Annotated in this window: 53 protein-coding genes and 2 tRNA genes (1 of these 55 cut by a window edge); 31 read left to right on the top strand and 24 right to left on the bottom strand. The window is 67.7% G+C overall.

Annotated elements, in window-relative coordinates:
* Positions 1-796, bottom strand: partial view of a valine--tRNA ligase gene (locus tag B5V46_RS10255; RefSeq protein WP_080616515.1) — the 5' portion only. 2258 nt of this gene lie to the left of the window's left edge; 796 of the gene's 3054 nt are visible here — the first part of the coding sequence; it begins with the start codon at positions 794-796; its stop codon lies beyond the left edge, outside the window.
* Between the two features lie 372 nt (positions 797-1168).
* Here B5V46_RS10255 and B5V46_RS19770 point away from each other — a divergent pair, with 372 nt between their 5' ends.
* The 4 genes from B5V46_RS19770 to B5V46_RS10240 all read left to right on the top strand — a co-directional run bounded on the left by B5V46_RS19770 (position 1169) and on the right by B5V46_RS10240 (position 2236).
* Positions 1169-1315 (top strand): hypothetical protein, encoded by a 147-nt coding sequence (locus tag B5V46_RS19770; RefSeq protein WP_155774019.1) that lies wholly within the window; start codon positions 1169-1171, stop codon positions 1313-1315.
* Entirely contained in the window at positions 1312-1515 is a 204-nt protein-coding gene (locus B5V46_RS10250; RefSeq protein ID WP_080616514.1) for a hypothetical protein, read from the top strand. The genes B5V46_RS19770 and B5V46_RS10250 overlap by 4 nt, the downstream gene beginning before the upstream one ends.
* A gap of 128 nt (positions 1516-1643) precedes the next feature.
* Entirely contained in the window at positions 1644-1982 is a 339-nt protein-coding gene (locus tag B5V46_RS10245; protein ID WP_080616513.1) for a hypothetical protein, read from the top strand.
* A 77-nt stretch (positions 1983-2059) separates the two neighbouring features.
* The gene (locus B5V46_RS10240) at positions 2060-2236 is read left to right on the top strand and encodes a hypothetical protein (protein WP_155774018.1); all 177 of its coding nucleotides are present in this window, start codon (positions 2060-2062) and stop codon (positions 2234-2236) included.
* Between the two features lie 131 nt (positions 2237-2367).
* Here B5V46_RS10240 and B5V46_RS10235 read toward each other — a convergent pair whose 3' ends face one another.
* Positions 2368-3237: a methylenetetrahydrofolate reductase gene (locus B5V46_RS10235; RefSeq protein WP_080616511.1), complete on the bottom strand. Its 870-nt coding sequence runs from the start codon at positions 3235-3237 to the stop codon at positions 2368-2370.
* 103 nt (positions 3238-3340) lie between these two features.
* On the opposite strand from B5V46_RS10235, the gene B5V46_RS10230 reads away from it, so the two are divergent.
* Positions 3341-4255 (top strand): LysR family transcriptional regulator, encoded by a 915-nt coding sequence (locus B5V46_RS10230; RefSeq protein ID WP_080616510.1) that lies wholly within the window; start codon positions 3341-3343, stop codon positions 4253-4255.
* Between the two features lie 79 nt (positions 4256-4334).
* Positions 4335-5123 carry an inositol monophosphatase family protein gene (locus B5V46_RS10225; protein ID WP_080616509.1) on the top strand — a complete coding sequence of 263 codons (789 nt, stop codon included), beginning with the start codon at positions 4335-4337 and terminating at the stop codon, positions 5121-5123.
* A gap of 174 nt (positions 5124-5297) precedes the next feature.
* Here B5V46_RS10225 and B5V46_RS20505 read toward each other — a convergent pair whose 3' ends face one another.
* A complete protein-coding gene (locus B5V46_RS20505; RefSeq protein ID WP_231119083.1) occupies positions 5298-6119 on the bottom strand; it encodes an IS110 family transposase in 822 nt (273 codons plus the stop codon).
* Between the two features lie 104 nt (positions 6120-6223).
* On the bottom strand, positions 6224-6472 hold the full coding sequence (locus tag B5V46_RS20500; protein ID WP_231119082.1) for a hypothetical protein: 249 nt from the start codon (positions 6470-6472) through the stop codon (positions 6224-6226).
* 159 nt (positions 6473-6631) lie between these two features.
* On the opposite strand from B5V46_RS20500, the gene B5V46_RS10215 reads away from it, so the two are divergent.
* Entirely contained in the window at positions 6632-6823 is a 192-nt protein-coding gene (locus tag B5V46_RS10215) for a hypothetical protein (protein ID WP_155774017.1), read from the top strand.
* Between the two features lie 209 nt (positions 6824-7032).
* Here the strand turns inward: B5V46_RS10215 and B5V46_RS10210 are convergent, their stop codons facing one another.
* Together B5V46_RS10210 and putA are read right to left on the bottom strand one after the other, a co-directional pair.
* Complete coding sequence (locus tag B5V46_RS10210) at positions 7033-7773, bottom strand: rhomboid family intramembrane serine protease (protein WP_080616507.1); 741 nt, start codon at positions 7771-7773, stop codon at positions 7033-7035.
* Between the two features lie 30 nt (positions 7774-7803).
* On the bottom strand, positions 7804-11274 hold the full coding sequence (putA, locus tag B5V46_RS10205) for a bifunctional proline dehydrogenase/L-glutamate gamma-semialdehyde dehydrogenase PutA (protein ID WP_080616506.1): 3471 nt from the start codon (positions 11272-11274) through the stop codon (positions 7804-7806).
* A gap of 104 nt (positions 11275-11378) precedes the next feature.
* Between putA and B5V46_RS10200 the strand changes: the two genes are divergently transcribed.
* From B5V46_RS10200 to B5V46_RS10190, 3 genes are all read left to right on the top strand, one after another.
* A complete protein-coding gene (locus tag B5V46_RS10200; protein WP_080616505.1) occupies positions 11379-11855 on the top strand; it encodes an Lrp/AsnC family transcriptional regulator in 477 nt (158 codons plus the stop codon).
* 325 nt (positions 11856-12180) lie between these two features.
* Positions 12181-12266 (top strand) — tRNA-Leu (locus B5V46_RS10195).
* A 184-nt stretch (positions 12267-12450) separates the two neighbouring features.
* Positions 12451-12526: transfer RNA gene (locus B5V46_RS10190), tRNA-Val, on the top strand.
* Positions 12527-12984: 458 nt separating this feature from the next.
* Here the strand turns inward: B5V46_RS10190 and B5V46_RS10185 are convergent.
* Positions 12985-13404, bottom strand: coding sequence for a cyclopropane-fatty-acyl-phospholipid synthase family protein (locus tag B5V46_RS10185; protein WP_231119081.1), 420 nt, complete (start codon positions 13402-13404; stop codon positions 12985-12987).
* Between the two features lie 12 nt (positions 13405-13416).
* Positions 13417-14334: an NAD(P)/FAD-dependent oxidoreductase gene (locus B5V46_RS10180; protein WP_080616504.1), complete on the bottom strand. Its 918-nt coding sequence runs from the start codon at positions 14332-14334 to the stop codon at positions 13417-13419.
* 122 nt (positions 14335-14456) lie between these two features.
* Between B5V46_RS10180 and B5V46_RS10175 the strand changes: the two genes are divergently transcribed.
* Entirely contained in the window at positions 14457-14927 is a 471-nt protein-coding gene (locus B5V46_RS10175; protein WP_080616503.1) for an Rrf2 family transcriptional regulator, read from the top strand.
* 330 nt (positions 14928-15257) lie between these two features.
* Here B5V46_RS10175 and B5V46_RS10170 read toward each other — a convergent pair whose 3' ends face one another.
* Positions 15258-16328, bottom strand: coding sequence for a site-specific integrase (locus tag B5V46_RS10170; RefSeq protein WP_155774016.1), 1071 nt, complete (start codon positions 16326-16328; stop codon positions 15258-15260).
* A 119-nt stretch (positions 16329-16447) separates the two neighbouring features.
* Here B5V46_RS10170 and dusA point away from each other — a divergent pair, with 119 nt between their 5' ends.
* The 6 genes from dusA to prfB all read left to right on the top strand — a co-directional run bounded on the left by dusA (position 16448) and on the right by prfB (position 25019).
* Entirely contained in the window at positions 16448-17452 is a 1005-nt protein-coding gene (gene dusA / locus B5V46_RS10165; protein WP_080616501.1) for a tRNA dihydrouridine(20/20a) synthase DusA, read from the top strand.
* A 136-nt stretch (positions 17453-17588) separates the two neighbouring features.
* The gene (locus B5V46_RS10160; RefSeq protein ID WP_080616500.1) at positions 17589-18413 is read left to right on the top strand and encodes a sulfite exporter TauE/SafE family protein; all 825 of its coding nucleotides are present in this window, start codon (positions 17589-17591) and stop codon (positions 18411-18413) included.
* A gap of 74 nt (positions 18414-18487) precedes the next feature.
* Complete coding sequence (locus B5V46_RS10155) at positions 18488-19744, top strand: N-acetylmuramoyl-L-alanine amidase (protein WP_155774015.1); 1257 nt, start codon at positions 18488-18490, stop codon at positions 19742-19744.
* A 79-nt stretch (positions 19745-19823) separates the two neighbouring features.
* The gene (locus B5V46_RS10150) at positions 19824-21083 is read left to right on the top strand and encodes a lytic murein transglycosylase (protein WP_080616498.1); all 1260 of its coding nucleotides are present in this window, start codon (positions 19824-19826) and stop codon (positions 21081-21083) included.
* Between the two features lie 157 nt (positions 21084-21240).
* Complete coding sequence (locus B5V46_RS10145) at positions 21241-23784, top strand: penicillin-binding protein 1A (RefSeq protein WP_080616497.1); 2544 nt, start codon at positions 21241-21243, stop codon at positions 23782-23784.
* Between the two features lie 107 nt (positions 23785-23891).
* On the top strand, positions 23892-25019 hold the full coding sequence (gene prfB, locus B5V46_RS10140; protein ID WP_080616496.1) for a peptide chain release factor 2: 1128 nt from the start codon (positions 23892-23894) through the stop codon (positions 25017-25019).
* A gap of 158 nt (positions 25020-25177) precedes the next feature.
* Here prfB and B5V46_RS10135 read toward each other — a convergent pair whose 3' ends face one another.
* The 3 genes from B5V46_RS10135 to ccmI are packed head-to-tail and all read right to left on the bottom strand — an operon-like array spanning position 25178 to position 27131.
* Positions 25178-25408 (bottom strand): DUF1289 domain-containing protein, encoded by a 231-nt coding sequence (locus tag B5V46_RS10135; RefSeq protein WP_080616495.1) that lies wholly within the window; start codon positions 25406-25408, stop codon positions 25178-25180.
* Positions 25405-25884 (bottom strand): Holliday junction resolvase RuvX, encoded by a 480-nt coding sequence (gene ruvX / locus B5V46_RS10130; protein ID WP_080616494.1) that lies wholly within the window; start codon positions 25882-25884, stop codon positions 25405-25407. The genes B5V46_RS10135 and ruvX overlap by 4 nt, the downstream gene beginning before the upstream one ends.
* The gene (ccmI, locus tag B5V46_RS10125) at positions 25881-27131 is read right to left on the bottom strand and encodes a c-type cytochrome biogenesis protein CcmI (protein ID WP_080616493.1); all 1251 of its coding nucleotides are present in this window, start codon (positions 27129-27131) and stop codon (positions 25881-25883) included. The genes ruvX and ccmI overlap by 4 nt, the downstream gene beginning before the upstream one ends.
* 203 nt (positions 27132-27334) lie before the next feature.
* Here ccmI and B5V46_RS10120 point away from each other — a divergent pair, with 203 nt between their 5' ends.
* The 7 genes from B5V46_RS10120 (at position 27335) to B5V46_RS10095 (ending at position 34201) form a co-directional block, all read left to right on the top strand.
* Positions 27335-28582, top strand: a complete 1248-nt coding sequence (locus B5V46_RS10120; protein WP_080616492.1) for a sarcosine oxidase subunit beta family protein — start codon at positions 27335-27337, stop codon at positions 28580-28582.
* 223 nt (positions 28583-28805) lie between these two features.
* Positions 28806-28979, top strand: coding sequence for a hypothetical protein (locus B5V46_RS19765; RefSeq protein ID WP_155774014.1), 174 nt, complete (start codon positions 28806-28808; stop codon positions 28977-28979).
* Between the two features lie 60 nt (positions 28980-29039).
* Positions 29040-29369 (top strand): sarcosine oxidase subunit delta, encoded by a 330-nt coding sequence (locus B5V46_RS10115; RefSeq protein ID WP_080616491.1) that lies wholly within the window; start codon positions 29040-29042, stop codon positions 29367-29369.
* Positions 29366-32374 carry a sarcosine oxidase subunit alpha family protein gene (locus B5V46_RS10110; RefSeq protein ID WP_080616490.1) on the top strand — a complete coding sequence of 1003 codons (3009 nt, stop codon included), beginning with the start codon at positions 29366-29368 and terminating at the stop codon, positions 32372-32374. Before B5V46_RS10115 ends, B5V46_RS10110 begins: the two co-directional genes overlap by 4 nt.
* Complete coding sequence (locus B5V46_RS10105) at positions 32367-32942, top strand: sarcosine oxidase subunit gamma (protein ID WP_080616489.1); 576 nt, start codon at positions 32367-32369, stop codon at positions 32940-32942. Before B5V46_RS10110 ends, B5V46_RS10105 begins: the two co-directional genes overlap by 8 nt.
* Positions 32943-33011: 69 nt before the next feature.
* Positions 33012-33620, top strand: coding sequence for a superoxide dismutase (locus B5V46_RS10100; protein ID WP_080616488.1), 609 nt, complete (start codon positions 33012-33014; stop codon positions 33618-33620).
* Positions 33621-33739: 119 nt separating this feature from the next.
* Positions 33740-34201 carry an acetyltransferase gene (locus tag B5V46_RS10095; RefSeq protein ID WP_080616487.1) on the top strand — a complete coding sequence of 154 codons (462 nt, stop codon included), beginning with the start codon at positions 33740-33742 and terminating at the stop codon, positions 34199-34201.
* Between the two features lie 163 nt (positions 34202-34364).
* Here B5V46_RS10095 and B5V46_RS10090 read toward each other — a convergent pair whose 3' ends face one another.
* The 3 genes from B5V46_RS10090 to B5V46_RS10080 form a co-directional block, all read right to left on the bottom strand.
* Positions 34365-34931, bottom strand: a complete 567-nt coding sequence (locus B5V46_RS10090) for a polymer-forming cytoskeletal protein (protein ID WP_080616486.1) — start codon at positions 34929-34931, stop codon at positions 34365-34367.
* A complete protein-coding gene (locus B5V46_RS10085) occupies positions 34921-36261 on the bottom strand; it encodes a DUF5930 domain-containing protein (RefSeq protein ID WP_369822775.1) in 1341 nt (446 codons plus the stop codon). The genes B5V46_RS10090 and B5V46_RS10085 overlap by 11 nt, the downstream gene beginning before the upstream one ends.
* Positions 36262-36574: 313 nt before the next feature.
* Complete coding sequence (locus B5V46_RS10080) at positions 36575-37036, bottom strand: peroxiredoxin (RefSeq protein ID WP_080618013.1); 462 nt, start codon at positions 37034-37036, stop codon at positions 36575-36577.
* A 171-nt stretch (positions 37037-37207) separates the two neighbouring features.
* Between B5V46_RS10080 and B5V46_RS10075 the strand changes: the two genes are divergently transcribed.
* The 5 genes from B5V46_RS10075 to lpdA all read left to right on the top strand — a co-directional run bounded on the left by B5V46_RS10075 (position 37208) and on the right by lpdA (position 45076).
* Positions 37208-40468: a DUF3971 domain-containing protein gene (locus B5V46_RS10075; protein ID WP_155774013.1), complete on the top strand. Its 3261-nt coding sequence runs from the start codon at positions 37208-37210 to the stop codon at positions 40466-40468.
* Positions 40465-41574: a tRNA preQ1(34) S-adenosylmethionine ribosyltransferase-isomerase QueA gene (gene queA / locus B5V46_RS10070; RefSeq protein WP_080616483.1), complete on the top strand. Its 1110-nt coding sequence runs from the start codon at positions 40465-40467 to the stop codon at positions 41572-41574. Before B5V46_RS10075 ends, queA begins: the two co-directional genes overlap by 4 nt.
* A 29-nt stretch (positions 41575-41603) precedes the next feature.
* Positions 41604-42875 (top strand): MFS transporter, encoded by a 1272-nt coding sequence (locus tag B5V46_RS10065; protein WP_080616482.1) that lies wholly within the window; start codon positions 41604-41606, stop codon positions 42873-42875.
* A gap of 97 nt (positions 42876-42972) precedes the next feature.
* Positions 42973-43551, top strand: coding sequence for a DUF924 family protein (locus B5V46_RS10060; RefSeq protein ID WP_080616481.1), 579 nt, complete (start codon positions 42973-42975; stop codon positions 43549-43551).
* Positions 43552-43681: 130 nt separating this feature from the next.
* Entirely contained in the window at positions 43682-45076 is a 1395-nt protein-coding gene (gene lpdA, locus B5V46_RS10055; protein WP_080616480.1) for a dihydrolipoyl dehydrogenase, read from the top strand.
* Between the two features lie 82 nt (positions 45077-45158).
* On the opposite strand, the gene B5V46_RS10050 is transcribed toward lpdA, so the two are convergent.
* Positions 45159-45530, bottom strand: coding sequence for a rhodanese-like domain-containing protein (locus B5V46_RS10050; protein WP_196774232.1), 372 nt, complete (start codon positions 45528-45530; stop codon positions 45159-45161).
* 176 nt (positions 45531-45706) lie between these two features.
* Between B5V46_RS10050 and uvrA the strand changes: the two genes are divergently transcribed.
* The gene (gene uvrA / locus B5V46_RS10045; protein ID WP_080616478.1) at positions 45707-48565 is read left to right on the top strand and encodes an excinuclease ABC subunit UvrA; all 2859 of its coding nucleotides are present in this window, start codon (positions 45707-45709) and stop codon (positions 48563-48565) included.
* Between the two features lie 33 nt (positions 48566-48598).
* On the opposite strand, the gene B5V46_RS10040 is transcribed toward uvrA, so the two are convergent.
* The 6 genes from B5V46_RS10040 to B5V46_RS10015 all read right to left on the bottom strand — a co-directional run bounded on the left by B5V46_RS10040 (position 48599) and on the right by B5V46_RS10015 (position 53170).
* On the bottom strand, positions 48599-48937 hold the full coding sequence (locus B5V46_RS10040; protein WP_080616477.1) for a hypothetical protein: 339 nt from the start codon (positions 48935-48937) through the stop codon (positions 48599-48601).
* A 149-nt stretch (positions 48938-49086) separates the two neighbouring features.
* Positions 49087-49290, bottom strand: a complete 204-nt coding sequence (locus B5V46_RS10035; RefSeq protein WP_080616476.1) for a DUF2892 domain-containing protein — start codon at positions 49288-49290, stop codon at positions 49087-49089.
* A gap of 166 nt (positions 49291-49456) precedes the next feature.
* Positions 49457-50116: a Crp/Fnr family transcriptional regulator gene (locus B5V46_RS10030; RefSeq protein ID WP_080616475.1), complete on the bottom strand. Its 660-nt coding sequence runs from the start codon at positions 50114-50116 to the stop codon at positions 49457-49459.
* On the bottom strand, positions 50113-50985 hold the full coding sequence (gene mmsB / locus B5V46_RS10025; RefSeq protein ID WP_080616474.1) for a 3-hydroxyisobutyrate dehydrogenase: 873 nt from the start codon (positions 50983-50985) through the stop codon (positions 50113-50115). Before mmsB ends, B5V46_RS10030 begins: the two co-directional genes overlap by 4 nt.
* Positions 50982-52028, bottom strand: a complete 1047-nt coding sequence (locus B5V46_RS10020) for an enoyl-CoA hydratase/isomerase family protein (RefSeq protein WP_080616473.1) — start codon at positions 52026-52028, stop codon at positions 50982-50984. Before B5V46_RS10020 ends, mmsB begins: the two co-directional genes overlap by 4 nt.
* The gene (locus B5V46_RS10015) at positions 52025-53170 is read right to left on the bottom strand and encodes an acyl-CoA dehydrogenase family protein (RefSeq protein WP_080616472.1); all 1146 of its coding nucleotides are present in this window, start codon (positions 53168-53170) and stop codon (positions 52025-52027) included. Before B5V46_RS10015 ends, B5V46_RS10020 begins: the two co-directional genes overlap by 4 nt.
* Positions 53171-53324: 154 nt before the next feature.
* Here B5V46_RS10015 and B5V46_RS10010 point away from each other — a divergent pair, with 154 nt between their 5' ends.
* Positions 53325-53966 (top strand): VPLPA-CTERM sorting domain-containing protein, encoded by a 642-nt coding sequence (locus B5V46_RS10010; protein ID WP_196774231.1) that lies wholly within the window; start codon positions 53325-53327, stop codon positions 53964-53966.
* 72 nt (positions 53967-54038) lie between these two features.
* Here B5V46_RS10010 and B5V46_RS10005 read toward each other — a convergent pair whose 3' ends face one another.
* Positions 54039-55172 (bottom strand): carboxylate-amine ligase, encoded by a 1134-nt coding sequence (locus B5V46_RS10005; protein WP_080616470.1) that lies wholly within the window; start codon positions 55170-55172, stop codon positions 54039-54041.
* 97 nt (positions 55173-55269) lie between these two features.
* Positions 55270-55737, bottom strand: coding sequence for a YbaK/EbsC family protein (locus B5V46_RS10000; RefSeq protein ID WP_080616469.1), 468 nt, complete (start codon positions 55735-55737; stop codon positions 55270-55272).
* Between the last annotated feature and the right edge of the window lie 52 nt (positions 55738-55789).

The raw sequence follows: 55789 nt of genomic DNA, 5'->3' as shown, positions 1-55789 counted from the left end.
CCTCGGGATGGACGGCAACGCCGGTATCGCCCAGCATGGTCTCGGGGCGGGTGGTCGCGACGACCAGATAATCGCGGGTCTCGAAGGCGGTGGGATTGCCCTCTTCGTCGAACTCGACCGGGTGCTCGTAGCTCGCGCCGGCCTCCAGCGGATAGCGCAGGCGCCACATGTTGCCGTCAAGCTCGACCTGCTCGACCTCGAGATCGGAAATCGCGGTCTCGAAATGCGGGTCCCAGTTCACCAGTCGCTTGCCGCGATAGATGAGGCCCTTGTTGTACATCTCGACGAAGACCTTGATGACGGCATCGTGGAAATTGCCGTCCTCGCCCTCTGGCGCGCCCGGGGCGCCCGACATGGTGAAGGCGTTGCGCGACCAGTCGCAGGAGGCGCCCAGGCGCTTGAGCTGGTTGATGATGGTGCCGCCCGAGCGGCCCTTCCAGTCCCAGACCTTTTCGAGGAATTTCTCGCGCCCCATTTCGCGGCGGCCGGGATTGCCCTCTTTCGCCAGTTGCCGTTCCACGACCATCTGGGTGGCGATGCCCGCATGGTCCTGGCCCGGCTGCCAGAGCGTGTCGAAGCCGCGCATCCGGTGCCAGCGCACAAGGATGTCCTGCAGCGTGTTGTTGAAGGCATGCCCCATATGCAGGCTGCCGGTCACGTTCGGCGGCGGGATCATGATGCAGAAGGTCTCGGGGCGCGAGGCATTCGCCCCGGCGGTGAAGCAGCCGGCTTTTTCCCAGGCCTCGTAGAGGCGCTGTTCGGCTTCGGCGGCATCGAAAGTCTTTTCCATCGGCATCGGAGGATCTCTTGCATCGAAAAGGGGCTGCGGCGTGATTACCGAAAGGCGCGGCCAAGGCCAACCCCTCCGGAAAGCCTTGTGGCGCGGGGGTTGCTCAAGGAGACAGCCAGAAGAGCCGTGGTGGAGAGGGGGCGGCCGGAACCGGCGCGGAGCACGGGTCGACGACCGGCGGTTTCTGACCGGGCAGGGGCTCCATGGTGACGATATCGCACCGGCCTCGGTGCTGCATGCCGTGTTCCGGCCCGCCCGGTCGCCCATGCCGAGATCCGGGCGCCTGAGCGGGTGTCGGCGCGGGCGGTGCACGGGGGGCGGTGATGGGGGCGACGGCCGCGCGGATGCCGCGCCCGCCCGCCGCGGGCCCCGGACCGGGTGCGTTTCGAGGGCGAGGCGATGGCGGTGGTGATTGCCGGGACCCCGCCGACCGCGAAGGATGCCGCCGAGCGGATCGCTTTCGACCTGGAGGATCTCGAGCCGCATCCGGAACTGACCAGCGGCAGGCCGCCGATAGATCCATGACGCCGTTTACCCTCGCCTGTGACTGGACGATGGACGACGATGCGGCGGTGCAGAAGGCATTCCGAACGACCGCGCGGAAGCTGCGGCTCAAGGTGGCCGACATCCGGGGGATCGTCACTTCGATGGAGCCCCGCAGCGCCTGGGCTGAGGGATCGGATGGGCGCCTGCAATTCCGAAAAGGCGCGGACGGTCCTTCCTGAGCTGTTCGCGAAGGTGCTGATCGGCCCCATGCCATTCCGTGGCCGTTTTTCGCGGTGAAGGGCGCCTATCCCAACACCATCCGGGCCAGTACGTCCCTGGCCGTGATCGAGGTCATGATATCGGGGTCATGATTGCGGGTGTCACGTCCTTGCTTGCCGCCGGGATGGGGATGCAGGCGCCAGAACTGGGCTTCGACGAGGACCGGTTCCGCGCACCCGGATCGAAGCTGGCGCCCGGGGCGATCGAACTGGCGGCGATGGCCCGCCGGGCGGGGCAGACGGATCTGTTGCGCCGCCGTGCCGACGGCACCCCGCCGGGGCCGCTCCTCTCCGAACAGCGTTCATGTTGCCGAGATCGGGATCGACCCCGAGCCGATGCGACGCGGGGTCTGCGTTATGCGGTGGCGGGTGATTTCGGCACGCCGATCAATCCGCGTCCGGCCGAGAAAAGGTGCATGGCGGGCTGAGGCGGTGCAGGGGCTTGGTCGGGCTCTGTGCGAGGGGGGGGCAGGACGATCATGGCCAGATTCTGACCGCGAGCTTCATGGTTCGCGCGATCCCGCGTGCGACCGATCTGCCTTTCGTGCGGCTCACGACCGAGCAGGTTTCATCGCCCGCCAATCCTCCGGTCATGTCGGGCTGCGGCGAGGCGGGAAGGGGGGCGATGGCGGCGGCCGACGATGCGATGCTGGATCCACTCTGTGGCAGGGGCATGTGGTGACATGCCCTTTACTTCCGAGCGGGTCTGGCGGCTGTTGCAGGCGATTGTCTGAGGCCGAACCGCGCCACAGGGGCGCGAATTTTCGACGAAAATTCGAACCGGGCGTCCTGCCTGAGGCCCGTAGGCGGGGCTCAGGCGACCTTTTCGAGATGCGCGTCGGGAACAACCCCCAGCGCATGGCAGATATCGCGGGTCAGATGCGGCTTGTTCAGCGTGTAGAAATGGAAGTCCCGCACGCCGCCTTCCATCAGCCCGGTGCAGAGCTCGGTCGCCATCGCCTTGCCCAGCAGCCCTTCCCGACCGTCGCGGATCGCGGTCTCGAAGGCCGCGTCGACATGGGGGGGCACATGCGCGCCGCAACGCTGGGCAAAGCGGCGAACGCCGGCCCATTTCTCGATCGGCAGGATGCCGGGGATGATCTTCGCGCCATCGATCCCCTGCTTCTCGCAGGCATCGCGGAAACGGAAGAAGGTCTCGGCCTCGAAGAAGAACTGGGTGATGGCCGTGTCCGCACCCGCCTCGAATTTCCGCTTGAGCCAAAGAACATCGGCATCGGGCGCGCCCGCCTCGGGATGCGGGTCGGGATAGGCGCCGACCCGGAGCCGGAATTTGCCGGTCGCGGCCAGCGCCTCGATCAACTGGCAGGAATTGGCAAATCCCTCGGGATGCGGTCGGAACGCGCCCTGGTCCTTCGGCGGGTCGCCCCGCAGCGCCACGATCTCGGTCACGCCCGCCGCCGCATAGGCCTCGGCGATCTCCAGCGTCTCGGCCCGTGTCGCGTCGACGCAGGTCAGATGGGCGGCGACGTTCAACCCGTAATGGTTGTGGATGGTCTCGACCGCCTCATGGGTCAGCTTGCGCGTGGTCCCGCCCGCGCCATAGGTCACCGACACGAAGGTCGGTTTCAGCGGCGCAAGCGCCTGCGCGGCTTCCCAGAGCCGGAAGCTTGCCTCCAGCGTCTGGGGCGGAAAGAACTCGAAGGACACGCGGGGGGCGGTCATGGCGGACACTCCCAAGGGGTTCGAAGATTTTCGATCTTGTCGCATAACAGGGACTGTGAAACAAACTCATAGTTTTCAAGATCAATATGAGCCTGGGAACAGGATGCATCTGGAACTGCGCCATCTGAGGACGATCAAGGCCATTCATGACGCGGGCGGTCTGGCCCGGGCTGCCGACCGGCTGAACATCACCCAATCCGCGCTCAGCCATCAGGTGAAGGGCCTCGAGGACCAGGTGGGGATGGAGCTTTTCGTCCGCCGTACCAAGCCGTTGCGGCTGTCCTCGGCAGGGCTCAGGCTGTTGCGAACGGCCGAGCGCGTGCTGCCCGAGATCGCCGCGCTGCAGGCCGAATTCGAGGGCATGACCTCGGGTCGGGCAGGGCGGCTGCATATCGCGCTCGAATGCCATGCCTGCTATGACTGGCTGCTGCCGGTGCTCGACTCCTTCCGCAAGGCCTGGCCCGAGATCGATGTCGACATCCGCCCCGGCCTGTCCTTCGAGGCGCTGCCCGCGCTTGCCCGCGAGGAGGTCGATCTGGTGCTCTCCTCCGATCCCGAGACGCGTGGGGGCATCGACTTTGCGCCGCTTTTCGATTACGAGCCGGTCTTTCTCTGTGCCGCCTCGCATCCGCTGGCCGGGCGCCCCTTCATCCGGGCCGAGGATTTCCGCGGCGAGACGCTGATCACCTATCCTGTCGAACGCTCGCGGCTCGATGTCTTCACCGGGCTTCTGGGTCCGGCCCGGGTCGAGCCGCTGGCGCAGCGCCAGGTCGAGCTCACCGCGGTGATCCTGATGCTGGTCGCTTCGGGGCGCGGGGTGACGGTGCTGCCCGACTGGGTGGTGCGCGAGGCCCGGAGCAATGCCGATTTCGCGGTGCGGCCCCTGACCGAGACCGGACTGACCAGACGGATGTACGCGGCCACCAGATCCGAGGATACCGCAAGGCCCTTCATGGCGCATTTCGTGCGGCTGGCGCGAAGCGAGCCGGTCAAGCTGCAACGCGGGGCCGCCGGGTAGCCGGGCCGGGCTGTCCCATTTCCCTTGGCACCGGGCGCGCCCCCGTGTATGGCCCGCGGCAAGACCGAAGGAGGCTCCCATGCAAGGCAGTGCAAACCTCAACATCATGATCAAGGCCGCCCGCAAGGCCGGCCGCAGCCTGGTCAAGGACTTCCGCGAGGTCGAGAACCTTCAGGTCTCGATGAAGGGTGCGGGCGATTTCGTCAGCCGCGCGGATACCGCCGCCGAGGAGATCCTGCGCCAGGAGCTGCGCGGCGCGCGGCCGACCTATGGCTGGCTCGGCGAGGAGACCGGCAGCGAGGATGGCGACGACCCGACCCGGCGCTGGATCGTCGATCCGCTCGACGGCACCACCAACTTCCTGCACGGCCTGCCGCATTGGGCCGTGTCGATCGCGCTCGAGCACAAGGGCGAAATCGTCTCGGGCGTTGTCTACGACGCCGCCAAGGACGAGCTTTTCTTCGCCGAGAAGGGCGCGGGCGCCTGGATGAACGACCGCCGCCTGCGGGTGTCGTCGCGGTCGCGCATGATCGAGGCGATCTTCGCCACCGGGGTGCCCTTTGCCGCCAAGCGCACGCTGCCTGCCACGCTTCAGGATCTGGCCCGGCTGATGCCGCATTGCGCGGGCGTCAGGCGCTGGGGCGCGGCCGCGCTCGATCTGGCCTATGTCGCCGCCGGCCGTTATGACGGCTACTGGGAACGCGAGCTGAACGCCTGGGACGTGGCCGCGGGCCTGCTTCTGGTGCGCGAGGCGGGCGGCTTTGTCGGCACCATCCATGAGGGCCGCGACCCGCTCGAGCATGGCGAGGTGCTGGTCGCGAACGAGGCGATCTACGACCACTTCGCCAAGGCCATCAGAAACACCTGATCTTCGGCCGAACGCCTGTCCTGCGCCGGCGTTCCGACCGTCCTGTGTGGATGGCTCCTGCATGGCAAGCGGGAAGCGAGTTTATTGCACGCTTGCAGAAGCGGTGGTGTGTCCGGCCCGTTTGCGTGGCGTTTCGGCCGCTGGCCCTGATGGCTTCCGCATCCCGGGTCCCTGTCAGCTTATCGGGCTGTTGCACCCCGGACGTTCGGCGGGATCCCCAGGGGGAGCGGCTGTGGGTGTCGCCATCATCTCGTCGGTCTTGCTATTCTCTGCCCGGGCTTGCGGCATCAGGCAGGTCGCGGCGACCAGGGTTACCTCCCGTGTCAGGACGGTCCGGATGATCCTGGCCGTCTTGTTGGCCATGGCTATCGTTGCCAGCCAGAACGGCTTTCTCTCCGGCAGTTTCCTCAGCCACGGGTCGCCCTTGTCCGGCCGGACCGTCACCTGGATTGCGCGGGAGGTCATGCCGACCACGAGGAACTTCCGGAGGTCCTGAACCCCCATCTTCGTGATCCTGCCCAGCCTTTCCTTGCCGCCGCTGGACTTGTTCCCTGGTGTCCGCCCCAGCCACGCCGCAAACTCATGACCATTGCGGAACTGACGGTCGCTGCCGATGGGCGCCACGATTGCCGAGGCCGTAACCGGTCCGACACCCGGAATAGTCGGCAGCAGTTTCATCCGACGATCCGTCCGCGCCACGGCCTGCAGCTGCGGGTCATGCCAGTGCAGGAGGTAATCGGTCGACAGAAGCTGTCTGCAAAGGACGCGAATGACGTCCTGTCCGATTTCGGGAATATCCGACGCAGCCCCTTCCACGACATCCCGCGCGAAACCCGTCGCCTTCTCCAGGCCTTGAGGCAGGAGGATCTCGAACTCCGCCAGCAGCCCGCGGAGCATGTTCACCAGCTGCGTTCCCTGCCGCACGGAGGACTCACGCGTCCGGTCAAGGCTCAGCAGGACCTGCTGCTCTTCCGATTTGACCTGCTCGACGCGCATGGTCGGATGGGTGAATGCTTCGCGAGACTCGCTTCCGCATCGTTCGCGGGCTTAGGCGGCCCCATTGGGGCCACGTTCCGGCTCACCGTCCGACTTGCCCCGCTTCACGTAGGGGTGAGGTAGATCGGCAGGATCAGCCGTACCTCTTGACCGATCTCGGACAGCTCTCGCGCCCAGTGGTGTCTCGCCGCACAGGCTTCCATGCCGGTCAGACAGGGGGCCAGGCACTCGAAGAACGCAAGCAGTTGAGCCCGGCGCCGTGGCTTGTTGAAGATGACATGGCCTTCATCGGTGATCCCGTGAACCTGAAAGACAGTCTTGGCCAGATCCAGGCCGACTATTGTAACCTTCATGCGGATGGCTCCTCGCGCGGCAGATGATCACATCGGCACTATGGCGCATTGCGACGCCGATGGAGCAGGAGCCATCCACGCCATCAGCTTTGGCGGGGCGGGAAGGATCGTGCGATGACCGGGGAGGCGAGCTGCGCCGGTGGGTGGCCTCCGCCTCCGTTGCGGCGTTTCTTCCATGACACCTACGGGGCGGTCGCTGTCGACCGGACCCTGTTGATGGCCGCGATCATCGACGCCTGCATCGCGATGTTTGCGTCGATCCCGTCGGGCGAGGTCCGGCTTGGCGACAGAATGAGCGCGGCGCTTGGCTGGCTCGGTGTCTGCGAACCGGGTGGGCTTGGCCAGCGGTGAGGCCCGCGGTGAGGCCAGTGGTGAGGCCCGAGATGTCGCGGCCGTCTGCCGGGCGCAGGAGGGCGTCCGCGCAGGTCATGCGATACCGCTTGCCGGAGGCCAGGGGGGCAACCGGAAACCGCGTTGTGACGTCTCTGCCGACCCTGCAGCTTTTCCGACCCTGCAGTTTTTCGACCCGGTGGCTTTTCCGACGCTGCGGCGTGTGCCGCTCAGCGGTGTCGCCGGACCCGCGGCACCTTGGTCGCACGGTAGACCCCGACGGGATGCGGCGGGCTGCCCTGGGTGCGGTTCCAGAAGGCGGGCCCGCCGAGCCTGAGCCAGAGCGGAAGTGTCAGCGCAAGTCCGGCGATGAAGCCGCCCGAATGCGCCCAGTAGGCGACGCCGCCTTCATCCGCCGCGGCGGAGGCGCCGGAATAAAGCTGCAGGCCGAACCAGAGCCCCAGCATCAGCCAGGCCGGTACCGGGATCACCCGGAAGATCACGATCAGGATGATCAGGAGATCGACCCGCGCCTTCGGGAAAAGCAGAAGATACCCGCCCATCACCGCCGCGATGGCACCGGAGGCGCCCACGACCGGGACCGTCGATCCCGGCGCCACCGCATATTGCAGAAGCGCCGCCGCCACGCCCCCCGCCAGATAGAACAGCAAAAAGCCGACATGTCCGAACCGGTCTTCCATGTTGTCGCCGAAGATCCAGAGGAAAAGCATGTTTCCGGCAAGATGCAGCAGCCCGCCATGCAGGAACATCGAGCTCAGCACGCCCGACCAGTCGCCGGTGCGGGTGATGAGCGCGGGGACCATGCCCCAGTCCATGAACAGGGCCTGCAGCGCCCCCGGATCGGCGAAGAGCGGCAGGCAAAACAGAAACACCGCCACATTCGCCGCAATCAGGGCAAGGGTGACGAAGGGAAAGCGGGAGGAGGGATTGTGGTCGCGCAGCGGGAACATGGCGGGAAGCTAGCCGCTGCGCGAGGGCCGTCAAGCGGAACCGGCCGCGGCCAGCAGCGCCGCATTGCCGCCGGCGGCCGTCGTGTCGATGCAGAGATGCCGCTCGAGCCTCACATGCGCCGGATCGGGCATCCCCGCGATCAGGGGCAGGATCGGCCCCTCGCGTTCGGCCAGCGCCAGCGCATAGGCGCGGCCGATCTCGGGATCGCCCCACCAGAGCGCGCCCGAGATGCCCTTGAGATCGGTCAGCGCCGCGGGCTCCAGCAGCCCCTCGACCGCAACCGCTGCGCCGCCCTGCGCGCGCACCGCCTCGGCCTGTGCGGCCGAGGCGCCCGGACCCGGCCCGAGGCAAAGCAGGGGCGCGCGCGCCAGCGTCGTCAGCCGGTTGGTCTCGCCGGTCGGCCCGGGCAGATCGAGCGTCTCGGGTCCGCGCGCGGGGGGCGCCGCGCGAACCGCTGCCGCGACCGCGTCGGGCGCGGCCGGGGCGCCCTTCGCAGCTTCGGTCGAGACATGCGCCTCGGGCGCCGGACGGTCGGTGAAGCGGGGCAGGTAATGCGGGCCGCCGGCCTTGGGGCCGGTGCCCGAGAGCCCCTCGCCGCCGAAGGGCTGGCTGCCCACCACCGCACCGATCTGGTTGCGGTTGACATAGACATTGCCGACGGCCAGCCGCGCGGCGATGCGCTTGATCCGGTCGTCGATCCGGCTGTGCAGCCCGAAGGTCAGGCCATAGCCCGATGCGTTCACCGCCTCGACGACGCTGTCGAGATCGCCGCCCGCGAAGCTGGCGACATGCAGCACCGGGCCGAAGATCTCGCGCTCGATGGCATCGATGCCCGGCACCCGGATCGCGACCGGCGCCTGGAAATGGCCCTCGGGCGGGGCGCTGCCCTCCCAGATCACCCGGCCCTCGGCGCGGGCGGCGGCGACATAGGTGGCGATGGCGGCATGGGCCTCGGCGTCGATCAGCGGCCCCAGATCGGAACACAGCTCCCATGGCGCGCCAGGGTTCAGCTCGGCCATCGCGCCCTGCAGCATCGCCAGGAAGCCCGGGGCGATGTCCTCCTGCACATAGAGGCAGCGCAGGGCCGAACAGCGTTGCCCGGCCGACTGGAAGGCCGAGGCGATCACGTCGCGGACGGCCTGCTCGGGCAGGGCGGTGCTGTCGACAATCATCGCGTTCAGCCCGCCGGTCTCGGCGATCAGCGGCGTGCCGGGGGCCATATGCGAGGCCATCGCGCGCCGGATCATGCGCGCGGTCTCGGTCGAGCCGGTGAAGGCCACGCCGGTGACGCGGCTGTCCGAGGTCAGTGCCGCGCCGATCCTGCCATCGCCGGGCAGCAGTTGCAGGCATTCCGGCGGAACGCCCGCCTCGTGCAGCAATCCGGTGGCGAGATGGGCGATCAGCGGCGTCTGTTCGGCGGGTTTCGCGATCACCGCATTGCCTGCGGCCAGTGCCGCCGCGATCTGGCCGGTGAAGATCGCCAGCGGGAAGTTCCAGGGCGAGATGCAGACGAAGAGCCCGCGCGCGGGCGCGTCGAGGCCGTCGATCCGGGCGGCGTAATAGCGCAGGAAATCCACCGCCTCGCGCAGTTCGCCCACCGCGTCGGGCAGCGTCTTGCCGGCCTCGCGTGCGAGCAGCGCGAAGATCGCGCCCGCATGGGCCTCGTAGAGGTCGGCCGCCTGGCGCAGCACCTCGGCGCAGCGGTGTTCGGGGATGTTCCAGGGCCTTGCATGGGCCAGCGCGGTGCCGACATCGCGGGGCGAGGCGTCCTGCACCCAGCCGACCAGATCGGTCGGGTCGGAGGGGCTGTGGCGCGGGGTTGCCGCTTCGGCGCGGACCGGTCCTGCAAGGCGCGGGGCGGCGTTGAAATGCGCTGTCCTGTAGGGCCCCCGGGCGATCTCGATCTCTGCCAGATGCGGGCCATGGGCCAGGTCCCAGCCGCGCGAATTGCGCCGGTCGGGCTCGAACAGGGCCGGGCCGGGCCGGAGGCCGGCGGGCGCCTCGGCATCGATCAGCGTCTCGAGTTCGGAAACCGGATCGGCAGCCACCGCCTCGGGCGGCACGGTCTCGTCGACGATCCGGTTGACGAAGGAGGAATTCGCGCCGTTCTCCAGGAGCCGCCGCACGAGATAGGCCAGCAGCTCGCGATGCGCGCCGACCGGGGCATAGATGCGGCAGCGGGTGCCAAGCCCCATTTCCATCACGATCCGGTGCAGCGCCTCGCCCATCCCGTGCAGGCGCTGGAACTCGAACCGGTCCGGGTCGGGCGCCATGTCGAGGATCGCGGCCACGGTATGGGCGTTATGGGTGGCGAATTGCGGGTAGATCCGGTCGGTCATGCGCAGGAGCTTGCGGGCATTGGCGATATAGCTGACATCGGTCGCCGCCTTGCGGGTGAAGACCGGAAAGCCATCGACCCCGACCTCCTGGGCGCGCTTGATCTCGCTGTCCCAGTAGGCGCCCTTGACCAGACGGACCATCAGCCGACGGTCATGCCGCCCGGCCAGCTCGTAAAGCGCGTCGATCACCAGCCCCGCGCGGGGGCTGTAGGCCTGCACCACAACGCCGAACCCGTCCCAGCCCGCCAGCCGCGGATCGGCCAGAACCGCGGAGATCACGTCGAGCGACAGCACCAGCCGGTCGGCCTCTTCGGCATCGACATTGAGCCCCATGCCCATGCGTCGTGCCTGGAGCGCAAGCTCGAGCAGGCGCGGGGCAAGCTCGGTCATCACCCGGTAGCGCTGGGCCAGCTCATAGCGCGGATGCAGCGCCGAGAGCTTGATCGAGATGCCGGGATTGGCCCGCACGTCATCTTGTGTCGCGGCCAGCCCGATCCGGGCGATGGCGTCGGAATAGGCCCGGTAATAGCGCTCTGCATCGGCCGCACAGCGGGCGGCCTCGCCCAGCATGTCATAGGAATAGGTGTAGCCCTCGGCCTCGAGCTCCTGCGCCCGTTCGAGTGCTGCCTCGATGGTCTCGCCCAGCACGAATTGCCGGCCCATCTCGCGCATCGCCCGCGCCACCGCGGTCCGGATCACCGGTTCGCCCAGCCGCTTGACCGCGCCCTTGAGCGTGGCGATCAGCCCGGGATCGCGCCGTTCCAGCACGCGTCCGGTCACAAGCAGCGCCCAGGTCGAGGCATTGACCATGGGCGAGGGCGAGCGCCCGAGATGGTGCCCCCAGTCCGAGGGCGCGATCTTGTCCTCGATCAGCGCGTCCATGGTCATGATATCGGGCACCCGGAGCAGCGCCTCGGCCAGGCTCATCAGCGCGATGCCTTCATTGGTCGACAGCCCGTATTCGGCCAGGAATACCTCCATCAGGCCCGGCCGCGCGTCCGTCCTGATCGTCCGGACGAGCCGAACCGCCGCCGCCTCGATGCGCTTGCGGTCCTCGTCGCCGAGGCCGGTCGCCTCCAGCAGTTCTTCGAGGACCTGCGCCTGGGGGGCATAGGTGGCCGCTTCGATCCGGTCGCGCAGCGGCAAGGTATCGTCCTGCATGGAAGTCTCCCTGTTTTTCGGCCATCATAGCGCCAAATGCGCAGGTCGTTCGCCTGCTTTTATTTAAAATCATAGGCGCTACGCCTGAAAATGAGAGGGGCTGCATGTCTGAAGCGACTTTCCTGCCCGACCGTTACGATCGCGCGATTCTGCGGATAATCTCGGCCGAGGGGCGGATCCCTGTTGCAGAGCTCGGCCGCCGGATCGGCCTGTCCAAGACGCCCACCCAGGCCCGGCTGCGGCGGCTCGAGGCCGAGGGCATCGTCACCGGCTACCGCGCGATGCTGAGCCCGATCCGTCTGGGGCTTGCCCATGTCGCCTTTGTCCAGCTGCGGCTGTCGGATACCCGCGAGGCGGCGCTTCGCGCCTTCAATGCCGCGGTCCGGACGATCCCGGAGATCGAGGAATGCCACATGATCGCGGGCGGTTTCGACTATCTGCTGAAGGTGCGCACCGCCGACATGGCCGCCTATCGCGAGGTCATGGCCGAACGGATCTCGGCCCTGCCGCATGTGGCCAACAGCTCGACCTTCGTCGCGATGGAGGCCGTGAAGGAAGTCGCCTTCGCGACCGTCCCCTGAGCCCCGTCGATGACGTCCCGGAGGAGCGCTCCCCTGCCGGGGCTGCAAGCACCGAATGCAAGGGGGACGCCGGGAAGAACGGGTTGCGCCGGCCCGTGCGGTCCTGCGGCGTTGGGATTGCGCGGCGCACCGCTTGGGCGGCTTTGCCGGTGCAGACCCTGTAGTCCGTAGCTGTTCTTCGCCCCTGCATCGGGCAGGCATGGGCCGGGCAGCGGCGATACGTCCGGTCCGGCCGCCGTCTTTGAGATTGTCGCATCTGCCCAGGAACGTTAGGAAAGGTCGGACCCTCCGGTGGTCGTATCGCCCGGAGCTGCCCTTGGCCGGGGCGGGCGTGGTGGAATGGTAGACACATGGCACTTAAAATGCCTGGGCCGAAAGGCCGTGCCGGTTCGAGTCCGGCCGCCCGTACCAGATCCTGTCGCAGAACGGAGGCCCGTCCGTTGGGGCTTGCGGCAATGCGCATCACCGGCTAGACCGCGCGATGCGTCAGTCGATCGGCGCGCCCGGGGCGTCTTTCAGAGCGTGTTTCCGGGCGATCCACGCCTCGTTTGCGCCTGTCCCGAGATCGCGCGCAGCCTTGCGGCGCCGGATCCGGGGGCCGATAGCTCAGGGGTAGAGCGGATGGTTTACACCCATCGACAGCGGGGGTTCGATTCCCTCTCGGCCCACCAGTCCAAAATTAATCATCTGAATTTTAATGATAAATCCAGAAAGTGCCCCACGACGGAACGAGCGTGGGGCACCTTGCAAATTTCCGGTGGCGATTCCGGTCGGAGAATGCCGCCCCATGTCTGATAACCTCACCTCCACCCGATGCCACTGGCTGGGCGCCGAGGATGGCGATGTGATCCTGATATACCGTGGTGGGGCCGTTTGCGGCCCGGGCGACTGTACCTGCGATGTGCCGGAAAGCCGGATCGGGGCAGCTGAACGCGACCGAGCGCAAGGTGAGCGTCAATTGCTCAGGCTGCGGGAGGCGCGTGATCGCCCTTCAAGGAGCGCGCGGCGACTCGTCCACTTAACCTTCTTTCCATGCTATTTTGGGAAAGGAGGACCCCGCCATGGATGGAACACCGAAAGGGCAGGGCGTGAAGCTCCCGTGCTTCTTGCATCGTCCAGTCGGTCCGGATCATTGTGTGCGCCCCTTCAGGCGGGTGATCGCCGCGTTCAGGCCGCTGGCCAGCACCCGGGCGCGCGGCCAATCCTGCGGCGATTGCAGAAAGCTGGCGACCACGAGGTCGTGGCTGCCGTCCGGGAAGGTTTCGGCCAGATCGTGTTCTTCGAAGCGGAGGCTCCCGGCCAGTCCGGCGCGGGCGGATCTTTCAGAGGCGCAAGCGAGCGCCACGGCGGACACGTCTACCGCCGTCACCTGCCAGCCCTGCCGGGCCAGCCAGAGCGCGTCGTCGCCCCGGCCGCAGCCCAGTTCCAGCGCCGTCCCCGGCTGCAGCGGGCCGGCGAACTGGGACAGGACGAGGCCGGGTTTGCCGGAGGTCTCGCCGGTCTTTTCGCGGTAGCGGTCGTTCCAGAAGTCTCGGGTGGTTTGTTGCATGGCGATGTTCCTTCAGGGCGTTGCGGTCAGATCGGGGTCGAAGACCAGCGAGCGGTGCGCGGCGCTGCCCGCCATCACGCCCGAGGCCGCGGCGATGGTGGCGTTGGGCATGGGGCTGGCAAGGTCGCCGGCGGCGAAGACGCCGGGCTGGCTGGTGGTCTGCATCGGGTCGACGGCCACATAGGGGCCGGTGGGGCCGTCCGTCAGTGCACAGCCAAGATCGCTTGCCAGGTCGCAGGAGGGCGCGGTGTCGGGCGCCAGGAACAGCCCCGCCAGCGCAATCTCTCGCCCGTCGTCCAGGCGCACCCCGTCGAGCGCCGGCGCGGTGCCGAGCAGGTCCACGACAGGCGTTTCCTCGACCGTGACTCTCCGGTCGGCCAGGCCTTGCCGCTGATCTGCGGAGAGGGCGAGCAGGCCTTGCGTAAAGAGCGTGGTCGGCCCCCAATCCGGCAGCAGCATCGCCTGATGCAGCGCCGCTTCGCCGCGCGCCAGAACGCCGACCGGCCTGCCGTTCAGTTCATAGCCATGGCAATTGGGACAATGAAGCAAGGTGTTTCCCCAGCGTTCGGTCGCCCCTGGCAGGTCGGGCAGGCTGTCGCGGACACCGAAGGCCAGCACCAGCCGCCGCGCGGTGATGTCGCCGCCCTTTGCCAATGTCACCCGAAATCCGTCTCCGTCGCGCACAGCCGAAACCGCCGTGCCGTCCCGGAAGGACAGGGTAGGGTAGGCCGAGAGTTCGTGTCTGAGGGTCGCGCGGATGGCCTGCGGGGCGCGCCCATCCTGCCCGGGGAAGCCGTGCGAGTCGGCGGCAAAGCGGTTTCGGGGGGCGCCGGTGTCGAGCACGCAGACGCGTCTGCGGGCGCGGGCGAGCTGCATTGCGGCGGCGAGCCCGGCAAAACTCCCGCCAATGACGATGACATCATGATCCATGGTGTTCCCCTAAATGTATCATTAAGAGTTACGTGATTCGTCGCGCGCCTTTCAAGACACGAAACTTTCATTGTTACTTGAGTGCTGCTAAGGAGGCTGGACAGGCAAGGAGGTGAAACCCGATGGCGCGCGATCTTCGCATGTCCCGCATGTTGCACGTGTTGATCCACATGGACCGGCACGTCGGGCGTGCCACCTCGGAACAGATCGCGCAGATGATTTCGACCAATGCCGTGGTGGTGCGCCGGATGATGGCGGGGCTGCGCGAGCGGGGGATAGTGTCGTCAGAAAAGGGCCACGGCGGTGGCTGGCAACTCGCTTGCCCGCTGGCCAAGATCAGCCTGCGCGACGTCTACGAGGCGGTCGGCCACCCGCCGCTGTTCAACATCGGGCCACAGGCGGACCCGTCGCCCTGTCTGGTCGAGCAGGCGGTCGACGCGCGGCTCGACGCGACGCTGGCGGAGGCCGAGGCATGGCTTCTGGCACAATTCGCTGCGGTAACGGTGGAGGAGGTCGCGCAGGGTTTCGAGCGCCATTTCGTCGAAAGCGGTCACACGGTGCCATCCCAATGGCATGGTGTGCCGGACGAATGATTTGGGGAGCTGTTGTTTCGAAGTCGACCGAAGGCCAAGGTCGCTTGGACATAAAGCGCCAGACCAGCTCACCAGAAGCGTTCGTAGGTTGATCGTATCTTCCAGTTCAGGGCGGACAGGCGAATTTCAAAACGCGGGCTTTTCAGGGAATCCGGTCAATGGGAGTATGTCACTTTCTGCGGGCTCGGTGTCTCGCCTACCAAGATTTGATTTCCTCATAGATGCGGAAATTGTCTTCTCCGGTCCACATGCTCCATTATCTTCGTGGGTAAAGCATCTTCGTGGGTAAAGCGAAAGCGGTCGCGCGAAGGTCAAGCTGGGGTCGCCGTATCACGTGTTGCCGATTGCGAGCTGCAGTCCAGGCCAGCTCGCATATTTGTCGCCTGTTTCCCGGATGTGCGTGTAGCGCTTCAGGCTGACCCAAGACCTGTGCCCACTGACGGCTGCGACATGGGGAATGTTCCAACCCATCTCGAATAGCCGAGAAATGCCTTCGTGGCGCAGATCGTGGAAGTGCAAATCTTCGATTCCGAGCAGCTTGCAAGCGCGGGTGAAGTTGGCCGTGATCGCGTCCGGAGAGTAAGGGAAGATCTCAGCCTTGCTCTTGCGCATGCTGTCGATGATCCGAATGGCCTCCTCAGGTAAATCGACACAGGTATCGTTTCCGAGCTTCTCGCCGGGGTGCTTCATGTCGCGGACCAGAATACGCTTGTGCTCCTTCTGAAAGTCATCCCAGGTGAGGCGGGTGATCTCTGCCTGTCGGCGCGTCGAGAAGAGAGCGAACACGATCACCTTGTGCATGGGCATGGCCTGAGGTGTTCTTTGGCGCCGATCAATGAAATGGGCCAGCAGCCGGTCGAGTTCATCGAGAGTGGGTCTGCGGTTCCGCTGGGCTGAGCGGGAGATGATCCCCATACGGCGCGCGACAGTGATCGCGTCTCTCATCTCCCGGTCATCCAGTCGGAAGTCCCACATCGGCCGTGCTATGGCGAATACGGAGGCGAGATGGCTCGCGTAGTTCCCGACTGTTTGCGGTTGTCCGGTTAGTGACTGAAGAAACGCGATGATATCCTTCGACTTGATGGTGGAACAGGGTAGATCGGCGATCGGGTAGGTGGCGATGGTCCTGAGGACCTGCGCCTTGGTACGACCGATGTCCTTCACCGTTTCTTCGGTGTAGCGCTCAATCGCTTTGGACAGCGGAGGGTCGGATACGTTCAACTCCTCCAAGGCACCAGGTTTTGCTAGCTCTTTCTCGCGCTTCCTTATCCAGGCGGTTGCGGCAGGGCGTCTGTCAAAGGTCTTCGTCTCATGATAGGAGGTTCCTTCTCGCATCACTCGCACGCGTGCCCTGTAACTGTGACTTCCATCCTTGCGCTTGCGTGTGGTGATCGAGCCCATGATGGCCTCCTCATTTGGTCCACGGAATTGTGTTTGGTCCACGGGATCAAATCCAGTGCCAAAATCGACGGATTTGGTCCATAATGAGCGGAAACGAGACGAACTATAGGTGCCTATAAGTGGCTGATAAAAATAAAAAACAAGAGATTTCAACGGCCGCCCGCCTGTCCATTGCACCCATGATGGACTGGACAGACCGCCATTGTCGCTACTTCCACCGGCTGATGAGCCGCTCGGCGCTGCTTTATACCGAGATGGTCACGGCGCCTGCACTCGTTCGGGGCGGCGCGCTGCATCTGCTCGATCACGATCCCGAGGAACATCCGGTGGCGGTGCAGCTCGGGGGCTCGGACCCGCGCGAGCTGGCCGAGGCCACGCGGCTGTGTTGCGAGGCCGGCTATGACGAGGTCAATCTCAATGTCGGCTGCCCCTCCGACAAGGTGCAGTCGGGCGCTTTCGGTGCGGTGCTGATGAAAAGCCCGGATCTCGTGGCCGATTGCCTGGCGGCGATGCGGGCGGTCGCAAGCGTCGAGGTCACGGTGAAATGCCGGATCGGGGTCGACGATCAGGAACCGCGCGAGGTGCTGCCCGCCTTTCTGGAAACGGTCGCAGGGACGGGGGTGACGCGGGTCACCATCCATGCCCGCAAGGCCTGGCTGCAGGGGCTGAGCCCGAAGCAGAACCGCGATGTGCCGCCGCTCGATTACGGACTGGTGACCGAGATGAAGCGGGCTTTCCCGGCGATGCATGTCTCGGTCAATGGCGGCGTCGCCTCGCTGGCCGAGGCGCAGGCCCTGCTGGCCGAGGGGCTCGACGGGGTGATGATCGGGCGTGCGGCCTATCACGACCCGGCCGCGATCCTGCTGGGTGCCGACGAGGAGATCTTCGGGCAGCCCGGCCGCAAGAGCGCGCGGCAGGTGGCCCTGGAGATGCGCCCCTATATCGCCCGGCACCTGGCGGCGGGGGGGCGGCTGCACAATGTCACCCGGCACATGCTGGGGCTGTTTGCGGGGGCGCCCGGGGCACGCGCCTGGCGCCGGGTGCTGTCGGAGGGCGCGGCCGGGCAGGGGGCCGGGCTCGAGGTGCTGGACGCCGCGCTCGACGCGCTGCCGCGGGCGGCCTGACATCTGCCTGAAGATCGACCGGGAGGGTGGGCGGCCGCGGCGCGCGGGGGCACTGGTCCTCGCGACCGGGCTCGGCTAAGGGTCTTCGGGCCCCGAGGATCGGCCGAGGGGGCCGCGGACCCGAGGAGAGTTTCCGATGCCCGATACTGTGACGCTTCTGTGGATGCTGGCGCTTTTGCTGAGCATCGGCGCGATCGCGGGAGTGCTGGCGGGGCTTTTGGGCGTGGGCGGCGGCATCGTTCTGGTCACGGCCTTCTTCTATGCCTTCCAGGCGCTCGGTTATGACAGCGCCTATCTGATGCAGATCTGTCTTGCGACCTCGCTGGCCACGATCATCGTCACCTCGACCCGCTCGGTGTTGTCGCATGCCAAGAAGGACGCGGTCGACTGGCAGGTGCTGAAGGGCTGGGCGCCCGGCATCGCGCTTGGCGCGGTGATCGGGGTGCTGGTCGCGGCGGCGCTGCGCTCGGTCGTGCTGCAGGGCATCTTCGGCGGGCTGGCGATGGCGGTCGGGCTTTACATGGCCTTCGGTCGCCATGACTGGCGGCTGGGCGACAGCATGCCCCGCGGTCTCAGGCGGGCGGTCCTGTCGCCGGTCGTGGGTTTCCTGTCGGTGCTGATGGGCATTGGCGGCGGCAGCTTCGGGGTGCCGCTGATGACGCTTCATGGCGCGCCGATCCACCGCGCGGTGGCGACCGCGTCGGGCTTTGGCGTTCTCATCGCCGTGCCCTCGGTTCTGGGCTTCTTCTTCGTGCAGATCCCCGATGGCGCGCGCCCGCCCTTCACCCTGGGCGCGGTCAACATCCCGGCCTTCCTGGTCATCATCGCGATGACGCTGATCACCACCCCGCTGGGCGTCCGGCTGGCCCATGCGATGGATCCCAAGCCGCTCAAGCGGGTCTTCGCGGTCTTCCTGATCCTCGTCGCGGGCAACATGCTGCGCAAGGCCGCCGGGTTCTGAGCCCGGCGCCGCGGGCGTGACATCGGTCCGTGCCCTGACTTATGCTGGCGCAAAACCGGATCGGGCGGGCAGGCATGCAGGCAGTTTCAGTCCTTCTTCGCGCGGCGGCCGCGTTCTGGGTGGCGCTCTGGGTCGGGCTTGGGTCCGGCTTTGTCGGAGCGCTTGGTGCCGAGCCGCTGACGGCGCTGGCCAGGCCCGATCTCTCGGCCTCGTCGCTTGAGGATCTGCGGGGCGGCGGCGTCGCGCTTTCGCTGGGTCTCAGCCAGCCCGTGCCCTACCGCGTCTTCACGCTCGAGGCGCCGCCCCGGCTGGTGGTGGATTTCCGCGAGGTCGACTGGCGTGGCAGCGATCCGGGCGCGCTGACCGGCAGCAAGCGGGTGCGGGCCGCGCGGGCGGGTGCGATCCGTCCGGGCTGGTCGCGGCTGGTGCTGGAGCTGTCGGCGCCGATGGAACTGGTCTCGGCCGAGATGCCGCGCGATCCGGCAACCGGCCGCGCGCGGCTTGCGCTGCAACTGGCCCCGGCCGCGGCCGGGACCGAGGGCACGGCGCGCCCGCCTGCGCAGACCGCGCTCTGGGGGTTGCCCGAGCCCGAGAAGCTGGCGCCGCCGCCGCGCCGCCATGATGGCAGCCGGGCGCTTCGGGTCGTGATCGATCCGGGCCATGGCGGTATCGATCCGGGCGCCGAGAGTGCGGGGATCCGCGAGGCCGATCTGATGCTGACCTTCGGCCGGGAACTGGCCGAGGCGCTGGCCCGTGCCGGGATCGAGCCGATCCTGACCCGCAATGCCGATATCTTCGTGCCGCTGGAAACCCGGATCGACATCGCCCGCGCCGCCCGGGCCGATGTGTTCCTGTCGCTGCATGCCGATGCGCTGGCCGATGGCTATGCCTCGGGCGCCACCGTCTACACCCTGTCCGAGACCGCGAGCGACAGTGCCTCGGCAAGGCTGGCCGAGCGCCATGACCGCGACGCGCTGCTGGCCGGGGTCGATCTCAGCGACAAGGATGACGTGATCGCGGGGGTGCTGATGGATCTGGCCCGCACCGATACCCAGCCCCGCTCGGAACGGCTGGCCGAGGCCATCGTCGCCGGGCTGCGCGGCCATGTCGGACAGCTCTACAAGACCCCGCATATGTCGGCGGCCTTCTCGGTGCTGAAATCCCCCGACATTCCCTCGGTGCTGATCGAGACGGGCTTCCTGTCCTCGCCCGACGACCGGGCGCGGCTGATCTCGCCCGAATGGCGTGCGCGGGCGGCGGCGGGAATTGTCGAGGCCTTGCGCGGCTGGGCCGAGGCCGATGCCGCCGCCGCGGCGCTCCTGCGCCGCTGAGCAGCCTGCCGGGACCTTGCGCCCGGTGCCGCTGATACCGCTGCCGACAGATCCAGGCACAGGACAGAAAGGAGCCCCGATGTCCGTCCGCCGCCGCCTTGCCGTCCTTCTTCTGCTGCTGCTGGTGATCTGCGCCGGCCTGCCGCCTTCGCCCGCGATGGCTCAACCGGTCGACCGGGCGGCGATCGAGGCGCAGTTCCGCGACTGGCTCGGTGGCACGGTCTGGCCGAGGGCCAGGGCTGTGGGCGTCTCGCGCCCGACCTTCGATGCCGCGCTCGGGGGGCTCCGGCCCGATTGGGATCTGCCGGGGCTGGTGCCGCCCGGCACGCGCCCGAGGCCGCAGCATCAGGCCGAATTCGGCGCGCCGGGCGCCTATTTCGCCGAGGCGGGACTGCGGGCCGCCGCTGCGGAGGGTCGGCTTATGGCGGCGCGCGAGGCCTCTGCTCTTGCCGCGGCCGAGCGGGCCACGGGCGTGCCCGCGCGGATCGTGCTGGCGGTCTGGAGTCGCGAAAGCGCCTATGGCCGGGCGCCGATCCGGCACGATCTGTTCCGCGTGCTGGCCACGCGTGGCTTCATGAGCCCGCGTGCCGATTATTTCACCGACGAGCTGGTCGCGGCGCTGCGGATCGCCGAGGCCGCTCCGGTGCCGCGCGATCTTATGAAAAGCAGCTGGGCCGGGGCGATGGGGCAGCCGCAATTCATGCCCTCCTCCTATCTCGCCCATGCCGTGGACGGCGATGGCGACGGGCGGGCCGATATCTGGCGTTCGCGCCCCGACACCATTGCCTCGATCGCCAGTTATCTGGGGCGGCATGGCTGGGTCGCGGGGCGCGACTGGGGCTTCGAGGTACGGCTGCCCGCGCGGGTGTCCTGCACGCTGGAAGGTCCAGACCGGGGCCGCAGCATCGCCGAATGGGAGGCGCTGGGTGTGACCCGGGTCTCGGGCCGCGCCTTTCCCGACCATGAGCGCCGGGGCGAGGGCTTTCTGATGATGCCTGCCGGGCGGCATGGCCCGGCCTTTCTGGTCACGCCCAATTTCTACGTGCTCAAGGCCTATAACATGAGCGATCTCTACGCGCTTCATGTCGGCCATCTGGGCGACCGGATCGCCTTCGGCTCGGGCGCCTTCGTCCGGGGCTGGGCCCCGCTCAAGGGGATCGAGCGTTCCGGGATCGTCGCGATCCAGCGCCGGCTGGAGGCCCGCGGCCGCGATGTCGGCGGGGTCGACGGGCTGCCGGGCTACAAGACCCGGCGCGAGATCGGCCGCTGGCAGGAGGCCTCGGGCCGTGCCGCAACCTGCTTTCCCGAACCGGGGGTGGCGGCGGCGATGGCGCGCTGAGCCGGGTCTGCCCGACCGGGGGCGCCCTCGGGGCCGGCCGCTCCCGCCGATGTGACCGCACCGAAGCGTCCGGACCCGCCGATCCGGGGTTCTTCGTTTTGACCCGCCCGGCCCGAAGTCTTATAGAGGGCGGACAACGGCACAGAGGCACGCGCGGGTGATCCGGTTCTTTCTGTCCCTTCTCGGGGCGCTCTTTTCCTTCGCAACACTGGGCGTCGCGGCGGCCGTGCTGATGATAGGCGCGGTGTTCTGGATGTATGCCCGCGATCTTCCCGACCACGAGGATCTGGCCAGCTACCAGCCCAAGACCATCAGCCGGATCTATTCCGGCGAGGGGCGGCTGATCGACGAATTCGCCGAGGAGCGGCGACTGTTCGTGCCCGCCGCCGAGATCCCCGATCTGGTCAAGCAGGCCTTCATCTCGGCCGAGGACAAGAATTTCTATACCCATCACGGCTTTGACGCGCGCGGCATGGCCGCCGCGCTGTTCGATGCCGTGAAAAGCCGCGGCCGCAACCTCAGGGGCGCCTCGACCATCACCCAGCAGGTGATGAAGAACTTCCTGCTGGGCGGCGAGCGCACCGGCGAGCGCAAGATCAAGGAACTGATCCTTGCCACCCGGATCGAGGAGACGCTGTCGAAGGACCAGATCCTCGAGCTTTATCTCAACGAGATCTTCCTCGGGCAGAATTCCTATGGCGTGGCCGCTGCCGCCCAGACCTATTTCGACAAGACGCTGAGCGAGCTTGCGCCCGAAGAGGCGGCCTATCTGGCGGCGCTGCCCAAGGCGCCCTCGAATTATCATCCGGTGCGCAACCACGATGCCGCGGTCGGGCGGCGCAACTACGTGCTGCACGAGATGCATGATAACGGCTATCTCGACGATGCGGTCTATCAGGCGGCGCTGGCCGCGCCCCTCAGGACTGTGCAGAACGGCGATTATCCGCCCTTCAGTGCCAGCCTGCCGCCGCGCGACTATTTCACCGACGAGATCCGCCGCCAGCTGAGCCTGAACTTCGGTCAGGAGGAATTCTTCGGCGGCGGCCTGACGATCCGGGCGACGCTCGATCCCGAGCTGCAGGAAGAGGCCGCCGAGGCGCTGCGCCGGGGCCTCGAGAAATACGACCGCAGCCGCGGCGTCTGGCGCGGCACCGGCAAGGAAATCGACCCGGCCGAGCTCGATACCGAAGAGCACTGGCGCGCCGCGCTGGCGGCGTCCGATGTGCCGCGCGACATCCGGCTTGACGGGCAATGGCTGCCGGCGGTGGTGCTGACGGTCGAGGACCAGCAGATGCGGCTGGGGATCGAGGGCGTCGAGGACGGCGAGGACGCGCCCGCGCTGGTGCCGCGCAAGGATATCGACTGGCTGCGCGGCGATTTCCACGATAATTTCAAGGTCGGCGACGTTGTGCTGGTGCGCCGCGTGACCGGCGAGGATGGCGGCTTCATCCGCTGGAGCCTGCGCCAGGTGCCCGAGATCCAGGGCGGGTTCGTGGCGATGGACGTCAATACCGGCCGGGTGCTGGCGATGCAGGGCGGGTTCTCCTACCAGGCTTCGGTGTTCAACCGCGCGACCCAGGCGACGCGCCAGCCCGGCTCGTCCTTCAAGCCCTTCGTCTATGCCGCCGCGCTGGACAGCGGCTTCACCCCGGCGACGATCGTGATCGATGCGCCGATCGAGGTCGATACCGGCGGCGGTGCGATCTGGCGGCCCAAGAACTCCTCGAACAGGTATTACGGTCCGACCCCGCTCCGGACCGGGATCGAGCGCTCGCGCAACCTGATGACGGTGCGCCTCGCCCGCGAGGTCGGCATGGACATCGTCGCCCGCTATGCCGAGAAATTCGGCGTCTATGACCGGCTCGAACCCTATCTGGCCAATTCGCTCGGAAGCCAGGAGACCACGCTTTACCGGATGGTGGCGGCCTATGCGATGTTCGCCAATGGCGGCGAGCGGGTCGAGCCGACGCTGGTCGACCGGGTGCAGGACCGGCAGGGCCGCACCATCTACCGCCATGACAGCCGCATCTGCACCGATTGCGGCGCGGTCTCGATCCCCGAAGGGCAGGGGCCGACCATCGTCTCGGATCGCGAGCGGGTGATGAATGCCATCACCGCCTATCAGCTGACCTCGATGATGCGGGGCGTCGTCGAGCGCGGCACCGCGGCGGGGCGCGTCAATCTGGGCGTGCCGACCGCGGGCAAGACCGGCACCACCAATGACTCGCGCGATGTCTGGTTCGTGGGCTTCACCTCGAACATCGTGGCGGGCTGCTACATGGGCTTCGACCGGCCGCGCGGGCTGGGACGCGGCGGTTATGGCGGCACCATGTGCGCGCCGGTCTTCAACGAGTTCATGAAGGTCGCGACCGCCAAATATGGCGGCGGGCCGTTCAAGGTGCCGCCGGGCGGGCGCTTCATCAAGATCGACCGCTATACTGGCGAACGGCTGGCCGACGATGCCAGCGGCGAGAATGTGGTGGCGGAATATTTCCGCGCGGGCGAAGAGCCGGTCTTCGGCATCGGCGCGATGATCGATGGCGGCTTCGCCATGGGCTCGAACCTGCCGCTCTTCGGGCGCGGCGAAGAGGAAAGCTACGAGGATGCGCCTTCGGAAGAGGTCACCACCTCGACCGGGCGCAAGGCAGTGGTGGGGCCGAAGGCGAATTTCGGCACGCTGTCCTCGGGCGGGCTTTACTGACCGGGCGACGGGGGCGCCGGGGACGCTTTCCGGTCTCGCCCGCTTGCCCGTCCCGGCCCCTCGGGATATGACCCCGACCTGACAGTTTATCAGCGAGGCTTCGCCCGATGCGTGCAGAGGCGCAGAATACCGTCGAGGACATCCGCAAGTCGCTGGGGCTTCTGGCCCAGCGACTGGACTGGGAGACCGCCCAGCACCGGCTGGAAGAATTCAATGCCATGGCCGAGGATCCCGAGCTGTGGAACGATCCCGAACGCGCGCAGAAGCTGATGCGCGAGCGTCAGGCGCTGGTCGATGCGATCGAGACCTACAAGGGCATCCGGCAGGATCTCGAGGACAATATCGAGCTGATCGAGCTCGGCGAGGCCGAGGATGACCATGAGGTGGTCAGGGAGGCCGAGACCGCGCTGAAGGCGCTGCGCGAGACCGCCGCGGCGAAGGAGCTCGAGGCGCTGCTCGACGGCGAGGCCGATGCCAATGACACCTTCCTCGAGATCAATTCGGGCGCGGGCGGCACCGAGAGCTGCGACTGGGCCTCTATGCTGGCGCGGATGTATGTCCGCTGGGCCGAGAAGCAGGGCTACGATGTCGAGCTGCAATCGGAAAGCGCGGGCGAGGAGGCGGGGATCAAGTCCGCCACCTACAAGATCACCGGCCGCAATGCCTATGGCTGGCTGAAATCGGAATCGGGCGTGCACCGGCTGGTGCGGATCTCGCCCTATGATTCGGCGGCACGGCGGCATACCTCCTTCTCGTCGGTCTGGGTCTATCCGGTGGTCGACGACAATATCGAGATCGAGGTGAACCCTTCTGACATCCGGATCGACACCTACCGGTCCTCGGGCGCGGGCGGGCAGCACGTCAACACCACCGACTCGGCGGTGCGGATCACACACATGCCGACCGGCATCGTCGTGACCAGCTCCGAGAAATCCCAGCACCAGAACCGCGACATCGCCATGAAGGCGCTGAAATCGCGCCTGTATCAGCTGGAGCTCGACAAGCGCAATGCCGAGATCAACGCCCAGCACGAGGCCAAGGGCGATGCCGGCTGGGGCAACCAGATCCGCTCCTACGTGCTGCAGCCCTATCAGATGGTGAAGGACCTGCGCACCGGGGTCGAGACCTCGGACACGCAAGGGGTGCTGGACGGCGATCTCGGCCAGTTCATGGCCGCCACGCTGGCGTTGAAAGTGTCGGGCAAAAGCCGGGCCGAGGCCCAGGCTGAGGACTGAGGCGGAAGGCGTCCCGGGCGCAGCGTCGGCGGCGGTTCGCAGCCTCCGCCCGCCTTTCTGAAATCGCCTTGGTTAAAGCCGACCTGGCGGATGCCGCCTTGCTGCCCCCGCCTTTCCGTTCCCGCCTTTTCGGGCAGGGTGTGCCGGGATCCGGCGCCTCAGACGCGCTTGCGGCGCGAGACGCCGCCATTCGCGGCCTCGGGGCTGATGCGGTCGCGGCGCGCGGGCAGTTCGGCCATGATCCGGCGACGTTCGGACGGGCTCATGCTGCCCCAGAGGCCGATCTCCTCCATGCTGCGCAGGCAGCCCACGCAGAGGCGGCTTTCCCAGTCAACACGGCAGGTGCGGACGCAGGGCGTCTCGATCGGAGCGGTATCGTCGTCAGTCATGGCGTCGCGGTCAGGTTCCGTAATCTGTCGATCAGACCCTGAAGGATATATCCCGCCGCCACATGGTCAATGACCTCGGCCCGGCGTCGGCGGGATGTATCCGCTTCAAGCAGCGCGCGCTCGGCCGCGACCGTCGAGAGCCGCTCGTCCCAGAAGCCGATCGGCAGCTCGGTCAGCCGCGACAGGTTGCGGGCGAAGGCGCGGGTCGACTGGCAGCGCGGACCCTCGGTCCCGTCCATGTTGCGCGGCAGGCCCAGCACGATGCCGCCCGCGTTGCGGCCGGCCGCGATCTCCAGCACCCGGCCGGCATCCAGCGTGAATTTCTTGCGGCGGACGGTCTCGAGCGGGGTGGCAATCGACCAGAACGGGTCCGAGACCGCGACGCCGATGGTCTTCTCGCCGAAATCGAGCCCGATCAGCGCGGTGGGCGCCCGCAGCGCGGCGGCGAATTCCTCGAGGCTGTCGTGAACGCTCACTCGGCGACACCCGCCTGCTGCGCGGCGGCCCGGATCGTGGCCAGCGCCTCGGGATCGGCGGCGAAGGTCTGGCGCGCCTCGGCCCAGATCGCTCCGGCCTGCTCGCTGTCGCCCAGCACCCCAAGCGCCCCGATCAGCCGGGCCCAGTCCTCGGGGCTGCCGCCCTGATCGGCCATCCGGGCCGAGAGCCGCGCGACCATGCCCCGGATCATCTCGTCCCGGGCCTCGGGCGTCATCTCGGCGGCGGCTTCGATATCCTCGGCGCTGGGACCGGAGGCAGACCCGGGGGCGCCGGGCTCGGCCGGCATCGGCGGCAGCTGGTAGCGCTCGTCGCCCGCATACCAGGCGAGGTTCGACATCTGCTCGCGCACGATGGGCAGCCAGGGATCGCCCGCATGCGACACGTTCAGAAGCTCGCGCCAGACCCGGAAGGCGATGTCGGGCCGCCCGGTCTGGATATGCATGAGGCCCCAGTAGTACAGCGCGGTGCCGTTCTGCGGGTTGCGGTTCAGCGCCTGTTCCAGCGCGGTCTCGGCTGCGGGCGAGACATAGCCCGAGGCGGCCAGCACCATCATGTCGGCCTCGGTTGCGTAATCGGCGGCGGTGGCGGCCTTGCCCTTGAGCGCGATGACCCGGGCCTGAGCCTCGTAGGCCGCCCTGAAATTGCCCAGCGCGGCTTCGTTATGGGCCAGCAGCACCAGCCCCTGCAGATCGTCGCCGCGTTGGGCGACGACCTCGCGGAGCTTCTTCACAAGCTCCAGATGCTCGGCATCGGGGGTGGGCAGGCCGGGCATCGGCGGCGCCTGCTCCTCGGCCTCGGCCTGGCTCATGCGGCTCGCCCGGTAATCGGCCGCTTCGGCCTTGCGCAGTGTCAGCGGCTGATCGGCATAGCCCGGGGCGCCATTGGCGCTGTAGGTGATCCAGGTCCCGCCCAGCAGCACCGCCAGAACCGCGATGCCCGCGGCCAGGCTCAGCGCCTTCGGCGCCTGGCCCGAGCCGGATTGCCGGGCCAGCTTGCGGTCGGCCTCCAGCACCCGGCGCGACACCTCGGTGCGGATGCGCGCGGCCTCGTCCTCGGTGATGACGCCGCGGCCAAGATCGCGCTCGACCTCGCCGAGCTGGTCGCGATAGACGCGCAGATCGTAGGCGGCGGCCGGTTCGTCGCCGCGGCGGCCCCGGATCAGCGTCAGCGTCAGAACCGCGGCGATCACGGCGGCCATGCCGATGGCGACGACGATAAAGGTCATGGGAGTGCTGCCCTCTCTCTGCCTGCCCGCCCGATCTAGTATGCCTTGCCCGGTTTCGAAAGGCCAAAGCGTTCCGGCCCCTTGCGCCCGGCCCGGTGTCGCGTTCTTTTGATGGCATGCCGCTGGCGGGCAGGGGGACACCTGAGCAGGGTGCTTAAACGGGTCTGAGCCGCCCGCCAAACCAAGGGGAGTCGCCCGTGGCCATGAAACGCTATTCCGCCTTCGCCATCGCCCGTGAGGCCGCCAGCTACCACGCGGGCTGGGAACGGGCCTGGACCTCGCCCGAGCCGAAGGCCCGCTATGACGTGATCGTGGTGGGCGCCGGCGGGCACGGGCTCGCCACCGCCTATTACCTGGGCAGGAACCACGGCGTGCGAAATGTCGCGGTGATCGAAAAGGGCTGGCTGGGCGGCGGCAATACCGGCCGCAACACCACCATCATCCGCTCGAATTACCTGCAGGACCCCTCGGCCGCGATCTTCGAGAAGGCGCGCGGGCTTTATGAGGGGCTCAGCCAGGATCTGAACTACAACGTCATGTTCAGCCCGCGCGGCGTCCTGATGCTGGCCCAGTCCGAGCACGAGGCCCGGGGCTGGAAGCGCACCGCGGCGGCCAATGTGCTGCAGGGCATCGCGACCGAATATGTCGATGCCAGGCGCGTGAAGGAGATCGTGCCGATCATCAATATCGACGGACCGCGCTATCCGGTGCTGGGCGGGCTCTGGCAGAAGCGCGGCGGCACCGCGCGCCACGATGCCGTCGCCTGGGGCTATGCGCGGGCCTGTTCGGCGATGGGGATGGATATCCTGCAACAATGCGAGGTGACGGCGATCCGGCAAAAGGCGGGCAAGGTCACGGGCGTCGCCACCACGAAGGGCGAGATCGGCTGCGGCAAGCTTGCGATCGTCGTGGCGGGGCATTCGGGGGTGCTGGCCGAGATGGCGGGCTTCCGGCTGCCGATCGAGTCGGTGGCGCTGCAGGCGCTGGTCTCGGAGCCGATCAAGCCGGTGATCGACACCGTCGTCATGGCCAATACCGTGCATGGCTACATGAGCCAGTCCGACAAGGGCGAACTGGTGATCGGGGGCGGCGCCGACGGGTTCAACAATTACACTCAGCGCGGCAGCTTCCAGCATGTCGAGGACACGATCCGCGCCCTGATCGAGACCTTCCCGATCATCTCGCGGCTGAAGATGCTGCGGCAATGGGGCGGCATCGTCGACATGACCGGCGACCGTTCGCCGATCCTCTCGACCACGCCCCTGGGCAACTGCTTCATCAATTGCGGCTGGGGCACGGGCGGGTTCAAGGCGATCCCCGGCTCGGGCTGGGCGATGGCCGAGCTGGTGGCGAAAGGCGCGCCGGGGCCGCTTTCGGCCGAATTCGGGCTCGACCGCTTCGCCAGGGGCCGTTTCGTCGATGAAAGCGTCGCCGCCGGGGTGGCGCATTGACTCCGGGTTCGCGCAGCGACGGCGCCGCGACCGCGACGGTGTCCGGCCGCAGCCGGGCCGCCGCAGGCCGCCCGGCGCCGCCTTTGCGCCCCGTCGGCGGGCGTGCGCGGGGCCTTTCGGACCTGAGCCGCGGTGTCGCAGAAAGGCGCTCCGGGCCTTTGGTCGTCTTGACCCGTGGCGTGGTTTGCATAAGTTGCGCCAAACGCAAATCGGAGAGCCGCGCATGTCTGACCATACCTCGAACGACGACGTCCTGGTGCCCGCATCCGCCGTCAAGTGGATCGCTCTGGTGGGCGGGGTTCTGTTCCCGCTGTTCCTCGCCGTCGTGGGCGCCCATGTCTACTATGCCGGAAGCGGCAGCCAGCACGCTCAGGTCTTCCCGCTTCCCGACGAATAAGCCGGGGGCCGTCCACCGCGCCCCCGTCCGTCATCTCATGAACCGGACCGAGGGGGCGCGATGCTTGTCCTGACTTGTCCCTGCTGCGGCGCGACCGCAGAGGAAACCGAACTTGCCCCGGGCGGCGAAGCGCATATCGCGCGCGTCGGCCCCGGTGCGGATGAGGCGGCCTTCGAGGCCTATCTGTTCCACCGCAGGAACCCCAGGGGCGTTCACTTCGAGCGCTGGCGCCATGCCCATGGCTGCGGCAAGTGGTTCCATGCCGCGCGCAACACGGTGACGCTGGAGGTCTACGGCACCTATCCCGCCCAGACCCCCGAACCGCCGCGCGAGCTTCTCGACAGGATTGCCGTCCGGGTGCCGGGCTTTGTCTGGGAGGGCCGGGCATGAGCTTTCGTCTTCCTTCGGGCGGCCGCCTGATCGACCGCCGTACGCGGCTTGGCTTCACCTTCGACGGGGCCGGGTGCGAGGGCTTTGCGGGCGATACGCTGGCCTCGGCGCTTCTGGCCAATGACAGGATGCTGGTCGGCCGGTCCTTCAAGTATCACCGCCCGCGCGGCATCGTCGCCTCGGGCGCCGAGGAGCCGAACGCCCTGGTGGGCCTGGGCAGCGGCGGCCGGTTCGAGCCGAACCAGCGCGCGACCACGACCGAGCTGTTCGACGGGCTCGAGGCCGAAAGCCAGAACCGCTTTCCCACGCTCGCCTTCGATATCGGCGCGATCAACAGCCGGCTTGCGCGCTTCCTGCCCGCGGGCTTCTACTACAAGACCTTCCTGAGGCCCGCGGCCTTCTGGGAACATGTCTACGAGCCGCTGATCCGCCGCTCGGCCGGGCTGGGCCGGGCGCCTTCCGAGCCCGATCCCGACAGCTACGAGCATTTCCACGTCCATACCGATGTGCTGATCGTGGGCGGCGGTGTCGCCGGGTTGCAGGCGGCGCTGGTCGCGGGACGGGCGCGCGCGCGGGTGCTGCTGGTCGAGCAGAGCCCGCATTGGGGCGGGCGCGCGGCCGTGGACGGGGTCGAGATCGAGGGCCATCCGGCCGAGAACTGGGTCTCCGACACCGTCGCGGCGCTTGAGCGGCTGCCCAATGTCACGCTCCGGCTGCGCTGTCAGGGCGCCGGGATCTACGATCACGGCTTCGCGCTGGCCCATGAGCGGCTGAGCGACCACGCCCCCGGCGGCGCAGGCCCGCGGCATCGGCTCTGGAAGATCCGCACCAGGCAGGTGATCGTTGCCGCAGGCGCCATCGAACGGCCTCTGGCCTTCCCCGGCAATGATCTGCCCGGGGTGATGCTGGCCTCGGCCATGCGCGACTATGTCGAGAACTGGGCGGTGGCGGCCGGACGGCGGACCGTGGTGCTGACCAATAATGACGATGCCTATCGCACCGCGCTGTGTCTGCTCGAGGCGGGGCTCGAGGTGCCCGCGATCCTCGACACCCGCGCCGAGGCGACGGGTCCGCTGCCCGAGATCGCCCGCAAGGCCGGGATCCAGTTGCGGACCGGCATGACCGTGGTCGATGTGGCTGGCGGCAAGCGGGTGCGCTCGGTCGGTATCGGCCCGGTCGATGGCAAGGGCTATCCGACCGACCGCATCGCCTGCGACGCGGTGGCGATGTCGGGCGGCTGGTCGCCTGCGGTGCATCTGTGGTCGCAGGCGGGGGGCAAGCTGTTCTGGGACCCCAAGCAGGCCAGTTTCCGCCCCGATGCGGACCGCGCGCCGAAATCCCATGACGGCAAGACCTTCGTTCATGCCGCGGGCACCGCCAATGGCGCGCTTCTGGCCAAGCGCTGTCAGCTTGACGCGGGCCGGGCCGGGGCGGCGGCGGCCTTGGCCGCAGGCTTCGACGCCGAGCCGGTCGACGCGGTCGCCACCGCCCCCGAGCAGCAGCCGGTCGAGCCCGCCTGGATGCTGCCGCGCCGGGCCGGGCCCGAGCTGCGGATGAAGATGTTCCTCGATTACCAGAACGACGTGAAGGTCTCGGATGTGCAATTGGCCGCGCACGAGGGCTATGAAAGCGTCGAGCATACCAAGCGCTATACCACGCTCGGGATGGCGACGGATCAGGGTAAAATGAGTAATGTCAACGGTCTGGCGGTTCTTGCTGAGGCATTGGGTGAGGATATACCGGCCGTCGGCACCACCACTTTCCGCCCGCCCTATACACCCCTGACCTTCGGCGCCATTGCCGGGCCCGGGATCGGCGCCACCTTCCAGCCCGAACGGCGCACGCCGCTGCAGGGCTGGCACGAGGAGAAGGGCGCGCATTTCGAACCTGTCGGCCTGTGGCGCCGCCCCTATTGCTACCCGGCGAAAGGTGAGAGCCATGACAAGGCGGTACGGCGCGAAATTCGCGCGGTGCGCGAGGCGGTGGGGCTGCTCGATGCCTCGACGCTGGGCAAGATCCTCGTCAAGGGCCCCGATGCCGGGCGCTTCCTCGACCGGGTCTACACGAACATGATGTCGAGCCTGAAGGTCGGGCGCTGCCGCTACGGGCTGATGTGCTCGGAAAACGGCTTTCTGATGGATGACGGCGTGGTGGTGCGGCTGTCCGAGGACAGCTTCCTCTGTCACACCACCTCGGGCGGGGCCGAGCATGTGCATCAGCACATGGAGGAATGGCTGCAGACCGAATGGTGGGACCTCAAGGTCCATGTGGTCAACCAGACCGAGCAATTCGCCCAGATCGGCATTGCCGGCCCGAAGGCGCGCGAGGTGCTGGAGCGTCTCGGCGGGATGGATCTGTCGAAGGAGGCGCTGCCCTTCATGGCCTGGGCCGAGGGCGAGCTTGGCGGTTTCCCGGTGCGGGTCTATCGGATTTCCTTCTCGGGCGAGCTGAGCTTCGAGGTCGCGATCCGGGCCGGGCAGGGGCGGGCCTTCTGGGATGCCTGTCTGAAGGCGGGGGCCGATCTGGGCATCGCGCCCTATGGCACCGAGGCGCTGCATGTGCTGCGGGCCGAGAAGGGCTTCATCATGATCGGCGACGAAAGCGACGGCACGGTCATTCCGCAGGATCTGGGGCTCGACTGGGCGGTGTCGAAGAAGAAGGACGACTTCATCGGCAAGCGCGCGCAGGAGCGCAGCCACATGACCGACCCCGAGCGCTGGAAGCTCGTGGGGCTCGAGACGCTTGACGACTCGGTCCTGCCCGACGGGGTCTATGCCGCGGCCTCCGGGCGCACGGCCAATGGCCAGCGCAACACCCAGGGCCGGGTCACGTCGAGCTATTATTCGCCGACCTTGAAGCGGGGCATTGCGCTGGGGCTGGTCCTGCACGGGCCCGAGCGCATGGACGAGGTGATCGACTTCACCTGCGCCGATGGCAGCACGGTCCGGGCGCGGATCGTCAGCCCGGTCTTCTACGACCCGGAAGGGGAGAAACAGAATGTCTGAACCCGTGACCGCACTGGGTGGCGCCTGCATCGAGGGGCTGGTCCGCATCGTCGAACAGCCGCTGCAGGGCATGATCGCGCTCAAGGGCGATCTGGCCGATGCCAAGATCCGCAATGCCGCGACCGGCGTCACCGGCATCGACCTGCCCGGACCGCTCGAGGGCCGTGTCGAGGGCGAGCGGGGGCTGGCCTGGATGGCGCCGGACGAGCTTTTGCTGTTCGTGCCCTATGCCGAGGTCGCGCGCACCATGGACACCATCGGCCGGGCGTTGAAGGGCCGTCACGCGACGCTGGCCGACATGTCGGATGCGCGCGCCGTCTTCCGGCTTGACGGCGCCGCCGGGCGCGAGGTTCTGGCCCGCCTCACCCCGGCCGACATGGCGCCCGAGGCCTTCGGGCCGGGCCGGTTCCGCCGCAGCCGTCTGGGCCAGGTGCCGGCCGCGATCTGGTGCGAAAGCCCCGATCGCTTCGGACTGATCTGTTTCCGTTCGGTGGCCGTATATGTTCGTGACCTTCTGACTGCGGCCGCGGCTGCGCCGCCTGTCGGGTATTTCCCGGCGGGGGGTTGACGTTCGCGCTTTGCGACCTCCATCTAGGGCCAAAGTGACGCAGTTTGTTAACCAAGAAGGAGGTCTTCAATGGCTTTCGAACTCCCGGCCCTTCCCTATGCTCACGACGCCCTTGCCGATAGCGGCATGTCGAAGGAAACGCTGGAATACCATCACGATATTCACCACAAGGCCTATGTCGATAACGGCAACAAGCTGATCGAGGGCACCGAATGGGCCTCGAAATCGGTCGAGGAGATCGTGAAGGGCACCTATCAGAGCGGCGCGGTCGCCCAGTCGGGGGTCTTCAACAACGCCTCGCAGCACTGGAACCACAGCCAGTTCTGGGAAATGATGACGCCGAAGCCGGTGGCGATGCCCTCCGAGCTTGAAGCCCGCATCAAGGATGCCTTCGGCACGGTCGAGAAGTTCAAGGAAGACTTCGCTGCCGCCGGTGCCGGCCAGTTCGGGTCCGGCTGGGCTTGGCTGGTGGTCGATACCGACGGCACGCTGAAGGTCACCAAGACCGAGAATGGCGTGAACCCGCTCTGCTTCGGCCAGACCGCGCTTCTGGGCTGCGACGTGTGGGAGCATTCCTACTATATCGACTTCCGCAACAAGCGCCCGGCCTACCTGACCAACTTCCTCGAAAAGCTGGTCAACTGGGAAAACGTGGCCGAGCGCCTGTCCAAGGCCTGATCGGCCCCGGGCCCTCGGGCCCGACCGCCATTGCCCCCGCCCGGCGCGCAGCCGCGGCGGGGGTTTTCGTTGCGGGAAAGGCGATGGCGGGGGCGTTCGGCGTCTGCTAGGAGGCGGGCATGGAAAATTTGCGCCCCTCGACACCCAAGGACATGCCCCGCGTCATCGACATCTGGCGCCGCGCCGTCGATGCCACCCATGAGTTCCTGACCACGGAGGACCGCGCCGCCATCGAGCGCGAGCTTGCCGTCTTCCTTCCGACGGTGCCGCTCTGTCTGGCGGTCGACGACGCGGATGTCCCGCAGGGCTTCATGCTTCTGCATGAGGGGCATATGGAGGCGCTTTTCGTCGATCCGGCCTGCCATGGCCGGGGCATCGGCTCGGCCCTGATCCGCTTTGCTCTGAAGGCGCATCCCGGGCTCACCACCGATGTGAACGAAGCCAACCGGCGCGCGCTGGCCTTCTACGAGGCGAGAGGGTTCGAGAAGACCGGCCGTTCGGCCCCGGACGGGCAGGGGCGGCCCTATCCGCTTCTTCATCTGCGACATCGAAGCGCCGCATCGGCCGCCTCGGACACCTGAAGCCAGAGATAGTGAAGGCTTGAGACAGAGAAGGCCGCCTCTGAGGGCGGCCTTCGCGTATTTCCGTTACCAGCGCTTCGGGGATCCGTGATCAAGGCCCCGCCCATCCCGTTCAAGGGGCGGCACGGGGCCTTGAAACCTCCTCCCCGGAGCTCGTCTTTCCTCAGGCCTTCGGCGCGCCCTCTGCGGGTTTGGCGGAGCCGGTCGCCGCCGCACCGCCCTGCTGCGGCCGTGCCTGCTGCGGTTGAGCGGCGGCCGGGGCCTGCTGGGCCCGCTTGCCGCTGTTCAGCGGATCGTCCTGGCGCTGCACCGAGCCTTCGAAATGCGCGCCGCTTTCGATCGCGATGGTCTTGTGGATGATGTCGCCCTCGACCCGGGCGGTCGAGGTCAGGCGCACCTTCAGCCCGCGCACCCGACCGATCACGCGGCCGTTGATCACGACGTCATCGGCCACCACCTCGCCACGGACGGTTGCATTCTCGCCCACGGTCAGCAGATGGGCCGAGATGTCGCCATCGATCGTGCCCTCGATCTGGATGTCTCCGGTGGTCTTGAGGTTGCCGGTGACGACGAGATCGGAAGACAGCATGGAGGCCGGCGGCTTGGCCCGCGGCGCAGAGGGGATGGGCGCGTCGCCGGACCGGGGGACCGAGGTCGTCTCGAATGCCTTTGCCTTCTCGGCCTCGCCGGCCTTGGGCCCGGGCTCGTTGATCCTGCTCTTAGAAAACATTTCTGGCTGCCTTGATATAGGTCATCGGGTTCACGGGTTTCCCGTCGACGCGCACCTCGTAATGCAGATGGGTGCCGGTCGACCGTCCGGAACTTCCCATATCACCGATCCGGTCCCCGCGCGAGACCCTTTGACCGGCCTGGACCCTGATCTTCGACATGTGACCGTAGCGGGTGACGATGCCGAATTCGTGCCGGATCTCGACCATGCGGCCATAGCCCGACACCCATTGCGCCTTGACCACGACACCATCCGCGGTGGAATAGATCGGCGTGCCATAGGCCGAGGCCATGTCGGTGCCCTCATGCATGCGACTGCCGCCGAGGGTGGGATGGGTGCGCCGGCCGAACGGGCTGGTCAGCCGGTAGCCCGATTTCAGGGGTTGCGCGAAAGGCAGCTTCTCGGCGGCAATGCGATACATGTTGATCTCGTCGAGCCGGCCCATGATCGCGCGGGCGCGGATCTCGTCGGGCGACAGCTCGGTGGCGTTGCCCTTGCTCGAGACCGACAGGGGCGTCAGCGGGCCGCCGATGCCGGAATAGCCCTGACGCACGCGGTTGAGGATGCTCTTGGTGTTCAGCCCGGCCGCCTTGAACATCTTGTCGAGCGGCGTCATCGAGACCGTCAGCGCCTCTTCGAGCGAGGTGAAGATCTGGTCGTTGCGCTCGGCATCGAGCTCGCGCTCATAGGCGATGGCCTGGACCATCTCATAGGCCGAGGCGGCGTCCTCGGCGACCTTGTCGCGTTCGGCCGAGGTCTGGTCGAGCGCGGCGGTGAGAAAGCCCAGCGTTTGCTGGATATCGGCCGGGCTCGGTCCGTCGGCGGGGGCGGTCTCGCCCGCCAGCTGTGCCGCAAGTTCGACGCTGCGGTTTTCAGCGGCATCGCGTTCGGTCAGGGTCCGGCGCAGCGTCGCCTGCAGGACCGTCATCCCGGTTTCAAGCTCGCGGCGCCGCTCTTCCGAGGCCAGCAGCGCGGACTGCATCTTCGAGACCTCGTCGAGCGCGAGGTTGAAGCGGTCCTGCGCCTGGCGGACGGCCTCGGCGCGGCGGTCGCGCTCGGCTGCGATGGCGTTCAGGCGGCTGTCGTAAAGCGCCTGCTCGCGGCGCGCCTGGTCGCGGATGTTTCCCGAACCGACCTGGTCGATCAGAAGGATCGAGCTAGCTACCATTGTCCAGGCGACAAGCGCCGTGGTGCCCGACAGCGCCGCGGCCTGGGTCAGCGGAGAAAGCCGGACGAAGCGCGTGCTTTGGTCCGACCGCAGGAAGAGTCTTTTTTCAGGAAGGTAGCGCCCGAGCGCCACATCGATGCGGTGAAGGAAACGCGCCGTCAATGTCTGCCTCATCTGCCCGTTTTGGGTCCGGTTCAGACGCTCCGCAGAGGGGACGCCTCGGCCCGTTCCTACCCAGAGCCCCGCTCTGCCGCAAGGATTTTAAGACTTTTTCAGTGTTTTGGGCGAAAAGCAGGCGTCAATCGGCGAAATTTCGCCGATTGACGCAAGCAAATTGCATCTATGGCATCTCTGCCACAGGGCCGTTTCCGGGCGAACGATCCGGGAACGCGACCGGCCCGGTGGGGCCGGAATTTGCCCGCTCCGGACCTGTTTTGACGGCCCCGTTCGGAGGGCCCTGTTCAGCCGGGCCTGCTCAGAGGGCGCGGACCGCCTCGAGGACCTCCTCGGCATGGCCCGGCACCTTCACCTTGCGCCAGATCCGCGCGATCCGGCCGGTGCCGTCGATCAGGACCGTGGCGCGTTCGATCCCCATGTAGCGCTTGCCGTACATGGATTTCTCGACCCAGACGCCGTAGCGCTCGCAGACATCGCCCTCGGCGTCCGACAGGAGCGGCACGCTCAGCTCGTGCTTGCTGCGGAACTTGCCGTGCTTGGCGAGGCTGTCCTTCGAAATGCCGAAGACGCGCGCCCCTGCGGCCTCGAACTCGGCCAGCAATCCCGAGAAGGCGATGGCTTCCTTCGTGCAGCCCGACGTGTCATCCTTCGGGTAGAAATAAAGAACGACCGGTGCCGGGCGCTGCGCCGAAAGCGTGACGGGGTCGCCCTCGTCCCGGGGCAGGGTGAAATCGGGGGCGGTCTGGCCGGTCTCTGTCATGGTGTCGGGCATGGTCGGGTCTTTCCTCCTTGGTCGACGGCTTTTGACGGGTTGGCAGAACCGCGCCATGGGTCCATAGGTGCAATGCGACGGGGCAGAGAATAGGCCCCGCGCAGGGGCAGGCAAGACGGGAGCGGACCGGCCGCGAGAGGCGGCCTCGGGTCCGGAGGCATGAGCGAGAGAGAGTCACCTTCCGATCGATCCGGACGGCCCCCGCATCAGCGCCTCGGGATCGGCCTGCTGCTCGGCCTGGCCATGATGGTCGGGGCGCTTGGGCTTGTCGGGCTGGTCCTGACCGAACGCATGGTGACCTTGCCGGGCTGGGCCGTCGCGCGGGTCGAGGCCCGGGTCAATGCCGAGATTTCGCCGCTGATGCTGAGGCTCGACAGCGTGGGCCTGCGGCTGTCGCGCAGCGAGGCGCCGCTGGTGCGGCTGGGCGGCGTGACGCTGACCGACGCGGCCGGGCGCGAGGTCCTGCGCCTGCCGCGGGCCGAGGCGCAGCTCGATGCGCGCGCGCTTCTGGGGCGGCGGCTCGAGGTCGATCATCTGGCGCTGACCGGCGCCGAGGTCACGCTGCGCCGCGGTGCCGACGGCCGGATCGACCTTGCCCTCGGCGGCACCGGCGCGCCGCTCGGGGTCGGCGGCAGCCTGGCCGAGATCCTGGACCAGATCGACCGCAGCTTCGACGCGCCCGCGCTGGCGCCGCTGCGCGCGGTCAGTGTCGAGGGGCTGGCGCTGACCTATATCGACGCCCGGGCGGACCGGACCTGGCGGGTCGAGAACGGGCTGATGACGCTTGACCAGACGCCCGAGACGGTGGTGGCGCAGGCCTTCTTCTCGCTGCGCGGCGCGGCCCCGGTCGCCTCGGAATTCGCCTTCGGCTTCACCTCGTTCCGGGGCAGCCCGGCGGCGCGGCTTTCGGCGGGGTTCTCGGATGTGCCCTCGGCCGATATTGCCACCCAGTCGCCCGCGCTGGCGCCGCTGGCGCTGATCGAGGCACCGATCTCGGGTGCGATGCGCAGCGAGATCGACGAAAGCGGCCGGATCGGCGATCTGACCGCGACGCTCGAGATCGGGCAGGGCGCGCTGACCCCGCCGGGCGGGGCCGCGCCGATCCGCTTCGACTCTGCCCAGAGCCAGTTCACCTATGACGCCGGCGCGGGCCGGATCGAGCTGTCGCGGATCTCGCTCGATACGGCCGCGCTGCGGCTGACGGGCAAGGGCCATGCCGATCTGGTCGCCACCGGCGGCGGCTGGCCCGAGGCGCTTGTCGCGCAGCTGCGCTTCGGCGAGGTCGGGCTCGATCCAGACGGCCTGTTCGAAAGCCCGGCCTCGTTCGCCGGCGGGGCGCTCGACCTCCGGGTCGCGTTCGATCCCTTCGAGGCGCAGATCGGGCAACTGGTGCTGAGCGGCGACGAGGGCAGCTATCGCGCCTCGGGCCGGGTACGGGCGCTGCCCGAGGGCTGGGATCTGACCATGAGCGCCGATCTCGACAGGATCGACCACCGGCGCCTGCTGGCGCTCTGGCCGGTGAACCTGGCGCAGGGTGCCCGCAGCTGGCTGGCCGAAAACCTGCAGGGGGGCAGTCTCTACGACGCCCATCTCGGGCTTCGGCGCCCGCCCGGCGGCCCGGTCCGGCTGGCGCTCGGCGCGCGCATCCGCGATGCCATCGTCCGTTTCCTGCCGGAATTTCCGCCGCTTCGCGATGGCCGGGGCTATCTGGCGATCGAGGATCGCAGCCTGACGGTGTCGGTCGAGGGCGGCAGCGTCGAGGCGCCCGAGGGAGGGGCGGTGGCCGTGGCGGGCTCGACGATGCAAATTCCCGACCTCGCGGCCGATCCGGTGCCGGCGGTCTTTGAACTGAAGACCGAGGGGGCGGTCCCGGCGGCCTTGTCGCTGATCGATCTGCCGCCCCTGACCCTCGCGCGCCGGGCCGAGCTGCCCACGGATACGGCCGAGGGCCGGGCGCGGCTGTCGGTCGGCTTGCGGCTGCCGCTGATCCGCGATCTGCCGCTCGAGGCTGTGGGCTACAGGGTCGAGGGCGTGCTGGAGGATGTCGTCTCCGACAGTCTTGTGCCCGGCCGTCGCCTGAGCGCCACGCGTCTCGATCTGCGCGCCGACGAGGACGAGGTGTCGGTCTCGGGCACGGCGGCGCTTGACGGGGTGCCGCTCCGCGCGCGCTGGAGCCGTGCCGTGACCGGCAGCGGGATCTCGACGGTCTCGGGCACGGTCGAGCTGTCGCCGCGCATCAACACGACCTTCGGGCTGGGGCTGCCCGCGAACAGCCTCACCGGGGCGGCGCGCGGCGCCTTCGAGCTGACCTTGCCGCCCGATGCGCCGCCCGCGCTTCGTCTCAGCTCGGATCTGACCGGGCTCGGGCTCCGGCTCGACGAGATCGGCTGGTCGAAACCGGAGGCCCGCGCCGGGCGGCTCGAGCTCGAGGCCCGTCTGGGCAGCCCGCCTGCGGTCGAGCGCCTGTCCCTCGAAGCGCCGGGATTGTCGGCCGAGGGGCAGGTTTCGCTCAGGCCGGATGGCGGGCTCGATACGGCGCGGTTCTCGCATGTCCGGCTGGGCGGCTGGCTTGACGCGGCGGTGACGCTGACCGGGCAGGGGGAGGGCCGGGCGCCCTCGCTGACCATCACCGGCGGCAGCGCCGATCTCGCGGCGATGCCGCCGCGGTTCGGGACGGGAGGCGGCGGGGCCGTGGCGGTCGCGCTCGACCGGGTGCGGGTCGGCGACGGCCTGCAGCTGACCCGGGTGCGAGGACGGCTGAACGGTGCCTCGGGCGGGTTCGAGGCGCGGGTGGCGGGCCAGGCGCCGATCTCGGTATCGCTGATGCCGGCCCAGTCGGGAATGGCAGTGCGGGTGCGCTCGGCGGACGCGGGCGCGGTGCTGGGGGCTGCGGGGATCTACGGCCGGGCCAGTGGCGGCACGCTCGATCTGGTGCTGAACCCGACCGGCAAGGCCGGGCATTACGACGGGACCGCCCGGATCGCCAATCTTCGGGTCGGCGGCACGCCGGCCACGGTCGAGTTGCTCAGCGCGATTTCGGTGATCGGCCTGCTCGACTTGCTCGACGGCGAGGGGCTGTCCTTCACCAATGTCGAGACGCAGTTCCGGCTGGTTCCCGGCGCGGTCGAGATCCGCGAGGGAAGCGCGATCGGGCCCTCGCTGGGGGTGTCGCTGCAGGGGGTCTACCTGACCGGCTCGAAGCAGATGAATTTCCGGGGCGTGCTGTCGCCGGTCTACATGTTCAACGGCATCGGCTCGGTGCTGACCCGGAAGGGCGAGGGGGTTCTGGGGTTCGATTTCACGCTGAAAGGGACTCCGGCCGCTCTCGAGGTCGGGGTCAATCCATTGTCGATCCTGACGCCAGGAATGTTCCGAGAGCTCTTCCGCAGCCCCGCGCCGCGGCTTAAGGAGGCGCCATGAAACTCTCCGATTTCGATTTCGATCTGCCCGAGGCGCTGATCGCCACCCGGCCCGTGCGCCCGCGCTCGGCGGCCCGGCTGCTGGTGGCCGAGGGCGACGCGATCCGCGATCGGCATGTGCGCGACCTTGCCGATCTGCTGGGGCCCGGCGACCGGCTGGTGCTGAATGACACCAGGGTGATCCCGGCGCGGCTGTCTGGGTTGCGGCGGCGCGAGACGGGCCAGGGGCCGGCCGAGGCCCGGGTCGAGGTCACGCTGATGGAGCCCGTCGCGGGCGGGGCGTGGCGGGCGATGGCGCGGCCCCTCAAGAAGCTGAGGCCCGGCGACCGGATCCGGTTTTCGGACGCACTCTCGGCCGGGGTCGTGGCGCGCGGGGCCGAGGATGCGACGCTGGCCTTCGACTGTGCGGGCGCGACCTTCGATGCGGCCCTGGCCGAGGCCGGGGCGATGCCGCTGCCGCCCTATATCGCGGCCCGCCGTCCGGCCGATGCGCAGGACCGCGAGGACTACCAGACGGTCTGGGCCGCCCGTCCCGGCGCGGTCGCGGCGCCCACGGCCTCGCTTCATTTCGACGAGCCCCTGCTGGCGGCGCTGGCGGCGAAGGGCGTGGCCTTCACCCATGTGACGCTGCATGTCGGCGCGGGCACCTTCCTGCCGGTCAAGACCGACGATGTGTCCGAGCACCGGATGCATGCCGAATGGGGCGAGGTTTCCGAGACCGCCGCCGCCGAGATCAACGCGACCCGCGATGCCGGCGGACGGATCATTCCGGTCGGAACCACGGCGCTGCGCCTGATCGAGAGCGCGGCCGTGGCGGAGGACCGGATCGCGCCCTGGCGGGGCGAGACCGACATCTTCATCAGGCCCGGTTTCCGGTTCCGGCTGACCGATGCGCTCATCACCAATTTCCATCTGCCGCGTTCGACCCTGCTGATGCTGGTCTCGGCGCTGATGGGCAATGCGCGTATTCGGAAAATTTACCTTCATGCTGTTGAACATGGGTATCGTTTCTTCTCCTATGGCGACGCGTCGCTTCTGATTCCGCCGGGTCGGGACCTGCGGGACAGCGGTCGCCCGAAAGCCCCCCCATCCGGCCCGGCCGCGTAAGATCGCAAGACTGCGAAAGGACTTCTCCCGTGTTCAAGGTGTTGGCAAGCTCCTGGGCCCTGCTTCTGGGTATTCTTCTGCTCATGGTCGGCAATGGGATCCAGGGCACGCTCCTGGGGATCCGTGGCGGGATCGAGGGGTTCTCGACCTACGAGATGTCGATGGTGATGTCGGCCTATTTCCTGGGTTTCCTCGGGGGCTCGCGGCTCGCGCCCGAGATGATCCGCCGGGTCGGGCATATCCGTGTCTTCGCCGCGCTCGGCTCCTTCATCTCGGCGGTGCTGATCCTTTACCCCGCCTGGACCGACCCGCTGGCCTGGACGATCGGGCGGGTGCTGATCGGTTTCTGCTTCTCGGGCGTCTATGTCACCGCCGAAAGCTGGCTGAACAACTCCGCCTCGAACGAGACCCGGGGGCAGGCGCTGTCGCTTTACATGATCACCCAGATGGCGGGGATCGTCGCGGCGCAGGGGCTTTTGCTGACCGCCGATCCGGGCGGCTTCATCCTGTTCATCATCCCCTCGGTGCTGGTGTCGATCTCGTTTGCGCCGATCCTTCTGTCGGTCAGCCCGACGCCGCCCTTCGAGACGACGAAGCCGATGAAGCTGCGCGACCTGATCCGGACCTCGCCCACCGGCACGGTCGGCGTCTTCCTGATCGGGGGGGTGTTCTCGGCACTGTTCGGGATGGCCTCGGTCTTCGGCTCGGAGGCGGGGTTGTCGGTCGCCCAGATCTCGGCCTTCGTCGCCACGATCTATCTGGGCGGCCTGCTGTTCCAGTACCCGATCGGCTGGCTCTCTGACCGGATCGACCGGCGCACCCTGATCCTGGCCGCCGCCGCCATCGGCGCGGCCGCGGCGGGCGCCGCGATCGTGGTGGGAACGAATTATGGCGCGCTCCTGACCGCGGCCTTCGTCATCGGGGGCATGTCGAACCCGCTTTACTCGCTGCTGATCGCCTATACCAACGACTATCTCCAGCCCGAGGACATGGCTGCGGCCTCGGGCGGGATGCTGTTTCTCAACGGGGTCGGCGCGATCCTCGGGCCGCTGGTGACGGGCTGGGCCATGGGCGTGATCGGGCCGGGCGGGTTCTTTCTCTTCATCGCTGTCCTGATGGCCTCGCTGGCGGTCTTCACCGCCTTCCGGATGACCCAGCGCGCGCCGGTTCCGGTCGACGAGACCGGCAGCTATGCGCCGGTGCTGCCTTCGGCCACGCCGGTTGCGGTCGAGCTGGCCCAGGAGGTTGCCATCGAGGCCGCGCAGGACGATCAGGGCGCGGGGCCGCCCGGCCCGGCCTAAAGGCCGGGATGAACCGCTGGACGGCTTGAACCCCCCGGGTAAATCTGAAACCATCCGCGCCAGCACGAACAGGCAGCCTACGGTCGAGGAGGATCAGATGCCGCGACGCGAACAGATCATCAGCTTCTGGATGGAAGAGGTCGGCCCGGCGGGCTGGTACAAGGCCGACCCCGAGGTCGATGCCGCCATCGTCGCGCAGTTCAAGGGCGACTGGGAAGCGGCCCATTCCGGCGAGCTGCACGAATGGGTGACCAACCCCGCGGGGGCCTTCGCCTTCCTGATCCTGACCGACCAGTTTCCGCGCAACATGTTCCGTGGCGACTGGCGCGCCTTTGCCACCGACGCGCTGGCCCGTGCTGCCGCCAAACAGGCGATCGAGCATAATTTCGACATGCGCTACCCCGAGCCTGAGCGTCAGTTCTTCTACATGCCGCTGATGCATTCGGAATGCCTGATGGACCAGGATCGCTGCGTCCGTCTGATGCTGACCCGCATGCCCGAGACCGGGGCCGACAACCTTCTGCACGCCAAGGCCCATCGCGAGCTTATCCGCCGCTTCGGCCGCTTCCCGTTCCGCAATGCCGCCCTGCATCGCGGCTCTTCCGAGGAAGAAATCGCCTTTCTCGAAAGCGGCGGCTACGCTGCCTGCGTCGAAGAATTGCGTGCCTCTGCCTGAGACCGGCCCCGAGAGCCGGATCTGACATCGTCCCCGCGCCGCTTCGGGTTGCGGGGAATTCGGGCGTCGCAGCCGGGAAACTGCGCATGCCTTCGGAACATCAAGGGAACCTAGAAAGGGAGACTGCGCCATGGCCGCGCGTAACTTCGACATGATCGTGATCGGCGCGGGGCCGGGGGGCTATGTGGCGGCAATCCGCGGCGCCCAGCTCGGGCTCAGCGTCGCCGTGGTCGAACGCGAACATCTGGGGGGCATCTGCCTCAACTGGGGCTGCATCCCCACCAAGGCGCTGCTGCGCTCGGCCGAGGTGTTCCACCTGATGCACCGCGCCAAGGAGTTCGGGCTGAAGGCCGAGGGGATCGGCTATGATCTTCCGGCCGTGGTCAAGCGCTCGCGCGGGGTGGCAAAGCAACTGGCCTCGGGCGTGGGGCATCTGCTGAAGAAGAACAAGGTCACGGTGGTGATGGGCGAGGCCACGCTGCCTGGCAAGGGCCGGGTTTCGGTCAAGACAGACAAGGGCAGCGAAGAGCTGACCGCCAGGGCCATCGTCCTGGCCACGGGCGCGCGGGCGCGCAACCTGCCGGGGCTCGAGGCCGACGGCAAGCGGGTCTGGTCCTACAAGCACGCGCTGCAGCCGCCGCATGAGCCGAAGAAGCTCCTGGTCATCGGCTCGGGCGCCATCGGCATCGAATTCGCCAGCTTCTTCAACACGCTGGGGGCCGAGACCACGGTGGTCGAGGTGATGGACCGCATCCTGCCGGTCGAGGATGCCGAGATCTCGGCCTTTGCGAAGAAACAGTTCGAAAAGCAGGGCATGACGATCCGCGAGAAGGCCACGGTCAAGCAACTCGACCGCAGCGCCGACAAGGTTGTCGCCCATGTCGAACAGAACGGCAAGCTCGAGAAGATCGAGGTCGACACCGTGATTTCCGCCGTCGGCATCGTCGGCAATGTCGAGGGGCTGGGCCTTGAAGGGCTGGGCGTCAGGATCGACCGGACCCATGTCGTCACCGACAAGTATTGCCGGACCGGGGTCGAGGGGCTTTATGCCATCGGAGACGTCGCGGGCGCGCCCTGGCTGGCACATAAGGCGTCCCATGAGGGCGTCATGGTGGCCGAGCTGATCGCAGGGCAGAAGCCGCACCCGATCAAGCCGGGCTCGATCGCGGGCTGCACCTATTGCCATCCGCAGGTCGCCAGCGTCGGGCTGACCGAGGCCAGGGCCAAGGAGCAGGGCCATGACATCAAGGTCGGTCGCTTCCCCTTCATCGGCAATGGCAAGGCCATCGCCCTTGGCGAGGCCGAGGGCATGGTCAAGACCGTCTTCGATGCCAAGACCGGCGAGCTGCTGGGGGCGCATATGATCGGCGCCGAGGTGACGGAGTTGATCCAGGGCTATGTGGTCGGCCGTCAGCTGGAGACGACCGAAGCCGATCTGATGGAAACCGTCTTCCCGCACCCGACCCTGTCGGAGATGATGCACGAATCCGTGCTGGACGCCTGGGACCGGGCGATCCATTTCTAGGGACGGGCCGGGACCCGTCTCAAGGCTGCGCCGTCCCTTCCGGGGCGGCGCCTGCATATCCGGGGGGCTACTCGACCGGGAGCTATTCGACGGGGAGCTTGGCGTTCAGCCACTCGCGGAAGGCTCCCATGTTGTAGACATCCTCGTAGCCCATCTTCTTCATCATCCGCGCGGCCTGGATCGCCTTGCTGCCATTCTCGCAGTAAAGCGCGAAGCTCTTGGCCGGGTCGAGCGTCGGGTCGAAATTGGGCCCCTGCCTGTTCGCCTTGTGCCGGATCATCATGAGCGGGATATGGATCGCCCCCTTGGCCTTGCCGCTGCGGGCGACCTCATGCGGTTCGCGGACGTCGATCAGAAGCAGTTCACCCTTTTCGGCATGGACGCTGGCATCCTTCGCGCGAATCTCCTCGATATACGGGTAGACCCTCGCCATGAGCTCGAACCAATTGGCCATCGCGCACTCCTGTTCTGAGATTTCCATCTGAACTATGGGGGGCGAGGGCCCGAATGTTAAGCGCGCACGGGGACGCAGCCCCGGCGGTCTTGAATGTTCCCGTCATGTTCTCATTTTTCGGTTGGAGATCGTGCTCGGGTCAACTATTTCTTCACAAGTATTCCCCGGGGGCAGTGATGGCCGAGCTGAAACGGATCGAGGTGCGCGGCGCGCGCGAGCACAATCTCAAGGATGTCGATGTCGACATTCCGCGCGATGCGCTGGTGGTGATCACCGGGCTGTCCGGCTCGGGCAAGTCCTCGCTTGCCTTCGACACGATCTATGCCGAAGGGCAGCGCCGCTATGTCGAGAGCCTGTCGGCCTATGCGCGCCAGTTCCTCGACATGATGGAAAAGCCCGATGTCGACCATATTGCCGGGCTGAGCCCCGCGATTTCGATCGAGCAGAAGACGACCTCGAAGAACCCGCGCTCGACCGTCGGCACCGTCACCGAGATCTACGACTACATGCGGCTGCTCTTTGCGCGCGCGGGCACGCCCTATAGCCCCGCCACCGGCCTGCCGATCGAGGCGCAGCAGGTGCAGGACATGGTCGACCGGGTCATGGCCATGGAGGAGGGTACGCGCGCCTATCTGTTGGCCCCGATCGTGCGCGACCGCAAGGGCGAGTATCGCAAGGAATTCGTCGAGCTGCGCAAGCAGGGCTTCCAGCGGGTCAAGGTCGACGGCCAGTTCCACGATCTGGACGAACCGCCCGCGCTGGACAAGAAATTCCGCCATGACATCGACGTGGTGGTCGACCGGATCGTGGTGAAGGCGGGGCTCGAGACCCGGCTGGCCGACAGTTTCCGCACCGCGCTGGATCTGGCGGATGGCATTGCCGTGATGGAGACCGCGCCGAAGGAGGGCGATCCCGAGCGCATCGTCTTTTCCGAGAATTTCGCCTGTCCGGTCTCGGGCTTCACCATCCCCGAGATCGAGCCGCGGCTGTTTTCCTTCAACGCGCCGTTCGGGGCCTGCCCCGATTGCGGCGGTCTGGGGGTCGAGCTTTTCTTCGACGAACGCCTGGTGGTGCCCGATGCGGCGCTGACCGTCTATGATGGCGCGCTCGCGCCCTGGCGCAAGGGCAAGTCGCCTTATTTCCGCCAGACCATCGAGGCCATCGCACGGCATTACGGGTTCGACAAGGCGACGCCCTGGAAGGATCTGCCGAAGAAGGTGCAGCAGGTCTTCCTGCGCGGCTCGGGCGAGGAGGAAATCGAGTTCCGCTATGACGAGGGCGGGCGGGTCTATCAGGTGACGCGGGCCTTCGAGGGGGTGATCCCCAACATGGAGCGCCGCTATCGCGAGACCGACAGCGCCTGGGTCCGCGAGGAGTTCGAGAATTACCAGAACAACCGCCCCTGCCAGAGCTGCGGCGGCCACCGGCTGCGCCCCGAGGCGCTGGCGGTGAAGATCGCGGGGCTGCATATCGGTCAGGTGGTCCAGATGTCGATCCGCGAGGCCCATGCCTGGGTGCAGACCGCGCCCGGGCATCTGAGCAAGCAGAAGAACGAGATCGCCCGCGCCATCCTCAAGGAGATCCGCGAGCGGCTGGGCTTCCTGAACAATGTCGGGCTCGATTACCTGACGCTGGCGCGCAATGCGGGCACGCTGTCGGGTGGCGAAAGCCAGCGGATCCGGCTGGCCAGCCAGATCGGCTCGGGCCTGACGGGGGTGCTTTACGTGCTGGACGAACCCTCGATCGGGCTGCATCAGCGCGATAACGGGCGGCTTCTGACGACGCTGAAGAACCTGCGCGACCAGGGCAATTCGGTGCTGGTGGTCGAGCATGACGAGGAGGCGATCCGCGAGGCGGATTACGTGCTGGATATCGGTCCCGGGGCCGGCGTGCATGGCGGCCGGATCGTGGCGAAAGGCACGCCCGAGGAGATCGCGGCCGATCCGGCCTCGGTCACCGGGCAGTATCTGTCGGGCACGCGCGAGATCGCGGTGCCGGCCGAGCGCCGGGCGGGCAACGGCAAGGCGGTGACGGTGGTCAAGGCCACGGGCAACAACCTGCAGGATGTCACCGCGCGGTTTCCGCTGGGCAAGTTCGTCTGCGTGACGGGCGTGTCGGGCGGCGGCAAGTCGACCCTGACCATCGAGACCCTGTTCAAGACGGCGTCCATGCGGTTGAACGGGGCACGCCAGACGCCCGCGCCCTGCGAGACCATCAAGGGGCTCGAGCATCTCGACAAGGTCATCGACATCGACCAGAGGCCCATCGGGCGCACGCCGCGTTCAAACCCCGCCACCTATACCGGCGCCTTCACGCCAATCCGGGACTGGTTCGCCGGGCTGCCCGAGGCCAAGGCGCGCGGCTATAAACCAGGGCGCTTCAGCTTCAACGTCAAGGGCGGGCGCTGCGAGGCCTGCCAGGGCGACGGCGTCATCAAGATCGAGATGCACTTCCTGCCCGACGTCTATGTGACCTGCGAAACCTGTCATGGCGCAAGGTATAACCGGGAAACCCTTGAGATCCGGTTCAAGGACAAGAGCATTGCCGATGTCCTCGACATGACGGTCGAGGATGCGCAGGCCTTCTTCAAGGCGGTGCCCTCGATCCGCGAGAAGATGGACGCGCTGATGCATGTGGGGCTGGGCTATATAAAGGTCGGCCAGCAGGCGACGACGCTCTCGGGCGGCGAGGCGCAGCGGGTCAAGCTGTCGAAGGAGCTGTCCAAGCGCGCGACCGGTCGGACGCTGTACATCCTCGACGAGCCGACCACGGGGCTGCATTTCGAGGATGTGAAGAAGCTTCTGGAGGTGCTGCACGAACTGGTCGACCAGGGCAATACGGTCGTGGTGATCGAGCATAATCTCGACGTCATCAAGACTGCCGACTGGATCATTGATATCGGCCCCGAGGGCGGCGATGGCGGTGGCCGGATCGTGGCCGAGGGCACGCCCGAAGAGGTGGCGGCCTGCGAGGCCAGCCATACCGGGCGCTATCTCAAGGACATGCTGAAGCCGCGCCGGGTCGCGGCCGAATAGCCGGTCTCGGCGCGGCAGGCGGCACGGGGGCGCTCAGTTGACGAGGGCGTCGATCGCGCCGATCAGGTCCAGCACTTTGCGGGTCTCGGGATCGACCCGGACCACCCAGCCGTCGTCGCGCAGGTAATAGCTGCCGCGCGGGTCGAGCCGGTAGCGGCGCGGGTCGTCGAGATGCCGGTAGCGGCCGTCGATCCGGTCTCCTGCCGCGATGCCGTGACCGAACCCGTCGCCCTTGCGGGCCTGACCGGGCGGCATGCAGGCGGGGCTTTTCTTGGCGAGGCCCGGCGGGCAATGGGGCGGCGCGGCAAGGCCAAGGTCAGGAGCAAGGGCGGGCGCAAGGGCGGTCAGGGCCGCCAGAAGGATCGGACGCATCGAGGATCTCCGCTTCAGGTTCGGAGGGAAACGCCCGGGGCGGCCGGAAGGTTCAGGCACCGCAACCGGCCTCGGCGCCGCTCCGCCGATGTCTTGCGAAGCGGCGGCGCGCGGCCGCAGCCGCGCGCGCCCCGCATGGTTCGGGCCTGTCAGTCCTTCTTGCAGGTGTTCACCCCGATCAGCGAGTAGAGCGGGCAGCTCGACATCAGCCCGGTCGCAAGGGGCACGATGCCGATCAGCAGCCAGTTGCTGTAGCCGACCAGGGCGGCGATCACCATCAGCGCGCCGATGATGATGCGCAGGGCACGGTCGAGGCCGCCGACATTTTTCGCAAGCAGGGATTGGGTGGTCATGGATGGGTCCTCCGATGGATGCCGTCCGGCCGTTCCGGACGCTATGGACCCAGTATGCGCGCGCCCGGTCCGCGCGTCTGTGACTGTGTCACCGGATCCTGTCATGGGGCCTTGTCACGGAGCTGCATCACTAGGTTGCATTGCCGGGCTGCAGCCCCGTGCGGTGTCACCTGACCCCGTCGGCCCCGGCGATCCGGGCCAGCCCCGAGGCATCCTCGATCGTCACGCAGCCGCGGTCGAGCCGCACCATCCCCGCCCGGGACAGCGCGTCGAGCCGGCGCGAGACCACCTCTCGGGCGGTGCCGATCCGGGTCGCGATCTCCTGATGGGTGGCATGGACGGCGCCATCGGTCGCGCGGTCCAGAAGATCGGCGGCAAGGCGGCTTTCGACCTTCTGGAAGGCCACCCGTTCCAGCAGCGCCATCACCGATTGCAGCCGCTGCGCGAAGGCGCCGAAGACGAAGCGGCGAAAGACCGGGCTGTCATCCATCAGCGCAAGGAAGGTCTCTTTGGGGACCAGCACCGCCTCGCAATCGGTGGCCGCGACCGCCTCGCCGGTATAGTCCTCGCCGCCCAGCAGCCCCAGTGTCGACTGCACGCAGGACTGTCCGGGTTCGATCGCGTAAAGCAGGATCTCGCGCCCCGTCGGGCCGATCAGGAAGACCTCGACCCGGCCCGTGAGAAGGATGGTGAAGCCGCGCGCCGCCTCGCCGGGACAGAACAGCACCTTGCCTTTCGGCAGCGGGCTGACCGGCAGCGTCCCCAGCCGGGCGGCGATCCCCGGCTCGAGGCCCGCAAGACCCTCGGCGCGCGCAAGCCAGCTCATCCGCGGCCGCGTTTCTCGAAGCGGGGCAGCATCGCCGAGAAGTCGAGACCCGAGCCGTCTTCCTGTTCGACGAATGTGGCGTAAAGCTCGGCCGCGCGCGCGCCCATCGGCGTGTCGGCATCGGCGGTTTCGGCGGCCTGCTGCGACAGGCGCAGGTCCTTCAGCATCAGGTTGGCGGCAAAGCCGGGCTTGTAGCCATTGTCGGCGGGGCTGGCCGGGCCGATGCCGGGGGCGGGGCAATAGGCATTCATGGACCAACTGTAGCCCGATGAGGTCGAGACCACATCGAACATCTTGTCGCGTGCCAGCCCCAGCTTGTCGGCCAGCGCGAAGGCCTCGCAGGTGGCGATCATGGTGACGCCGAGGATCATGTTGTTGCAGATCTTGGCGGCCTGCCCGTTGCCCGAGGGCCCGCAATGGACGGCCTTCTGGCCCATGATGTCGAACAGCGGCCGGACTGTCGCGAAGGCCGCGTCGCTGCCGCCCGCCATGAAGGTCAGGGTGCCCGCCGACGCGCCGCCGACGCCGCCCGAGACCGGCGCGTCCACCGCAAGGATGCCGGCCGCCTGGGCCTCGGCCGCGACGCTGCGGGCGCTGTCGACATCGACGGTCGAGCAGTCGAGAAGCACCGCGCCCTTTGCCATCGCGGGCAGGATCTCGGCCGCGACCGCGCGCAGGATCTCGCCGTTCGGCAGCATGGTGATGACCACCTCGCGGCCCTGGGCGGCGGCGACGCTGCTGTCGGCCATCGTCACGCCGTCGGGGCAGGGGGCGGCCGGGTCGTAGCCGGTCACCTCATGGTCCGCCTGCACGAGGTTCGCCGCCATCGGCGCCCCCATGTTCCCGAGCCCGATGAAGCCGATCTTCATTGCAGTTCCTCCTCCAGTTTCAGCCCGTATTCGCCCAGCGGCATCAGCATCCGCGCCACATCGGCGCCGGGCACCGCATCGAGCCCCTGGTGTTTCCAGCGCGGCTTGCGGTCCTTGTCGATGATGGCCGCGCGGATGCCTTCGAGAAAGTCGGAATGTTCCGGCGCGCGGTAGGTGAAGCGGTATTCCAGCGCCAGCGCCCGGCGGATGTCGTCCGAGCCCTTCAGCCGGTGCTGCATCTCGATGGCGCAGGCCATGGCCAGCGGGCTGTTGCGCTCCATCACCTTCAGGGCCGACAGCGCGAAGGCAGAACCATCGGCGCTCAGCGCGTTGACGATGTCGAGAAGGCGCTCGCCCGCAAAAAGCGCGTCGATCCGGGGCTGCAGCGCGGCCAGCTCGCCCGGCGGCGGGGTCCGGGCCGCGCGGTCGACGGCCTCCCAGTCGCCGGTTGCGATCAGCTCGTCGCGCAGCGCGGGCCAAGTGGTTTCGGGCACGAAATAATCGGCAAAGCCTGCATGTATCGCATCGGCCGGGCCCATCCGGCGGCCGGTCACGCCCAGATATTCGCCCATCCGCCCCGGCGCGCGGGCCAGGATCAGCGAACCGCCGACATCGGGCACGAGCCCGATCCCGCATTCGGGCATCGCCACCTGCGCGCTTTCGCCCACCACCCGGTGCGAGCCGTGACAGCCGATGCCGACGCCCCCGCCCATCACGAAGCCCTGCATCAGGCTGACGACGGGCTTGGGGAATTCGAAGAGCTTGGCATTCATCCGGTATTCGTCGCGCCAGAATTTCTGGCCATAGGCATAATCGCCGCTGGTGCCGGTCTCGTACATCACCGCGATGTCGCCGCCCGCGCAGAAGGCCTTGTTGCCCTCGGCATCGATCAGGATCATCCGGATCTCGGGATCGGGCGCCCAGGCATCGAGCGCGGCCTCGATCGCCAGAGACATCTCGTAGCTCAGCGCGTTCAGCGCCTTGGGACGGGTCAGGGTGATATGGCCGATCCGGCCCTGCTTGCGGATCCGGATATCGCTCATCCGCGTGCCTCCAGAAGCTGGCGGGCCACGATCAGCCGCATGATCTCGTTGGTGCCCTCGAGGATCTGGTGAACGCGGAGGTCGCGCACGATCTTCTCGATGCCGTAATCGGCCAGATAGCCGTAGCCGCCATGAAGCTGCAGACAGGTATCGGCGACCTTCGAGCCGGCCTCGGTCACGAAGGCCTTGGCCATGGCGCAGAAGCTGGTGGCATCGGGCGCGCCCTGGTCGAGCTTCCAGGCTGCCTGGCGCAGGAAGCTGCGTGCGGCCTGCAACGCGATCTCCATGTCGGCCAGGCGGAACTGCAGCGCCTGGAACCGGTCGAGGCTTTGCCCGAAGGCCTGGCGTTCGCCCATATAGGACAGCGTCGCGTCAAGGGCGGCCTGCGCCGCCCCCAGCGAACAGGCCGCGATGTTCAGCCGCCCGCCGTCGAGCCCGGCCATGGCATAGCGAAAACCCTTGCCCTCTTCGCCCAGCAGGTTCCCGGCGGGAATGGCGCAATTGTCGAACTGGACCTGCCGGGTCGGCTGGGCGCGCCAGCCCATCTTGTCCTCGAGCCCGCCGAAGGACAGGCCGGGCCGCCCGTCCTCGACCAGAAAGGCCGAGATGCCCTTCGGCCCGGCCGCGCCGGTGCGGGCCATGACGACATAGGCGTCGGAATAACCGCCGCCCGAGATGAAGGCCTTGGTGCCGCTCAGTGCCCAGCCCTCGGCGCCCCGCACCGCGCGGGTCTTCAGCGCGGCCGCATCAGAGCCCGAGCCCGGCTCGGTCAGGCAGTAGGACAGTACCGTTTGCATCGACAGCGCGTCTGGCAGAACCCGTGCGCGCATCTCGTCCGAGCCGAAGGCGTCGATCATCTTCGCGCACATGTTGTGGATCGACAGGAAGGCCGCGACCGAGGGGCAGGCCATGCTGAGCGCCTCGAAGACCAGCGTCGCGTCAAGCCGCGAGAGGCCCGACCCGCCCGAGCTTTCGCGCACATAGAGCCCGCCGAAGCCCAGCGCGCCCAGCTCGGGCCAGAGCGTTTTCGGGATCGTGCCCTCGGCCTCCCAGCTTCGGGCATGGGGCGCGATATGGTCCCTGGCGAACTCGCGGGCCAGATCGAAGACCGCCGTCTGTTCCTCGCTTAGCGCAAAATCCATGATCGCTGCTCCCCCGTCGCGAAAGAAATGAACGCCCGTTTAGTTAACGGCCGGGGCGGGGGGCATGCAAGCGTCCGCGACAGAGATTTCCTTTGCGTCAAATTCGCGACCAAATTAAAAATAGAATATAGAATCATTTTAAATGGGGTTTCCCTTGAAAAGGCTTTTCCTGATCTCCGCCGCCGCTGCCGGATTGATTGCAGCCGCCTCGGCCGGGTCTGCCGCCACGATCAGCTTCGATCTTGACGATCAGCGCGGCAGCGACCCGATGAAGACCGCCGTCACGCTGGAAGACGTGGCGGGCGGCGTCAAGATGAGCTTTCTGGTGAGCGATGCGGGCAACCAGGGCGACATCGCGGCGGTCTATTTCGATCTCGGCGGTGACGGATCGGTCGACTCGATCGAATGGACCGACCTTGGCCCGACGCTCGGCTTCGCCACTGACACCAAGAATGCCCAGGCCGGCAATATCGGGGCCGAGTTCGATATCGGCATCGCCATCGGCGCGGTCGGGTCCAGCGGGGATTTCTACAACGCCTTCAGCTTCCTCGTCTATGGCGCCGATCTCGACGTGACCGATTTCATCGGCCAGAGCTTCGCGGTGCGCGGCCAGACGGTCGGACCCTGCGCCAATCCGGGTCCGGCGCAGTGCAGCGGCAACGGGTCGTCCAAGATGTTCGGCACCGTGCCCGAACTGCAGCCCGAGCCGGCGCCGGTGCCGCTTCCGGCGGCGGGCGGTCTGTTGCTGGCCGGGCTGGCCGGGTTCGCTGCGCTGCGTCGCAGGACGCGCGGCTGACAGACCAGGAAATGATGGGCTCAGCAGGCGGGCGCCTTCCGGGGCGCCCGTGTTGCATTTCAGGAGCCGCGCTCAGAGATCGGCGCCGAATTCGTCGATCAGAAGCCGCACCACGGCCCGCATCGCCTCTTCGCGGTCGGCGCCCGCCGCCAGCGCCGCGGCATGGGCCTTGCGTTGCCGTTCGGCGCTGGTGCCATGGGCGATGACATCGCGCGCGGCAGTGACCTCGTCGAGACAGCCCAGCACGGCGGCATCGCTCTCGACGAGCTGGATCAGCTCTTCCAGCAGGTCGGCGAAGGGCACCAGTTCCTTGCGGCCGAAATCGACCAGCCCCTCGGAGACGCCATAGCGCTGCGCCCGCCAGCGGTTCTCGCCCACCAGAAAGCGTTCATAGACCCGCCAGCGCAGGTTCTCGCCCGCAAGCCGCCACAGCATCCGGAGCGTGCACTGGATCAGCGCCGCCAGCGACAGCGTGTGATCGAGCCGCGGGCTCATGTCGCAGATCCGGGTCTCGAGCGTCGGGAAGCGGGCCGAGGGCCGCAGATCCCACCAGATCTTGGTGGCATCCTCGATCAGCCCCAGCCGGATCAGCGTGCCGACCGAGCGGTCATATTCGGACCAGCTTTCGAAGCGCGGCGGCAGCCCGGTCCGGGGCAGGTTGTCGAACACGGTCAGCCGGTAGGAGGCCAGCCCGGTATCGACCCCTTTCCAGAACGGCGACGAGGTCGACATCGCCAGCAGATGCGGCAGGAAATAGGAAAACTGCGCCATCAGGTCGATGCGCTGGTCGGGATCGGGGATGCCCACATGCACATGCATGCCGCAGATCAGCATCCGCCGCGCCACCGCCGCCAGCGCCCGGTCGAGATCGTTGTAGCGGTCCTTGTCGGTATGGTGCTGGTCGAGCCAGTCGGCCGAGGGGTGGCAGGAGGCCGCGATCGGCGCCAGTCCGAAGCGCGCGGCATGATGCGCCACCGTCGCGCGCAGGTGCCTGAGCTCCTCCCGCGCTTCGGGGACGCTCCGGCAGACCCGGGTGCCGACCTCGATCTGGCATTGCAGGAATTCCGGCATCACCTGATCGCCGAGATCGGCGGCGCAGGCCTCCATCAGCTCCTTGGGCGCCTGCGCCAGCGCGCAGGTCTCGCGCTCGACCAGCAGGTATTCCTCTTCGATGCCGAGGGTGAAGTCGGGCTCGCTTGCGCACATGGTCCCCTCCCTGGCGCCGATCTGTCCGGGGAATGTCAGCAGGAAACGACCGCGCCCGCAAGATCGCGCGCGGCAGACGGGGGCCGGAAGGCGACGGTCACTGCGTGAAATCGGCCGTGACGGCGCCGGTCAGGGCGGGCAGGGTATGCGGATCCAGAGGGAAGACATGGCGGGGCGTTCCCGCCGCCGCCCAGACCGTGCCGAATTCCAGGAGGCGAGGATCGAGAAAGGTCCGGATCGGGCTCAGATGGCCGACCGGCGCGACGCCGCCGATGGCAAAGCCGGTCTGGACCCGGATCAGCGCGGCATCGGCCTTGCCGAGAGGCTCGCCCGCCAGTGCCGAGGCCTTCTCGTCCGAGACGCGGTTGCCGCCGGCGGTCAGGAACAGGATCGCCATGCCGCTGTCTTCGCCCCGGAAGATGATCGACTTCGCGATCTGGTCGAGTTCGCAGCCCACGGCCTCTGCGGCCTCCCGGGCGGTGCGGGTCTGGCCCAGCTCGCGGATGTCGGGGGTGATCCCGGCGGCCTCCAGAGCCGCACGGACCCGTTTCAGGCTTTTGCTCATCTCTGCCTCCGTTTTGCGGCGTTTCGCGGCGCGGACTATCGGCCCGGGGCGG

This window comes from Rhodovulum sp. MB263 (assembly GCF_002073975.1).
In the GTDB taxonomy this organism is placed as follows: domain Bacteria; phylum Pseudomonadota; class Alphaproteobacteria; order Rhodobacterales; family Rhodobacteraceae; genus Rhodovulum.
Note: the sequence above shows the minus strand (reverse complement) of the source record. Positions and strands in the feature narration are given on the sequence as shown.

Excerpts from the sequence above, each read along its gene's own strand:
- B5V46_RS10250 (WP_080616514.1), top strand. The coding sequence starts at position 1,312 with ATGACGCCGTTTACCCTCGCCTGTGACTGGACGATGGACGACGATGCG.
- B5V46_RS10245 (WP_080616513.1), top strand. The coding sequence starts at position 1,644 with ATGATTGCGGGTGTCACGTCCTTGCTTGCCGCCGGGATGGGGATGCAG.
- B5V46_RS10240 (WP_155774018.1), top strand. The coding sequence starts at position 2,060 with ATGGTTCGCGCGATCCCGCGTGCGACCGATCTGCCTTTCGTGCGGCTC.
- B5V46_RS10235 (WP_080616511.1), bottom strand. The coding sequence starts at position 3,237 with ATGACCGCCCCCCGCGTGTCCTTCGAGTTCTTTCCGCCCCAGACGCTG.
- B5V46_RS10230 (WP_080616510.1), top strand. The coding sequence starts at position 3,341 with ATGCATCTGGAACTGCGCCATCTGAGGACGATCAAGGCCATTCATGAC.
- B5V46_RS10225 (WP_080616509.1), top strand. The coding sequence starts at position 4,335 with ATGCAAGGCAGTGCAAACCTCAACATCATGATCAAGGCCGCCCGCAAG.
- B5V46_RS20505 (WP_231119083.1), bottom strand. The coding sequence starts at position 6,119 with ATGCGCGTCGAGCAGGTCAAATCGGAAGAGCAGCAGGTCCTGCTGAGC.
- B5V46_RS20500 (WP_231119082.1), bottom strand. The coding sequence starts at position 6,472 with ATGAAGGTTACAATAGTCGGCCTGGATCTGGCCAAGACTGTCTTTCAG.
- B5V46_RS10210 (WP_080616507.1), bottom strand. The coding sequence starts at position 7,773 with ATGTTCCCGCTGCGCGACCACAATCCCTCCTCCCGCTTTCCCTTCGTC.
- putA (WP_080616506.1), bottom strand. The coding sequence starts at position 11,274 with ATGCAGGACGATACCTTGCCGCTGCGCGACCGGATCGAAGCGGCCACC.
- B5V46_RS10200 (WP_080616505.1), top strand. The coding sequence starts at position 11,379 with ATGTCTGAAGCGACTTTCCTGCCCGACCGTTACGATCGCGCGATTCTG.
- B5V46_RS10185 (WP_231119081.1), bottom strand. The coding sequence starts at position 13,404 with ATGCAACAAACCACCCGAGACTTCTGGAACGACCGCTACCGCGAAAAG.
- B5V46_RS10180 (WP_080616504.1), bottom strand. The coding sequence starts at position 14,334 with ATGGATCATGATGTCATCGTCATTGGCGGGAGTTTTGCCGGGCTCGCC.
- B5V46_RS10175 (WP_080616503.1), top strand. The coding sequence starts at position 14,457 with ATGGCGCGCGATCTTCGCATGTCCCGCATGTTGCACGTGTTGATCCAC.
- B5V46_RS10170 (WP_155774016.1), bottom strand. The coding sequence starts at position 16,328 with ATGGGCTCGATCACCACACGCAAGCGCAAGGATGGAAGTCACAGTTAC.
- B5V46_RS10160 (WP_080616500.1), top strand. The coding sequence starts at position 17,589 with ATGCCCGATACTGTGACGCTTCTGTGGATGCTGGCGCTTTTGCTGAGC.
- B5V46_RS10155 (WP_155774015.1), top strand. The coding sequence starts at position 18,488 with ATGCAGGCAGTTTCAGTCCTTCTTCGCGCGGCGGCCGCGTTCTGGGTG.
- B5V46_RS10150 (WP_080616498.1), top strand. The coding sequence starts at position 19,824 with ATGTCCGTCCGCCGCCGCCTTGCCGTCCTTCTTCTGCTGCTGCTGGTG.
- prfB (WP_080616496.1), top strand. The coding sequence starts at position 23,892 with ATGCGTGCAGAGGCGCAGAATACCGTCGAGGACATCCGCAAGTCGCTG.
- B5V46_RS10135 (WP_080616495.1), bottom strand. The coding sequence starts at position 25,408 with ATGACTGACGACGATACCGCTCCGATCGAGACGCCCTGCGTCCGCACC.
- ccmI (WP_080616493.1), bottom strand. The coding sequence starts at position 27,131 with ATGACCTTTATCGTCGTCGCCATCGGCATGGCCGCCGTGATCGCCGCG.
- B5V46_RS10120 (WP_080616492.1), top strand. The coding sequence starts at position 27,335 with ATGAAACGCTATTCCGCCTTCGCCATCGCCCGTGAGGCCGCCAGCTAC.
- B5V46_RS19765 (WP_155774014.1), top strand. The coding sequence starts at position 28,806 with ATGTCTGACCATACCTCGAACGACGACGTCCTGGTGCCCGCATCCGCC.
- B5V46_RS10115 (WP_080616491.1), top strand. The coding sequence starts at position 29,040 with ATGCTTGTCCTGACTTGTCCCTGCTGCGGCGCGACCGCAGAGGAAACC.
- B5V46_RS10110 (WP_080616490.1), top strand. The coding sequence starts at position 29,366 with ATGAGCTTTCGTCTTCCTTCGGGCGGCCGCCTGATCGACCGCCGTACG.
- B5V46_RS10105 (WP_080616489.1), top strand. The coding sequence starts at position 32,367 with ATGTCTGAACCCGTGACCGCACTGGGTGGCGCCTGCATCGAGGGGCTG.
- B5V46_RS10100 (WP_080616488.1), top strand. The coding sequence starts at position 33,012 with ATGGCTTTCGAACTCCCGGCCCTTCCCTATGCTCACGACGCCCTTGCC.
- B5V46_RS10095 (WP_080616487.1), top strand. The coding sequence starts at position 33,740 with ATGGAAAATTTGCGCCCCTCGACACCCAAGGACATGCCCCGCGTCATC.
- B5V46_RS10090 (WP_080616486.1), bottom strand. The coding sequence starts at position 34,931 with ATGTTTTCTAAGAGCAGGATCAACGAGCCCGGGCCCAAGGCCGGCGAG.
- B5V46_RS10080 (WP_080618013.1), bottom strand. The coding sequence starts at position 37,036 with ATGACAGAGACCGGCCAGACCGCCCCCGATTTCACCCTGCCCCGGGAC.
- B5V46_RS10075 (WP_155774013.1), top strand. The coding sequence starts at position 37,208 with ATGAGCGAGAGAGAGTCACCTTCCGATCGATCCGGACGGCCCCCGCAT.
- queA (WP_080616483.1), top strand. The coding sequence starts at position 40,465 with ATGAAACTCTCCGATTTCGATTTCGATCTGCCCGAGGCGCTGATCGCC.
- B5V46_RS10060 (WP_080616481.1), top strand. The coding sequence starts at position 42,973 with ATGCCGCGACGCGAACAGATCATCAGCTTCTGGATGGAAGAGGTCGGC.
- lpdA (WP_080616480.1), top strand. The coding sequence starts at position 43,682 with ATGGCCGCGCGTAACTTCGACATGATCGTGATCGGCGCGGGGCCGGGG.
- B5V46_RS10050 (WP_196774232.1), bottom strand. The coding sequence starts at position 45,530 with ATGGCCAATTGGTTCGAGCTCATGGCGAGGGTCTACCCGTATATCGAG.
- uvrA (WP_080616478.1), top strand. The coding sequence starts at position 45,707 with ATGGCCGAGCTGAAACGGATCGAGGTGCGCGGCGCGCGCGAGCACAAT.
- B5V46_RS10040 (WP_080616477.1), bottom strand. The coding sequence starts at position 48,937 with ATGCGTCCGATCCTTCTGGCGGCCCTGACCGCCCTTGCGCCCGCCCTT.
- B5V46_RS10035 (WP_080616476.1), bottom strand. The coding sequence starts at position 49,290 with ATGACCACCCAATCCCTGCTTGCGAAAAATGTCGGCGGCCTCGACCGT.
- B5V46_RS10030 (WP_080616475.1), bottom strand. The coding sequence starts at position 50,116 with ATGAGCTGGCTTGCGCGCGCCGAGGGTCTTGCGGGCCTCGAGCCGGGG.
- mmsB (WP_080616474.1), bottom strand. The coding sequence starts at position 50,985 with ATGAAGATCGGCTTCATCGGGCTCGGGAACATGGGGGCGCCGATGGCG.
- B5V46_RS10020 (WP_080616473.1), bottom strand. The coding sequence starts at position 52,028 with ATGAGCGATATCCGGATCCGCAAGCAGGGCCGGATCGGCCATATCACC.
- B5V46_RS10015 (WP_080616472.1), bottom strand. The coding sequence starts at position 53,170 with ATGGATTTTGCGCTAAGCGAGGAACAGACGGCGGTCTTCGATCTGGCC.
- B5V46_RS10005 (WP_080616470.1), bottom strand. The coding sequence starts at position 55,172 with ATGTGCGCAAGCGAGCCCGACTTCACCCTCGGCATCGAAGAGGAATAC.
- B5V46_RS10000 (WP_080616469.1), bottom strand. The coding sequence starts at position 55,737 with ATGAGCAAAAGCCTGAAACGGGTCCGTGCGGCTCTGGAGGCCGCCGGG.